This is a genomic window from Micromonospora sp. URMC 106, from assembly GCF_051386395.1.
In the GTDB taxonomy this organism is placed as follows: Bacteria; Actinomycetota; Actinomycetes; order Mycobacteriales; family Micromonosporaceae; genus Micromonospora.
On the sequence record NZ_JBPQTP010000034.1, the window covers coordinates 1 to 55,745 of the forward strand.

Sequence of the window (55,745 nt, forward strand, 5' to 3'; positions counted from 1 at the left end):
CCCACCCACCCAGCTCGGCGATCTTGCACTTTCCGCCCCGACAAAGCCGACATCCTCCGCGAATCATGGGCACAAACTGCAAGATCGCGGGCGGAAGGGTGGGATGGGGGCGCGGGTCAGCGGCGGACGACCCTGCGGGGCTTCGTGGCCCTCAACTCGGCGTACCGCTTGAGGGACTGCGAGCGGTAGTCGAGGCCGAGCGCCGTGAGCAGCAGGTAGCCGAGCAGCACGCCGATGCCGGTCGCCGCGAGGTAGAGCCAGATCTGGGCGAAGAACGTGCCCGCGCCCCCGCCGAACGGGTTCTCCCCGACCAGCAGCGGCCCGACCAGCACCGTCAGCAGCAGCGCGATGCCGACCGCGGCGGCCATGTCGGCCCCCCAGGCGGCGACCGGCCGACGCCTGCCCCAGACGAAGGCGACCGCGGCCAGCACCAGCCCGATCACCACGAACATCCCGAGCGACACCCGGTCGGCGGCGGCGGTGTCGTCACCGTCGAAGCCGAACCGGGTGACCAGCCGGGCGACCACGTTGACCGCGAACAGCGCGACCGCGAGCACCCCGATCGCGCGCCACCGCTCCCTCATCGCACGCCTCCCGCCGTACCGCCCGCCTCCGCGGCGGGCTTCCTGGCAGGAATATCTACCACCGCAACCTGGGTGTCGTCAGTCCCCCGGACGGGCCGGCGGTGGCGCCAGGATCTGCCGGAAGCCCATCACGGCGAAGGTCATCGCGCCGGCCACGATCATCGCCAGGCCGACCCAGTTGTCGCCGGCGACGAGCAGGTCCCCCTCGGCGGTGCGGACCGCCGCGACCGCCATCAGGACGAACCAGGGCAGCGCGGGCAGCGCCACCGCCCAGCGGCGGCCGACGGCCTCGTGGGCGAACCAGCTCAGCGCGACGTTCGCCGCGACGGCGAGGAGCACCGAGACGCCGATCAGCTGCCCGCCGACCCGGAGCGTGGCGAGCAGCAGCTCCAGCACCGCGGTGAGCACCCCGCCGAGGACGGCGACCAGTCCGCCGGCCACCCGCAGGGCGAGGTCGAGCAGCGGCCGGTGCCGTGCGGGCGGCGGCGGGGCGCTCTCCTCGGGGACGACCGACATCGGCGCGGCGGGCAGCGTCACCGGAGGCCGGCCGCCCCGACCGGGGACCGGTCCGGGCCGTCGGCGACGTCGAGCCCGGCGAAGAGGTCGTCCTCCCAGCCGTACGGCCCGCTGCCCGGGCCCTTCTCGCCCACCGCGAGGGTGTAGTACTCCACGCCCATGAACTCGCTGCCGAAGTTGCCGGCGATCGAGTAGAGCCAGGAGGTGTCGGGGATCTGGGTGGCGTGCGCCCGCATCGCCGCCTCCTTGGCCGCGTGCTGGTCGGTGGCGTCTATCCGGGCCGCGATCTGCGCGTCCGGGGTGCCGAAGGGCAGCTCGGAGACGTCCCCGATGCCGGCGAAGGGATTGTCCGACGACTCGGCGAAGTGGGTCATCCCGGCCTCCAGCACGCTGAGCGGCATCGCCGTCCAGTAGACCTTCGCCGGGGCGAAGCCCTCGGCGGCGGCCAGCTCGTACGCGCGCATCGCCACCCGGTGCGCCTGGATGTGGTCGGGGTGCCCGTAGAAGCCGTTGTCGTCGTACGTGATCATGACCTGCGGGCGCACCTCCCGCATGATCTCCACCAGGTGCCCGGCGGCCTCGTCGAGGTCGGCCTGCCAGAAGGCCCGGGGGTGCTCGTTGGTGGCGAGCCCCATCATGCCGGAGTCGCGGTAGCGGCCGGCCCCGCCGAGGAAGCGGTGGTCGGTGACGCCGAGCGCCGCGCAGGCGGCGTTCAGCTCGGCGATGCGCCAGCCACCGAGCTGGTCGGCCTCGGCGGCGGCGAGCTGGGCCAGCGCCGGCACGTGGATCTCGCCCTCCTCGCCGAGGGTGCAGGTCACCAGGGTGACGTGGGCGCCGGTGGCGGCGTAGTGCGCCATCGTCGAGCCGGTGCCGATGGACTCGTCGTCGGGGTGCGCGTGGACCAGCAGGAGGCGGCGGTCGGGCAGCGTCGTCACGGTGGTCACTCTAACCGGCGGTTCTCCCCCGCCGGCCCTGACGCGTCCACGCAGGTCGGCCACATCACCCCCGGCGCCGCTCTACGATCTGGCGTGTGGACTTTCCGGAGCTGGCCGCCCGCACCCGCCGGTTCAGCCGCGGAGCGCCGCGTGGGGTCTCCGTGGCCGACGACGGCTCCCGGGTGGTCTTCCTGCGCTCCGCCGGCCCGGAGGACCCGGCCGACGCGCTCTGGCTCCTCGACGTGGCCACCGGCGAGGAGCGGCTGGTCGCCGACCCGGCGGCGCTGCTCGGGGCGGACGCCGACGTCGACGCGCTGAGCCCCGGCGAGCGCGCGCTGCGCGAGCGGCTGCGGCTGAGCGCCTCCGGGATCGGCTCGTACGCGCTGGACGGCGCCGGCCGGGTGGCGGTCTTCGCGCTGGCCGGCCGGCTGTTCCGGGCCGACCTGGTGCACGGCGACGTGGTCGAGGTGGCCACCGTCGGGCCCGCGCTCGACCCGCGACCCGACCCGACCGGCCAGCGCCTGGCGTACGTGACCGACGCCGCCGAGGGGGTCCGCCGGGGCCAGCTACGGGTGGTCGAGGACGACGGCACCGACACCCTGCTGGCCGGCGAGGACTCCGGGGTGACGTGGGGGCTGGCCGAGCACATCGCGGCCGAGGAGTTCGACCGGTTCCGCGGCTACTGGTGGGCGCCGGACGGGCGCTCGGTGCTGGCCGCCCGGGTGGACGAGTCCCGGCTGGACCGCTGGCACCTGCACGACCCGGCCGACCCGGCGAGCCCGCCGACGACGGTCGCGTACCCCCGGGCGGGCGGCCCGAACGCGGAGGTCAGCCTGCACCTGCTCGACCTCGACGACGGCTGGGTCGACGTGCACTGGGACCGGGAGACCTACCCGTACCTGACCGCGGTGCACTGGGCCGACGGCGGGCCACTGATCACCGTGCTGCGTCGTTCCCAGCAGCACGGCCTGGTGCTCGCCGTCGACCCACGCACCGGCGAGACGCAGGTGCACGCCGAGCTGGCCGACCCGCGCTGGGTGGAGCCGATCCCCGGCACCCCCGCGCACCTGCCGGACGGCCGGGTGCTGGTCGGTGGCGAGCTGGCCCACGACGGGTACGACGCCCGCTGCCTCTTCGCCGACGGGACCCTGCTCACCCCGCCGTCGCTGTACGTGCGGCGGGTGGTGGGGCGGCTGCCCGGCGGCCCGGGCCCGGCCGACCTGCTCGTGGAGGCGAGCGACGGGGAGCCGAGCGAGCGGCACCTGTTCCGGGTGCGCACCACCATCGGCGGCGGCGTCGACGCGCGCCGGATCACCACGGACCCGGGCTGGCACACCGCCGCGGTGGGCGGCGACGTGCTGGTGGTGGGGAGCGCCTCGCTCGACCACCCGGGCACCCGCTGGACGGTGTGGCAGGGCGAGCGCGAGGTGGCCGTGCTGCGCTCGTTCGCCGCCACCCCGCCGTACTCGCCGTTGCCGCTGCTGGAGCGGGTCACCGACCGGCGGCTGCCGACGGCGGTGCTCTATCCGGACAACTACGTCACGGGGCGGCGGCTGCCGGTGCTGCTGGACGTCTACGGCGGGCCGGGGCACCAGGAGGTGCTCGCCGCCCGCTCGGCCTGGCTGGAGCGGCAGTGGTGGGCCGACGCCGGCTTCGCGGTGGTCACCATCGACAACCGCGGCACGCCGGGGGTGGCCCCGTCGTTCGAGAAGGCGATCCACCGGCGGGTCGCCGACGTCGTACTGCTCGACCAGGTGGACGCGCTCACCGCGCTGGCCGGCAAGCACCCCGACCTCGACCTCGGCCGGGTCGCCGTGCGCGGCTGGTCGTTCGGCGGCTGGCTGGCCGGGCTGGCGGTGCTGCGCCACCCGGAGCTGTTCCGGTGCGGCATCGTCGGCGCGCCGGTCACCGACTGGGCGCTGTACGACACGGCGTACACCGAGCGCTACCTGGGCCTGCCGGACGACGGCACGGACATCTACGCGCACCACTCGCTCGTGGAGCTGGCCGGCGAGCCGGTGCGCGATCCGGCGGCGGCCCGGCCGCTGCTGCTGGTGCACGGCCTGGTCGACGACAACGTGGTGGCCGCGCACACGCTGCGCCTGTCGGCGGCGCTGCTGGCGACCGGCCGCCCCCACTCGGTGCTCCCGCTGACCGGCGCCACCCACATGGCCGCCGGCGGCACGGCGGAGCGCCTGCTCAAACTGGAGCTGGACTTCGTCCGACAACACCTGCTCTGAGGCCGGGTGGACGTACGGAGGCCCCGGCCGACGACGCTGTCGACCGGGGCCCGTCCGTGCGGTTGGTGCCTGGGGTTACTGCTTGACGTACGCGTTCACGAAGGACGGGTAGCCGAAGACGCTGGAGACGAAGATCCCACCGGCCTTGGAGCCGTGCACGAGGTACGCCACGTCGACGTAGAGCGGCACCACCGGGGCGTGCTCCTTCATGATCCGCTCGTCGAGCTTGGCCCACTCCGGGCCCTGCTCGCCCGGCGGCAGGGCCAGGATCCGGTCGAACTCGGCGTTGATCGCCGGGTCGTTGAAGTACGCGCTGTTGCTGTTGCCCTCGGCCTTGATGGTGCGGCCGTCGTAGAGCACCGGCAGGATCGAGGCGCCGCTCGGCCAGTCCGCCGCCCAGTTACCGATGTACAGGTCCCAGGGGTTGTCCTTCTTCTTGACCTCGTCGAGCTTCGCGTCGTCCGGGATGTTCCGGATGGTGATCTTGAAGCCGGCCCGCTCCAGGTTGCCCTTGAGCTGGGTACCGATCTGCTGCTCGGTCGTGTTGTCGGCGACGCCGAGGACCAGTTCCGGCGTCTGGCCGCCGAGCAGCTCCTTGGCCTTGTCGACGTTGCCGCTGGCACCGGCCGGGTAGGCGTCGTACGCCTTGAAGCCGATCGTCGACGGCGGCATCAGCGTGGTCATCGGGGAGGCGACGGTCTGCCCGCCGACGGCCTTGATCAGGCCGTCCCGGTCGATGGCGTAGTTCAGCGCCTGACGGACCTTCAGGTCCTTCACCCGCTGGTTGTTGATGACGAGTTGGTTGGCGCTCGGCGTCGGCGACAGGATCGACCGCTGCTTGAGCGCCGGGTCGTTGGCGACCTTGGCGACCAGCGAGGCGGGCACGTAGTTCCAGGCGACCGCGCTCTGGTCGGCGCCGTTGTCGGCGATCACCCGGTTGTTCGCGGCGTCGGCGGTCGGGCCGAAGCTCCACACGAACTGGTCGGGGTACTGGTGCCGCACCGGGTCGGTGTTCGGGTCCCAGTGCGGGTTGCGGTCCAGGGTCAGCTGCACGCCGACCTGGTTCTTCGCGACCTTGTAGGGCCCGGACGAGAACGGCGCGTTGTCCAGGTTCACGCCGGTGTCCTTGTCCGCCGGCAGCGGCGCGGTGGTCGGCAGCGAGACCGCGAACGGCAGGTCACAGCGGGGCTTGGCGAACTCGAAGCGCAGCGTCTTCGCGTCCGGGGTGGTCAGGCCCGGGGGCAGCGAGGTCTTGTTCTTCTTGAAGTCCCACTTGGTGTCGAACTGCGGGCTGTCGGCCAGCCACTCCTGGATGTAGGTCGGGCCGCCCGACAGGTCCGGGTCGAAGGAGCGGGCGATGCCGTACGCGATCTCCTTCGAGGTGATCGGCCGGCCGTCCTCGAACTTGACCCCGTCCTTGATCTTGAATTCCCAGACCTTGCAGTCGTTGTTGACGTTGGTGCCCGGCGTCTCGGCCAGGTCGCCGACGAGGACCAGGCCGCCCTTGCCGTCGTCCTTCCACGTGGTCAGGTAACGGGAGAACAGCGGCGACGCCATCAGGCCGGCGAACGAGTAGGTCCGCTGCGGGTCCAGGTGGGAGATCGGGGTCTCCCGGATGATGGTGAGGGTGCCGCCCTTCTGGGCGCCCGGCACCTCGGCCGCCGGACCCTTGGAGTCCTTCGGATCGGTCGCGATGACCCCGGTCTGCTGCCGGTTCGTGTCCACCGTGGTGCCTTCGCCCGTGTTCTCCGAGCACGCACCCAATGCCACAACCAGTGCGATCGCGCCGCCTGCGGCGGCCGCCACGCGTGGTCGCATCTCCTACCTCCTCCACCCAGGTGCCGCCGGGCGTGAGCGCCGACGTCCCGAGGATCGTAAAGAAGAAAACCTACGAGTTGTGTAACAGTTGTCGATAAATTTCACCGTCGTGCGGCCGGTGGACACCGGGCCCGGGCCCGAGGGCCGGGGCGGCGGGTCAGCCGAGTCGTACGCGGGGGTCGATGGCGGCGTAGAGCAGGTCGACCAGCACGTTGGCGAGCACCACGAAGACCGCCGAGATGAGCACGGTCGCCATGATGGTCGGCAGGTCGCCGGCGCGCACCGCCTCGACCGCGGTCCGCCCCAGCCCCTGGATGCCGAAGGTGGTCTCGGTGATCACCGTGCCGCCCAGCGCCGCCCCGACGTCCAGGCCGGCGATGGTGACCACGGGGGTGATCGCGGCGCGCAGCGCGTGCCGCCCGTACACCTTCGGCTTCGCCAGGCCCTTCGCCCGCGCGGTGCGGACGAAGTCCTCCGAGAGCGTCTCCAGCATCTGCGCCCGCGACAGCCGGGCGTAGATCGCGGAGAACAGGAAGGCCAACGCGACCCAGGAGAGCACCAGCCCGCTCGCCCACTTCACCGGATCGTCGAAGATCGACGTGTAGCTCGGCACCGGCAGCAGGCGCAGGTTGTAGACGAAGACCATCAGCAGCACCGCGCCGACGAAGTAGAGCTGGAGCGAGGCGCCGGTCAGCGAGAAGCCGATCGCGGCGCGGTCCAGCCAGGTGCCCCGGCGCAGCGCCGAGAGCATGCCGAGGCCGACCCCGAGCAGCAGCCAGAGGATCGCCGCCGGGATCACGATGCTCAGCGTCACCGGGAGCACCCGCGTGATGGTGTCCAGCACCGCCTCGTTGTTGACGTACGACCAGCCCAGGCAGGGCGCGTCGCACCGGCCACCCTGGGCGCTGCCCAGGTCGCGGCCGGTGAAGATGCCCTTCATGTAGCCGGCGTACTGGGTGATCAGCGGATCGCGCAGGCCCAGTTCCTCGCGGACCCGCTCCAGCCGCTCGGGGTTGCAGTTCTTCGGGCACATGCCGCTGACCGGGTCGCGGGGCAGCGCGAAGAACATGAGGAAGGTCAGCACGCTCACCGCGAAGAGGGTGAGCACCGCGGAGAAGATCCGCTTGATCAGGAAGCGCGCCATCGGATAACCCCTACCGGGACGACTTCGGGTCGAGCGCGTCGCGCAGCGCGTCGCCGAAGAGGTTGAACGCGAACACGAGCGCGAAGATCGTGATGCCGGGGAAGAAGACGAACGCCGGGTCGGTCTGGAGGTAGTCCAGGCTCTCGTAGATCATCCGGCCGAAGCTCGGCGTCTCCTCGGTCAGGCCGACGCCGATGAACGACAGCGCCGCCTCGCTGGTGATGAACTGCGGCACCGCGAGCGAGAACGACACCAGGATCGGCGCCCAGATGTTCGGCAGCAGTTGCCGGAAGAGCATGTGCCCCAGCCCGGCGCCACTGGCCTTGGCGGCCTCCACGAACTCCCGCTCGCGCAGCGCGATCACCTGGCCGCGGACCAGCCGGGCCGTGCTGGTCCAGCCGAAGATGGCGAAGACGGCGATCAGCACCCCGACCCCGAAGGCCGGGGAGACCGCGTCCCGCTCGCCGTAGAAGCGCAGCGTCAGGGTCGGGGTCAGGGCCAGCGCGATGACCAGGAACGGCATGGCCAGGGTCAGGTCGGTGACCCAGTTGATGACCGCGTCGAGCCACCCGCCGAGGTAGCCGGCGAGCGCGCCGAGCGTGATGCCGATGACCGCCGTGATCACCGCCGCCGCGAACGCGATGAGCAGTGAGGTGCGCAGGCCGTAGACCAGCCGGATGAAGATGTCCCGGCCGAGGCCCGGCTCCAGCCCGAAGAAGTGCTCCCCCGACACGCCGCCGGCGTAGCCGAGCGGCATGCCGAAGCCGTCGAGCTTGCCCTGGAACTGCTCGCGCGGGCCGATCCCGTAGAGCATCTCGATCAGCGGCGCGGCGAGCGCCACCAGCACGAAGAAGATCAGCAGCACGCCGCTGACCATCGCCGTCCGGTCGCGGCGCAGCCTGATCCAGGCGAGCTGGCCGGGCGAGCGACCGACGAAGCCCTTCTCCTTCGGCACGTCGGCGTCGCCGCCCGACTCGATCTCGGCCAGCGCCACGCCCTCCACCGGGGACATGCTCATCTCGACACCTCCTCGACGCCCGCATCCGTGTCCGCCGCGCCCGTCTCCGCCGCTCCGGTGTCGGCGCTCCGGCCCGCCGGCTCGGCGGCGGCGACGGTCGCCTCGCCCGGGGCCGCCTCGACGGGCCCGCGCTCCGGGAAGTGACAGGCCGCGGCCTGGTTGCCGCCGTCGCGGGGCGCCAGCGCCGGCTCCTCGGTGGCGCAGATGTCCTGCGCCTTCCAGCAGCGGGTGCGGAACCGGCAGCCCGAGGGCGGGTTCAGCGGGGTGGGCACGTCGCCGGCCAGCCGGATCCGGCCGGCCGGGCCGAGCTTGGTGACGTCCGGGATCGCCGATAGCAGCGCCCGGGTGTACGGGTGCTGCGGGCGCTCGTAGATGTCGTCCCGGTCGCCGATCTCGACGATCTTGCCGAGGTACATGACGGCGACGCGCTGGCAGAAGTGCCGCACCACGGCCAGATCGTGCGCGATGAAGACGAACGCCAGGCCCAGGTCGCGTTGCAGGTCGCGGAGCAGGTTGACCACCTGCGCCTGGATCGACACGTCCAGGGCGGAGACCGGCTCGTCGGCGACGATCAGCTTCGGCCGCAGCGCCAGGGCGCGCGCGATGCCGATGCGCTGGCGCTGGCCGCCGGAGAATTCGTGCGGGTACCGGTTGTAGTGCTCCGGGTTCAGCCCGACCAGCTCCAGCAGCTCCTGCACCCGGGCCTTGATCCCGCCGGGCGGGTCGATCCCGTTGACCTGCAGCGGCATCGCGATGATCCGGCCGACGGTGTGCCGGGGGTTCAGCGAGGCGTACGGGTCCTGGAAAATGATCTGGAGGTCCTGCCGCAGCGGGCGCAGTTCCCGGCGCCCGGCGTGGGTGATGTCCCGCCCCTCGAACTCGATGCTTCCCGCGGTCGGCTCCAGCAGGCGGACCAGCATCCGGCCGGTGGTGGTCTTGCCGCAGCCGGATTCCCCCACCAGGCCGAGCGTCTCGCCCGGGCGCACGTCGAAGTCCAGCCCGTCCACGGCCCGCACCAGGCCGGTGCTCCGCAGCCCGCTGCGCACCGGGAAGTGCTTGCTCAGCCCGCGCACCCGCAGCAGCGGCTCCACCGTGTCCACACTCATCGGGCGACTCCCACGTGGGCGATGTCCTCGGCGTAGAGCCGGGTCCGGTCGTCGGCGGAGAGGTGGCAGGCCACCAGGTGGCCGGGCGCGCCCGTCGGGCGCAGCTCCGGGACCTCGGTGCGCGAGCGGTCGCCGTTGCGGTCGGCGTACCGGCAGCGGGGGTGGAAGGCGCAGCCGGACGGCAGGTTGATCAGGCTGGGCGGGTTGCCCTTGATCGGCACCAGGTCCGCGTCGGCGTCGCCGTGCAGGGAGGGCACGCTGGAGAGCAGGCCCCAGGTGTACGGGTGCTGCGGCCGGCGGAGCACCTGCTCCACGCTGCCGTGCTCGACGGCCCGGCCGCCGTACATGACCAGCACCTCGTCGGCGACCTGGCTGACCACACCCAGGTCGTGGGTGATCATGATGATCGCGGAGTGGAACTCGGCCTGGAGGTCGGCCAGCAGGTCGAGGATCTGCGCCTGCACGGTCACGTCCAGGGCGGTGGTCGGCTCGTCGGCGATCAGCAGGTCCGGGTCGTTGACCAGCGCCATGGCGATCATCGCCCGCTGCCGCATGCCGCCGGAGAACTCGTGCGGGTACTGGTCGAAGCGGCGGGCGGGCTGCGGGATGCCGACCCGGCCCAGCATGTCCACCGCGCGCTGGCGGGCCTCGCGCTTGCCGGCCTTCGGGTGGTGCACCCGGTACGCCTCGGCGATCTGCCGGCCCACCGTGAAGTACGGGTGCAGCGCGGACAGCGGGTCCTGGAAGATCATCGCCATGTCGCGGCCGCGCAGCCGGCGTACCTCCTCCTCCGGCAGGCCGACCAGTTGGCGCCCGCCGATGGAGATCTCCCCGGTGATGGTGGTCCGCTTGGCGTTGTGCAGGCCGAGGATGGCCAGCGAGGTGACGCTCTTGCCCGAGCCGGACTCGCCGACGATGCCGAGCGTGCGCCCGCGCTCCACCGCGAACGACACCCCGTCGACCGCGCGCACCACGCCGTCCTCGGTGTCGAAGCGCACCCGCAGGTCGCTCACCCGCAGGTACGGGTCCTGGCCGGAGCGCTGCTCCGGCACGCTGGGGCGGCCCGGTTTCCCGGACGGCGCCGACTCCGGACTGCCCACGACCGCCTCCCTCAGTGACGAAGAGAACCTACAGGAATTCACTGAGGGTGAAAATAAGCTACAAGGCCGGGAGCTGTCAGCGGGCCACAGCGTAACGACTCTGCAACGGGCGTGAACACCCCTCACCTCGGCATCCACGGGCGTTGACGCCTCGATCCGCACGCCGGGGGCGACGATGGGCGCGGCAGTCCGGGGAGGATTCCCGCCGGCACGAGGTGGAGGTGACCATGAGCGCGGCGGTGTTCGGCCACGACGGCCCGTGGAGCGAAGAGGAGTACCTCGCCCTCGGCGAGACGCAGCAGCGCGTCGAACTCTTCGACGGGAGCCTCCACGTGACCCCAGCCCTCACTCCCCGCCACCAGCGCATCTCACGCAAGCTGGGCAACCTTCTCGAACCCGCCGCCGAAGCCCTCGGGCTGGAGCTGCTGGAAGCGGTGAACGTCCGGCTCCGGCCTGGTCGCATCCCCATTCCCGACCTCGTGGTCACGGCTCCGATCGACCTCGACGACCCCTGGATCGAGGCGGCCGACGTCCGGCTGGTGTGCGAGATCATCTCGCCGGGCAACGCGGCCACCGACAAGGTGCTCAAGATGCACTACTACGCGGCGGCCGGCATCGAGTGGTATCTCCTGGTGGAGCAGGAGACCCTGACGGTGCACCTCTACCAGCGGCGGGGCGCCCACTACGTCGAGCGGTCGGTGACCAAGGCCGGTGAGGCACTGGAGCTGACCGAGCCGGTGCGGGCCACCATCCGGCCGGAGGCGCTGCTCGCCTGACGGATGTCGGTGCGCTCGCCTAGGGTCGGGCGCATGAGCGAGTTCGACGCGGCGGCCGCAGCGGTGCAGGCGGCGCTCGACGCGGGCGCCCGGTACGCCGACGCCCGGGTGATGCACCGCCGCTACGAGTCCATGTCGGCCCGCAACGGCGACGTCGAGGAGCTGACGCAGGACGAGAGCATCGGGCTGGGCGTCCGCGCGCTGGTCGGGTCGAGCTGGGGCTTCCACGCCGTACCGGAACTGTCGGACGCCGCCGCCCGCGAGGCCGGCCGGCGCGCCGCGCGGATCGCCGGCGCGAGCGCGCGGGTTCCGGGGCCGCCGATCGACCTGGTGCCGGCCGAGCCAATCACCGCGAGCTGGGCGTCCCCCTGCGCGGTGGACCCGCTCGGCGTGCCGCTGACCGACAAGGGCGACCTGCTGGTCGGGGCCACGCGGACGATGGCGGAGCACGGCGCCGACGTGGCCGAGGGCCTCTACCAGGTCTGGGACACCGCCAAGTGGTTCGTCTCCAGCGAGGGACACCGGATCGACCAGCGGATCCGAGAGTGCGGCGGCGGCATCTCCGCCACCTCCATCGGCGACGGCGAGACCCAGCGCCGCTCCTACCCCAGCTACCGCGGCCAGTACGGCACCACCGGCTGGGAGCTGGTCGAGTCGCTCGACCTCGCCGCGCACGCGGCGCGGATCGCCGAGGAGTCCCGGGCGTTGCTGACCGCGCCGCCCTGCCCGGCCGGCGAGACCGACCTGATCCTCGGCGGCGAGCAGCTCGCCCTGCAGATCCACGAGTCGGTCGGGCACGCCATCGAGCTGGACCGGATCCTCGGCTGGGAGGCCGCCTTCGCCGGCACCTCCTGGTTGGACCTGGCCCAGCTCGGCTCGCTGCGCTACGGCTCCGAGCTGATGAACGTCACCATCGATCCGACCATCCCGGGCGCGCTGGGCAGCTTCGGCTTCGACGACGAGGGCTCTCCCGCGGTGAAGCGGGACGCGGTGCGCGAGGGGCGCTGGGTGGGCGTGCTCGCCGGCCGGGACTCGGCCGCCGTCGCCGGCCTCGGCTACGGCGGGAGCGTACGCGCCGACGGCTGGGCCCGGCTGCCGATGGTGCGGATGACCAACGTGGGCCTGGAGCCCGGCCCGCACACCCTGGAGGAGATCGTCGCCGCCACCGACGACGGTGTGCTGATGGACGTCAACCGCTCCTGGTCCATCGACGACAAGCGGCTCAACTTCCAGTTCGGCTGCGAGATCGGCTGGGAGGTGAAGAAGGGTCGGCGCGGGCGGATGCTACGCAACCCCACCTACACCGGCATCGGGCCGCTCTTCTGGCGCTCGATGGACATGCTCTCCTCGGAGACCGTCGCCTGGGGCACCCCGAACTGCGGCAAGGGCCAGCCCGGCCAGGTCGGGCACACCGGCCACCCGGCCGCGCCGGCCCGCTTCCGTAACGTCCGGGTAGGAGTTCGCGCGTGAGTGAGCTGGAGATCGCCGGCCAGGTGGTGGAGCTGGTCCGCCGGCTCGGCGGGCCCGACGCGCAGGCCGAGGCGGTGGTCACCCGGGCCGACCTGGCGCTGACCCGGTTCGCCAACTCCTTCATCCACCAGAACGTGGCCGAGTCCGGCGTCGAGGTCCGGCTGCGGCTGCACCTCGGTGGGCGCACGGCCGCCGGCAGCGGCAGCGTGGTCACCGCCGACGGGCTGCGCGCGCTGGTCGAGCGCACCCTCGCCGCGGCGCGGCTCTGCCCGCCCGACCCGGCCTGGCCCGGCCTCACCGCGCCGGCGCCGACGGCGACCGCCGCGGCCCTGGACGAGGCCACCGCGTACGCCGAGCCGGACGACCGCGCCGAGCGGGTCCGCGCGTTCGTGGCGGCGGTCGGCGGGCTGGAGGCGGCCGGCTACTGCCGCACGGCGCACCGCTCCTCGGCGTTCGCCAACTCGGCCGGTCACTCGGCGCGGGGGCGCTCCGCCGAGGCGGCGATGGACGGCATCGCCCGCACGGGGGGCTCCGACGGGGTGGCCCGGTTCTGCGCCGACCGGCTGGCCGATCTGGACGGCGCCGCGCTCGGCGTTCGGGCCGCGGCCAAGGCGCGCGCCGCCGCCGACCCGGTCGAGTTGCCGCCCGGCCGCTACGAGGTGGTGCTGGAGCCGGCCGCGGTCGCCGACCTGCTCCAGAACCTCTCCTGGTTCGGCTTCAACGGCAAGCGGTACGCCGAGCGGCAGTCCTTCGCCGAGCCGGGCGCGGCCCAGTTCGACCCGGCGGTCACGCTGGTCGACGACCCGCTCGGCGGCTCCGGGCTGCCGTTCGACGCGGAGGGCACGCCCCGGCGGGCGGTGACCCTGGTCGAGGCGGGCACCACCCGGGCGGTGGCGCACGACCGGCGTACCGCCGCCGAGGCCGGCGCGACCTCGACCGGGCACGCGCTGGCGGGTGCCGCGACCTGGGGTCCGATGCCCCGCAACCTCCGCCTCTCCGCCGCCCCGGCGGCGGGTGCCGGCGTCACCGGCGGCGCCCCGGTGACGGCTGGCGGTGGGTCGGGCACGGCGCGCGCGGGCGACGGTGTGCCGGGCGCGGTGGTCGACGGGGACACCGCCGAGCTGGTGGCGCGGGTGCGGCGGGGGCTGCTGGTCAGCGACCTCTGGTACACCCGCGTGCTCGATCCGAAGAGCCTGGTCGTCACGGGCCTGACCCGCAACGGGGTCTGGCTGGTCGAGGACGGCGTGGTGACCCGGGCGGTCCGCGACCTGCGCTTCACCGAGTCCTATCCCCGCGCCCTGGGCCCGGGCGCGGTGCTCGGACTGGGCCGCCGGGCCGCGCGCCAGCCGGACCGGACGGACGGCGTCTGGTGGGAGGCGCCGCCGCTGCGGTTGGCGTCCTGGAACTTCACGGGCGGCGCCTCCGGCTGACCCGCGTCCCGGCGGCGCCCGCCACCGGGACGGGACGGGCCGGCGACGCTTCCGGGTGAGCCGCCCCGGTCCGCCGGACAGGCGTCCGGTGAGGTTCTTAACATCCGGACATCGATCATCGTTCGGGGCTTTCCACCGGCCGGGACACACGGGACACTGCCTTGCGCGGACGGCCCGCGAAGATCGGCGTAACGTGTGTCACTTAGCTGCGCCGGATCGCCGGCGCGGTCGTTGGTGTGCGCATGACGTGGCAAGCGGGTGCGGGTTCGCCGGTCCGCGTGCCGACCGGAACTTGATCCGCCCGCGAGGGTCCTGTCAGGGAGACGACTCGAATGACATCAACGGCAACGAGGCCGCGGGGAGCGCGGGCACGCGCCGCCATCGCGGCGAAGACGTTGCGTACCGACCGCTGGTGGCTCGCCCCACTGATCACCGTCATCGGGCTCGGCGCCTGGGTCGCGTACGCGACGGTCCGGGTCTTCATGCACAAGTGGTACTGGGTCGAGGACTACCACTACCTGACCCCGTTCTACTCCCCCTGCGTGACCGACCGGTGCCTGCCGGACGCCGCGCACTTCGGACGGTTCCTGCCCGACTGGTGGATCATTCCGGACGCCGCGCTGACGCTGCCGTTCCTGCTGCTGTTCCGGCTCACCTGCTACTACTACCGCAAGGCGTACTACCGGTCGTTCTGGCTGTCGCCGCCCGCCTGCGCGGTGCCGGACGGGCACCAGTCCTACAGCGGCGAGACCCGGTTCCCGCTGCTGGGCCAGAACCTGCACCGCTACTTCTTCTACGCCGCCGCGATCATCTCGCTGATCAACACCTGGGACGCGATCCTGGCCTTCCACTCGCCGAAGGGCTTCGGGTTCGGGCTGGGCAACATCATCCTGATCGGCAACGTGGTGATGCTGTGGGCGTACACGATCTCCTGCCACTCCTGCCGGCACATCATCGGCGGGCGGCTCAAGCACTTCTCGAAGCACCCGCTGCGCTACCGGGCCTGGACCGGCGTGTCCTGGCTGAACGTCCGGCACATGCAGCTCGCCTGGATCACCCTCGGCACCCTGGCCCTGACGGACTTCTACGTCATGGCGGTCGCGGCCGGCTGGTTCAACGACCTGCGGTTCATCAACTAGAGGGCCCCCTGACATGACGAATCCTCACCACCAGAAGAGCTCTACCACGCGAATCGAACGGCACCACTACGACGTCGTCGTGATCGGGGCCGGCGGCGCCGGCCTGCGCGCGGCGATCGAGGCCCGGCTCGCCGGCAAGAAGACCGCGATCATCTCGAAGTCGCTCTTCGGCAAGGCGCACACGGTGATGGCCGAGGGCGGCGCCGCCGCCGCGATGGGCAACGTGAACAGCCGCGACAACTGGCAGGTGCACTTCCGCGACACCATGCGCGGCGGGAAGTTCCTGAACAACTTCCGGATGGCCGAGCTGCACGCGAAGGAGTCGCCGCAGCGGATCTGGGAGCTGGAGACGTACGGCGCGCTCTTCGACCGCACCAAGGACGGGAAGATTTCGCAGCGCAACTTCGGCGGCCACGAGTACCCGCGCCTGGCGCACGTCGGCGACCGGACCGGCCTGGAGCTGATCCGCACCCTCCAGCAGAAGATCGTCTCCCTCCAGCAGGAGGACAAGCGCGACCACGGCTCGTACGACGCCCGGATCAAGGTCTTCGCGGAGACCACCATCACCGAGCTGCTGCTCGACGGGGACCGGGTCGCCGGCGCGTTCGGCTACTACCGCGAGTCCGGCGAGTTCGTCCTCTTCGAGGCGCCCGCCGTGGTGCTGGCGACCGGCGGCGTCGGCCGCTCCTACAAGGTCACCTCGAACTCCTGGGAGTACACCGGGGACGGGCACGCGCTGGCCCTGCGCGCCGGCGCGACGCTGATCAACATGGAGTTCCTCCAGTTCCACCCGACCGGCATGGTCTGGCCGCCCTCGGTGAAGGGCATCCTGGTCACCGAGTCGGTCCGCGGCGACGGCGGCGTGCTGAAGAACTCCGACGGCAAGCGGTTCATGTTCGACTACGTCCCCGACGTCTTCCGCAAGCAGTACGCGGACAACGAGGCCGAGGCCGACCGCTGGTACAAGGACCCGGACAACAACCGGCGCCCGCCGGAGCTGCTGCCCCGCGACGAGGTGGCCCGGGCGATCAACAGCGAGGTCAAGGCCGGCCGGGGCACCCCCGCCGGCGGGGTCTACCTGGACATCGCCTCCCGGCTGCCGGCCGAGGAGATCCGTCGCCGCCTGCCGTCGATGTACCACCAGTTCAAGGAGCTGGCCGACGTCGACATCACCAAGGAACCGATGGAGGTCGGGCCGACCTGCCACTACGTGATGGGTGGCGTCGAGGTCGACCCGGACTCGGGCGCCGCCTTCGGCCACGTACGCGGGCTCTTCGCCGCCGGTGAGGTCTCCGGCGGCATGCACGGCTCCAACCGGCTCGGCGGCAACTCCCTGTCCGACCTGCTGGTCTTCGGCAAGCGCGCGGGCGGCCACGCCGCCACGTACGCCGAGAGCCTGCCGGCACGTCCGAAGGTGCACATCGCCGCGGTGGAGGCCGCGGTGGAGACGGCACTGGCGCCGTTACAGCGGGACACCGGCGAGAGCCCGTACACCCTCCAGCAGGACCTCCAGGCGGTGATGGGGGATCTGGTCGGCATCATCCGGCGCGAGGGCGAGCTGGTCGACGCGCTGCGTCGGCTGGCGGAGCTGCGCGAGCGGGTCGCCAAGGTGAGCGCGGCCGGCGGCCGTCGCTACAACCCGGGCTGGCACCTGGCGCTGGACCTGCGCAACATGCTGGTCGTCTCGGAGTGCACCGCGAAGGCGGCGCTGGAGCGGCAGGAGTCGCGCGGCGGCCACACCCGGGAGGACTACCCGGCGATGGACCCGAAGTGGCGCCGGGTCAACCTGGTCTGCTCCCTGGACGGCGACACCGTACGGCTGGATCGCAAGCCGCTGCCGAAGATGCGCGCGGAGCTGATCGGCCTCTTCGACCGCGCGGAGCTGGCCAAGTACCTCACGGACGAGGAGCTCGCCGAGTTCGACGCCCTCGTCGCGGACGCCGAGACCGAGAAGGAGCGCTGACGCAATGGGAAACCAGGACTCCCCGGCCCCCGGCAAGCCGGGCGCGAAGCGCCAGTTCCGCATCTGGCGCGGCGACGAGAACGGCGGCGACCTGCAGGACTACATGGTCGAGGTGAACGAGGGCGAGGTGGTCCTCGACGTCATCCACCGGCTCCAGGCCACCGACGCCCCCGACCTGGCCTGCCGGTGGAACTGCAAGGCCGGCAAGTGCGGCTCCTGCTCGATGGAGATCAACGGCAAGCCGCGGCTGAGCTGCATGACCCGGATGTCCACCTTCACGGAGGACGAGACGGTCACGGTCACCCCGCTGCGCACCTTCCCGGTCATCCGGGACCTGGTCACCGACGTCTCGTTCAACTACGAGAAGGCCCGGGAGACCCCGGCGTTCGCTCCCCCGGCCGACCTGGCCCCGGGCGAGTACCGGATGCAGCAGGTCGACGTGGAGCGCTCGCAGGAGTTCCGCAAGTGCATCGAGTGCTTCCTGTGCCAGAACGTCTGCCACGTGATCCGCGACCACGAGGAGAACAAGCAGGCGTTCTCCGGGCCGCGCTACTTCATCCGGGCCGCCGAGCTGGACATGCACCCGCTGGACGCGAAGACGGACCGCAAGGAGTACGCGCAGGCCGAGCAGGGCCTCGGATTCTGCAACATCACCAAGTGCTGCACCGAGGTCTGCCCCGAGCACATCAAGATCACGGACAACGGGATCATCCCCATGAAGGAGCGGGTCGTCGACCGCAGGTACGATCCCCTCGTGTGGCTTGGTAGCAAGATCTTCCGGAGGGGTCAGGTGCCTCAGACCATCGTGACCAGCGGGCACGCCAGCGGTGCGGTGCACGGCAGCGCGGCCCACGGGGGCGTGCACTCGCACGCGGGCGGCTCGCACGACCCGCAGGCCGAGGTGCAGGCGCAGCGCGGCGTCAACTGGCACCGCGAGGTGCCGAAGCCGACCGCGCCGGCCGTGGACGACCACGGCAAGCTGCCGCTGACGGAGCTCACCTTCGACCGGGCGGCGGCGCCGTCGCCGTTCGGCGAGGACGTGACCTTCCCGCTGCCCCCGGAGCACCTGAACTTCGCCCACCCGGAGCAGGACAAGCACTGAGGGCACGGACGATGACGGGGGCCGCGGCTGATGCCGCCGGCCCCCGTCCCGTTTCCGCCCGGTTGTCCGCTTCGACTCAGCCGGGCGCGAGGATCGGGCGGAGGGCGGCCACGATGGGTGCGTCTGCGGGCAGCCAGGTGACGCTGTCCAGTTCCTCGGCGGAGAGCCAGCGCAGCGCCGAGTGCTCCAGCGCCTGCGGCTGGTCGCCGTGCAGCAGGCGGGCCGCGTACACCTTGAGCACCGAGCGGCCGTGCGCCATCCGGACGTTGCGGCCGACCCGGTCGCCGATCTCCACGCGTACGGCGAGTTCCTCCGCGCACTCGCGGACCAGCGCGGCGGTCTCGCTCTCGCCCGGCTCCACCTTGCCGCCGGGGAATTCCCACATGCCCGCCACCTCGGGCGGGGCGGCCCGGGCGCAGGCGAGCACCCGGCCGTTCCTGATGATCGCCGCCCCGACGATCACCCTCAGATCCCGTCGTTCGGCCTGCCCGCCACCGTTAGCCCGTTCGGTCCGCACGGGCGTCCAGCGTGCCAGATCAATCGGCGGTTTGGGTAGCGTGCCCGACCGTCAGGGCAGGAGAACTCGGAAGTGTGGGCGTGGACACACCCACCGTGCGACGACAGACTAGAGGGCACCGACAAGACACGGGACGGCGACGATTTGGCCACAAGCCGGCAACGGCGCCTGGGAGGTGCGGTGATGCGCGTGCTGTTCAACGGCCGGGCGAAGCACGACTACCTCAGCGACGCCCTCACCCTGCTGACCGGTTGGACCCGGGAGGGTGAGCAGATCCGACGGACCCTCGCGCTCGACGACACGCAGCACGCGGCCCTCACCGAGCGGGTGAAGGTGGTCGCCGACGCGCTGCACCTGCGCCCCGAGATCAGCCGCCGCGCCGACCACACGCACATCAAGGTCGGGCACGGCAACGCCCCGCTGACCGAGCGCGAGGTCCTGCTGGCGGCGCGCATCGAGGACGCGTACCGCGCGGTCACCCAGCCCTGAGGTCCTTGGCGCGGCCGGGCGACGCCGCAAGCGCCGGGTTGGCCGGGACTCCCCGCGACCGGTGTCAGGTTCTTTCGACGTGACGGGCCACGTCGGCACCCCGGTCGACGGCCGGCCTGAGAAGAACCTGAGAATCCTGATGTTTCGCTGAAAATGTGCGCGGGTATCGATTCGGTGCGGGAGCAGACAACAGGCCCGCTTTCGGACTGAACCTCTGATAACGCACTTTTGGAGCTGACATGAGCGCGCCCACCCTGAACCGCGGCACCGACCACCTCGACCACGACGGCCACCGCGTCGACCACGACGTCCGGCACGCGCACCGGCACGGCGACGAGACCAAGCCGTCGTGGAAGACCACCGAGCTGGCCGTCTACCTGCTCTCCGTGATCGGCGTGCTGATCGCCTCGAACGCCGTCGGCGACGGCGCCGCCAACAACGGCGGTGACTACTTCGCCGCCGACAAGGCCTGGTGGTACGTCACCCTGCTGACCATCGGTTACCTGATCAGCCGGGGCCTGGCCAAGTCCGGCAGCCGCAGCCGCGACAACGACCCGCGGAGCAACCACTGATTCTGTCCCACCTCCCCCCCGACAAGCCCCGCCGGCCGTCGCGCCGGCGGGGCTTGTCGCGCCCGGGCGGCTACGCGACGTCCTGGGGGTACCAGCGCAGTTCCACGGAGTTGCCGTCCGGGTCCCGCACGTAGAGGGAGGTGGCGCTGCCGCGCGCGCCGAACCGGCCCACCGGCCCCTCCAGGACCGTGAACACGCCCGAGTCGACGACCCGCTGCCAGTCCAGGGGCTCGACCACCAGGCAGAAGTGGTCCACGTTGGATTCGCCCCGGTCGCGGCGGACGAGGTCGATGATGGTCTCCGTGCTGACCCGTACCGAGGGGAACGGGACCTTTCCGGCCCGCCACTCGTCGACCCGCACCGGGGCCAGGCCGAGCACGTCGCAGTAGAAGTCCAACGCCCGCTCGACGTCGGAGACGTTCAGCACCAGGTGGTCGAAGCCCGTGACCCGCACCGCGCTCACTTCGCCTCCAGGTCGTGGGCCTGGCGCAGCCAGTCGGTGAAGAGCGCCGGGTCGATGACGGGGAGGAGCTTCTCGCCGATCTCCCGCGGTGGGACGTCGAGGCCGGCCAGGCAGTCGGTGACTGTCGTCGTTCGCATGCCTTCACGATCCGCCGACCGGCCGCGCCGACCAAGACCCGATCACACTACGATCGTTGATCCGGATTCAACGACGGGACGCCACGTGCTGGAACGCCACGAGCTCGAGACCTTCCTGACGCTCGCCGAGGAGCTGCACTTCGGCCGGACGGCCGAGCGCCTGAGGGTGACCACCGGGCGGATCAGCCACGTGATCAAGAAGCTGGAACGCCGGATCGGCGCCCCGCTGTTCGCCCGCACCAGCCGGGTCGTGCAGCTCACCGCGATCGGACGGCAACTCGCCGACGACCTGGCGCCGCTGGTCGCCGGCCTGGACGACGCGGTACGCCGGGCCGTCGAGGCGGGCCGCGGCGTCACCGGGCTGCTGCGGGTCGCCTTCCTCGGCGAGTGGACCGCGCCGACGCTGCTCAAGGCCGTCGCCCTCTTCTCGCAACGCCACCCCGACTGCCAGGTCGAGGTGCACGAGGTCCAGCTCTTCAACTCCCGGCAGAGCCTGGTCGACGGCTCGATCGACATCCTGATGGCCGCGTACCCCTTCGACGGGATGGCCTGCGGGCCGGCGCTGCTGGAGGAGGACCGGGTGCTCGCGGTGGCCGCGGGGCACCCGTTGACCGGTCAGGAGTCCGTCTCCCTGGAGGTGCTCGGCGACCATCCGGTGGTGCAGTACCCGGCGGTGACCTCGGCGGAGTTCAAGCGCGACCGCACGCCCGAGCGCACCCCGTCGGGGCGGCCGGTGCCGAAGGGGCCGATTGGCAACACCTTCTCGGAGATGCTGACGTTGGTCGCGATGGGGCGGGGCGTGCTCCCGGTGGGCGAGCACACCAGGCGCTACTACCCGCGCCCCGACGTGGCGTACGTGCCGATCCGCGACGCGCCGCCGATCCGGCGCGGCCTGGTCTGGCGGGAGAGCAACACCACGGCCCGGGTCCTGGAGTTCGTCCGGGCCGCGACCGAAGCGAACGGACGCTGACCCGCGACGGGGTCGTCGTCGTGTGCGCCGGATGGCATGATCCGCCTCGATGAGGCACGGCGAGTTCCACCATCCGCGGCTGGTCCGGGTCTACGACGCCGAGTGCCCCTGGGCGCGCGACGACGACTGGTTCCTCGCCCTGGTCGACGAGACGCCGGCCGTCCGGGTGCTCGACCTGGGCTGCGGCACCGGTCGGCTCGCCCTCGGCATGGCCGCCGCGGGCCACACCGTCACCGGCGTCGACCCGGCCGGCCCGTCGCTGGCCGCCGCCCGCGCCAGACCGGGCGCGGACCGGGTGACCTGGATCGAGGGCACCTCCGCCGCGCTGCCGGGCCGATCGTTCGACGTGGCGGTGATGACCAGCCACGTCGCGCAGTTCTTCGTGGACGACGCCGAGTGGGCGCGTACCCTCGCCGACCTGGCCCGGGCGCTGGTGCCCGGCGGCCGGTTGGCGTTCGACTCGCGCGACCCGGCGGACCGGCGGTGGGAACGCTGGAACCCGGTCGACTCGCGGCGCCGGATCACGCTGCCGGACGGTGACGTGGTGCGGGCGTGGACGGAGGTGACCACCGTCGCTGGCGGCGTGGTCGGCTACACCCACCACTACCTGTTCGCCGACGGCGAGGTGCTGCTCAGCTCGGCCACCCTGCGCTTCCGCACCCAGGACGAGCTGCGGGGGTCGCTGCGCGCCGCCGGGTTCACGGTCGAGCGGGTGTACGGCGGCTGGGGCGGGGAGCCGGTGGGCCGGGGCGACGGCGAGTTCCTCGTCGTCGCGCGCCGCACGCCGACTCCCGGCACAGGTGATCTTGGGGTTGGCGCGGCCTGCCTACCGTGAGGGTCATGGCCAACGCGACGTACGACCGCAAGGAGCAGTTCCAGCAGATCCAGAGCGGCCTGCTCCAGGGAGAACAGATCATCGCCGTCTACGACGCCGTCGGCACGGGCACCGGCTTCATCGGCCTGACCGACCGGCGCGTGATCATCCAGGACCGCTCCTTCGTCGGCAAGCGGTACGCCATCACCAGCATCCCGTACTCGAAGATCACCAGCGTCAGCGTGGTCAGCAACAAGTCCTGGGGCGGCTCGTTCTTCTCCACCGGCGCGATCGCGATCCACGTCGGCACGCACACCTACGAGGTGGAGTTCCGCGGCGCCCAGAAGAGCCACCACGTGCACAACGTGATCCTGCACCACATCAGCTGAGCTGGTCGGCGCGCTCCAACAGGGCGCGGCGCTCCGCCCCGGAGTGCGCGTCGGCGGCCCGCCGGAACAGCGTGGCGGCCCGGTCGCGGTCGCCCTGCCGGGCGGTCAGCTCGGCCTCGGCCGCGACGGCGAGGGGGTAGCCGTCCAGCGTCCCGCCGGCCCGGGCGGCGGCGAGCAACGCCAGCCCCGCCGCCGGCCCGTGCGCGTAGCCGTGCGCGACGGCGCGGTTCAACTCGATCACCGGTGACGGCTGCGACCGGGCGAGCCGGTCGTACGCCTCGGCGATCGCGACCCAGTCGGTGGCCTCGACCGACGCGGCGGTGGCGTGGCACGCGGCGATCCGGGCCTGGAGGGCGTACGGGCCGTCCGGAACGGCCCGCGCCAGCACGGCGAGCCCTTCGGCGATCGCGGCGTGGTCCCAGCGCGATCGGTCCTGCCGGTCGAGGGTGAGCAGGTTGCCGTCGCGATCGCGGCGGGCCTCCCGCCGGGAGTGCTGGAGCAGGAAGAGGGCCAGCAGGCCGGCCACCTCGGGCTGGGCCGGCATCAGCCGGTCGAGCAGCCGCGCCAGGCGGATCGCCTCGTCGGCGAAGGCAGGCTCCCCGTCGGCGTCGTAGCCCCGCGTGAAGAGCAGGTACAGCACGGCGAGGACGCCGGGGAGCCGCTCGGCGAGCATCGGGCCGGTCGGCACCCGATAGGGGATGCCGGCGGTGGCGATCCTCGTCCTGGCCCGGGTCAACCGTCGCGTCATGGTCGACTCGGTGACCAGGAAGGCCCGCGCGATGTCCGCGGTCGACACCCCGCAGACCGTACGCAGCGTCAGGGCGACCCGCGCCTCCAGGGACAGGGCGGGGTGGCAGCAGGTGAAGACGAGCCGCAGCCGGTCGTCCACGATTTCCCCCTCCCCCGCCGGCCCCGGCGCCGGGCCGGTCGGCGCGAGCGCGGCCAGCTCACGCAGCTTGCGCCGCTCCACCGAGGCGCGCCGCAGCACGTCGACCGCGCGGTTGCGGGCCACCGTCATCAGCCAGCCGCCCGGGTTGGTGGGCACCCCGTCCGCCGGCCACCGCGTCAGCGCGAGCGTCAACGCCTCCTGGGCGCAGTCCTCGGCCAGGGCCCAGTCGCCGGTCACCCGGATCAGCGCCGCGACGATCCCGGCGTACGACTCGCGGCTCGCGGCGGCGACGGCGTCGGCCGCCGCGAGCCGGTCGTCGACGCCGGCGTCAGCCATTCAGGTCGACGATCGGGCGGAGTTCGAGCCGCCCCTCGCGGGCCATCGGATGGGCGCGAGCCACCTCGATCGCCTCGTCCAGGTCGGCGCACTCCAGCAGGTCGAAGCCCACGATCACCTCCTTGGTCTCGGCGAACGGGCCGTCGGAGACCAGCAGCTCCCCGTTGCGGACGCGGACCGTGGTGGCCGCCGTCGTCGCCGCGAGGGCGTCGCCCGTCAACCGCCGGCCGCGGGCGTCGTTCTCCGCGACCCACGCCTCGATGTCGGGCCAGTCGGTCCGGTCGGTGTCCGGCTCGCTGTCGGTGCAGACGAACATCAGGTACTTCATTGCCGCGCTCCTCGGTGTCGGGTTCTCACCAGGGTGACGAACGGGCGACCCGATTCCGGACACCCGACGGCCGGCGATCTCAGGATCTCGCCGGGCGACGGGTGCAGGGCCCGTCGTGGTCGGCCCGGAGCAGGCAGCGCCGGCCGTCGGGTAGCAGCGTGTCACAGAAGACCCGGTGCCGCAGATGCTGCGCGTCCTCGGCGGAGACCGTCGTCTCGCCGGGGTCGGTCTGAGCGAGCACGCTCGCCCACCGCGCCACGACCCGAGCCAGGCGTACGGCGGAGAGCAGGTCCCTCGTGACCACCGGCAGGTGGATGACGAAGCGCTCCCGGGCGGCTCTCATCAGCAGTGACCTCCGGCGGTTAGGACGGTGTGACGGCGGGTCGACCACCAGTGACGGAGCATTTCCACCCGAGCACTCAGCGTCACTGAGACTATAGGGCCCAGGGGCTCAGGGGCACAACCAGACCTGCCGACGGGGGAACAAGGCTTGTGAGCCATGACCATCGATCCGCGCTCGCACACCCCGGTCTACGTGCAGCTCGCCGACCAGCTCCGGCAGCGCATCGAGTCGGGCGAATTCGGCCCGGGGACGACTTTGCCGAGCGAGACGCGGTTGACCCAGGAGTACGGGATCGGCCGCGAAGCCGTGCGCATGGCGATCTCCCTGCTGCGCTCCGAAGGGCTGGTCAGCACGGTGCGGGGCCACGGCAGCCACGTGCGGAAGACACCCGCACGCCGGCCGGTCGAGGTGCCCTCCGGCGGAACGGTGATCGCGCGGATGCCCACGGGCGCGGAGCGGCGGAGCATGCAGCTCGACGAGGGCGTGCCGGTACTGGAGGTCCGCCATCCGGGAGGCACCACGGAGGTGCTGGCCGGCGACCAGATCGAACTGACCCGCCCCGCCGGTTGACGCCACCGCCGACACGGGCGGCCCGCTGCTCCGGGATGGAACACCACGAACGCCGACCCACATCTTTGACACCCATGGCGTTGCACTCGTCCCCGTCCGCGCCGGGTCAGGGGTGGCAGCCGGGCGTCGATCGCGTTCGGGAGACGACTCAACCAGAGCGACGCCAGAACTGCCGGGGCGCGAAGCCGTCGCGCCGCAGCCAGTGTTCCGTGTAGACGATGCGCTCCGCCTCGATCACCACGAGCGTGTCGCGGGGTGGCTCGGACAGCGGCCGGCCGCGCTCGACGTGCTCGTTCTCCCACCGGAACGCCGACCAGTAACGCGCCCGGTCCGGGTCGTCCGGGCCGAGCACCCGGGCTGTGCCGAAAATCTGGGCGCCACGGCTGCTGGCCAGCCCGACCAGCGGGGCGAAGACGCCGACCGACACCCGTGGATCAGCGGCGACGTTGCGCATCTTCGGCGACTGCGGCGCGGCGGTGAACAGCACCGCGAAGCCCAGCGGGTGGTACCGCACCGGCGTGGCGAGCGGCCCGTCCGGGCCGGCGGTGGCGAGCACACACATGTTCTGCGACGACAGCAGGTTGAGGATGCGCTCCTCCAGCCGTGCACGGGGCAGGCGGCCGGTGGGCGTCGGCCCGGACAGCCACGGGTTCGTCGACGGCACTGGTCACTCCTCACTGCTGGTTGAGCAGGAACGGCACGTCCGGGCAGCTCAGACACACGAAGATGCGCAGCGCGCCGTGCCGGCCGACGACCACCCCGGTCGGCTCGTACGGGTCGTGGTCGGGCTCGCCGTCCGCCCGGGTCGGCTGCCACCGCCCGGTGCCCCGCTCCGAGGAGTCGATGACGAGGGCCAACGTGGTGGGGCCGGCACAACGCGGGCACGGTGTCGGATGCGGGTCCGTGAGGCTCCAGTCGGCGTAGCCGCCGACCTTCCAGCCGGGCGCCATGAAGGTGTCGACGTAGTCCTCGTCGTCGTCCCCACCTTCCTCGTCCTTCTCGTCGACCAGCCTCCGCAGGCCCTCCGGCAGCTCCTCCGGGTACGGGTACTCGACGACCTGCTCCGGGTGCAGCCGGCACTGCCGGGGCACGTACCCGTCGGTGCCCACCTCGCCGCGCGGCGGCTCCGCGAGGAGGTCGGTCAGGTCCGCCTCGCGCCGCCAGCGCAGCTCCACCGTCGGCCCCCACGGGCCCACGGAGTGCTCGAACGGGCACCACAACACCTGCAACAGGTCCGCCCCACCGGGCCGGGGCAGGTCGGGGACGTCCCGCGCGCGCAGTTGCGCCAGCGCCACCATCGGGTTGGGCGTCAGATGCGGTCGCGGCACGTACCGGTAGCCGACGACCGGGCCGCCGCCGCGCGAGCCCCAGCCGACGAAACCCGGGCCGACCAGGGCGGCGATCTCCTGGTGCAGCTCGATCTCGCCCTCGGCCAGGATGTGCGGCTGCCGGCGCCCGCGCTCCGCCGCCCGCATCCGGGCCACCAGCTCGACCGGGATCGGCACCTCCTCCTGCACCATGTACGGGGTGACGCAGGTGGGCCAGGGCTCGTCGGCCGGCCACAGCAGGGGCCCGCCGACGTGGCTGTCGGTGGCCGCGACCGCCCCGGGCCGCGGGTGCAGCCGGGTGGCCGTGCGGCCGAGCCTCTCCAGGCCGGGGTAGCGGGCGAGCACGTCGGGCGCCAACGGCGGAGTGATCATGACGGAGATGGTAGGGGTGGCCCGGCCCCGCGTGCGGCTCGCGACCACCGCCGGTGGCGCCGACGCCGTACCGTCTGCCGCATGGAGACAGTGCTGGTCATTCTCGGCGTGCTGGTGGTGCTGGCCGTCGTGGTGTTCGTCGTCGTCGGCCGGCGGGACCGGCGGCGGCTGTCCTCGCCGGAGGACTCCGCCGCCGCGCGCGACGCGGCCGCCACGCAGGAGCGGTACGCGGCGGAACGCCACGGCGTCCAGGGGGAGGTATGGCGGCGCGGCCAGACGGGCGGCGGGTGAGCCGTGCCGCCTCCGGTTCACCCGGCCGGGAGCCGGTGGCGGGGGCCGCCGAGGCGTTCGCCGGAGACGCTGCCCAGCCGCCGTCCCGCCGCCGTCCAGCAAGCCCCCCAGAGCAGGAAGAACGGCGACCACAGCAACAGGTCCCACCGCGCCAGTTCACGGGCCAGCGCGGCGTGCTCGGCCGGGGGCGGACGGACCCCCGTCAGCAGCAGCGCGTCGCCGACGAGGCCGAACCCCAGCACCCCGATCGACCGCGCGATCATGAAGACCCCCAACGTCCACGCGATCACGAGCAGCAGGCGACGTGGGGGCGCCGCCCGCCAGGGTCGCAGCGTGGCCAGCGCGACCACGACGCCGACCACCGCGGCGGCGGCCAGCGCCCAGTGGCTCGCCACGAACATCGGATCCCGTGCCAGCAGCCGGTCCCGCAGTTCCGGCGGGAGCGGATCCTTGTCGGCCAGCGCGTTGGCGCCCAACGCCTGCGCGAGCTTCATCGAACCGTAGGCGGTGGCGCACGCCGCCGCCCCGTACGCACCCCACCGCGTGCGATCAGGCCGCGGCACGTCTCGTCGACCTCGCGTAGGACCGGATCATCTCCAGGAGCAGCCCGATCGCGACGAGCCCGACGACCCCGTGGTACCACTGCCAGCCCACACCGATGCCGATGAAGCCGTCCACCGCCATGATCGACGCGCCGGCTCCGCCGGCCAGCAGCATGCCGGCGAGCGCCAGCAGCATGAGGGGCCTCGGCACCCGGCGCGCCAGCGTCGTGACCGTGGCGACGGCGAGGCACGCGGCCAACAGCCCGGACGCGGCCGCCGACCACTGGGCCGTGGCCACAGCCATGACATCGCGGGCGTAGCTCTCGTGCTCGGCGGCCGACACGACCGGCCCGCCCGGAAATCCGAGCCGGGACTGCGCCGCGAAGACGGCCTTTCCCATCGCGTACGCGAGGAACAGCACCGCCACTCCGTACGCCGGCCAGCGCCGGACGCGAACCTGATCACCCATGGAGGTGACCGTAGCCGCGGCGGGCCGGGGGCCCACTCCCGTGACCGGGGGATCCGTCTCCCCCGCGAGAGGGAGCGGCCGCAGGGGCGGGCGACGTCGCGGGCGCGGGGCCGGAGCGCGGGTGAGGCATGGCCGGCGGTCGGGAGCGGGGACGCCGGTTCGCCTACCCGGCACTTAGGATCATGCCCCATGGGATCGAGCCTTCTTGCCACCGGCGTGCTGCTCTGCGGCGGATTGAGTTGCCTGATCCTCTGCGCCGCCGTGGCGATCTGGGCCGTGAACTCCTCGAAGCGGAAGTGACGGGCGTCGGGCCGCACGGGCAGGGGCGACTCGGCGGCTCCCTGCGCTGACCCCGGTCCTATCGGTCTCGTGGCCGCAGACCGCGCAGCGCCGTGTCCACCACCTGGTCGGCGTACTCGGGCGTCAGCGGGCCGGTGCGCTGGAGCCACCGGTTGAGGACCGGTCCGAACAGCATGTCGACGGCCACGTCGAGTTCGACGTCCTCGGCAAGTTGGCCCGCCCGCTGGGCGGCGCGCAGGCGTTCCTTCTTGAGCTCCCGCATGGGCCCGTCCAGCCGCTCCGCATAGTCGGCGGCCAGGGCGGGATCGTGGACGATCTCGGTGTGCAGGGCACGCATGGGCTGGTCGTAGCGCGGCTCGTTCAACTCCGCGACGGTGGCCCGCAGGACCAGCTTCAGGTCGGCCGCGAGGTCGCCGGTGTCGGGTAGGGCGGCGCTCTGGCCGTCCTGCCCGTCCATGGCGAGCGTGAGGATGGCGTCGAACAGCAGCGCGCCCTTCGACGGCCACCAGCGGTAGATGGTCTGCTTGCCCACGCCGGCGGCGGCGGCGATGCCCTCGATGCTGAGCTTCGCGTAGCCCAGCTCGCCGACGAGGTCGAGGGCGGCGGCGAGGATGGCCCGCCGCGCCGTCTCGCTGCGGCGGGTGGAGTCGGGGGTGACCTTCTGCTTCGGCACGGGCCCAATCTAGCAAAGAGACGAGACGGTCCGTCTTGACAACCGGGTCAGGTCGGGTATGGTCACTCACGTCAACAAGACGAGACGGTCCGTCTCGCTTAATGGAGGGAACTTCTCATGGAAGCCTCAGGCACCGCCGCGCCCCGGGTCTGGTTCATCACCGGGGCCAGCCGCGGCCTCGGCCGAGCCTTCGCCGAGGCCGCGCTCGCCGCCGGTGACCGGGTCGTCGGCGCGGCCCGCGACGTCTCGCCGCTCGACGACCTCGCCGCCCGGCACCCCGGCCGCCTGCTGGCGTTGGGCCTCGACGTCACGGACCGGGCGGCGGTCTTCGACGTCGTCGCCCGGGCGTCCGAGCATTTCGGCCGGCTCGACGTCGTCGTGAACAACGCCGGGGCACTCTTCATGGGCATGGTGGAGGAGTTCACCGAGGCCGAGGCCCGCGCTCAGCTGGACCTCAACTTCTTCGGCGCGCTCTGGGTCAGTCAGGCCGTCCTGCCGCACCTGCGGGCCCAGGGCGGCGGGCACCTCGTGCAGATCTCCAGCATCGGCGCGCTCGGCGGTTTCCCCAGCACCGGGCTCTACAGCGCGAGCAAGTTCGCCCTGGAGGGCATGAGCGAGGCGCTGGCCGCCGAGGCCGCCCGCTTCGGGGTGAAGGTCACCATCGTCCAGCCGGGCGGCTACTGGACGGACCTCTACACCAGCAGCAGGGCGGCCACCCCGAACCCCGCCTACGACCCGCTGCGCGAGGAACTGGCCAGGCAGTGGGCGGACGGGTCGATCGACAGCGAGCCGCGGCTGGCCGCGGAGGCGCTGATGACGCTGGTCGACAGCGACGACCCGCCGCTTCGGCTGCTGCTCGGCAGCATGGTCTACGACGTCGCCTTCGACATCTCCAAGCGGCGCATGGAGACCTGGGCGGCCTGGGAAGAGGTGAGCCGCGCCGCCGAGAAGGCGGTGCCGGCGCCGGGAGCGGCCTGACCTGAGCGGGACCACGGCCCCCTCGCCGGGGACGAGGAGGAAGGGTCCCGGTCAGCCTGCCGTCGTCCCGCCGGGCGCGTCGTGCCGCACACCGTCGCCAGGTGCGCGCCCAGGCGTTGAAGCGGGACCCCTGGCCGCGTTCGTCTGCCGAGGGCACCGCTGCTGCACGCCTGGTCACGAGGCTTTCAGGGCTTCGGTGTCACACCGGTCAGGCATGGTGGCGGCTACCGATCAAGGCCGGTGCGACATCGGCCTCGTGCACCTGGGGGGAAGACGTGGCGGTCACCGCCGATGATCTCGATGCGGCATTGTCCAGCGTTGTCGCCAGCCTACGACCAGCGACCGGGCTGGACTGGTCCACGCGGGCGGGCAGCCTGGAGTGGGACTGCTGGCACACCGCCGAACACATCGGTGACTGCCTGATGTCGTTCGCGGGCCAGCTGGTGGCCCGGCCGGAGGGGCGGTTCACGCGCTTCATGGCAGTCGCCGACAAGGACGCTTCCCCGGCGGAGGTACTGGAGTTCGCCGAGGCGGGCGGTCGCATCCTGGCAGCCACGGTGCGCACGTCCGGAGCGGATGTCCGGGCCTACCACCCGGCGGGTCAAGCTGATCCGGAGGGCTTCGCCGCCATGGGGTGCGTGGAGACGTTGCTGCACGGGGACGACATCGCCCAGGGCCTGGGTATTGCCATCGACCCCCCGCGTGAGGTGTGCGCTCGCGTACTCGCCCGACTGTTTCCTGAGGCGGCGCGGGAACTGGCCACCGTCGACCCGTGGGCGGCACTGCGGTGGTCCACCGGCCGGATCGAGCTGCCGGGACGCCCACAGCTCGGGGAATGGCGCTGGCGGGGTGCTCCGCTGGGCGAATGAGCCCCTGGTGCCGTGACCACAAACGTTGGCCGGGTTTGCTGACACGCCGTGCCGGCCCGCTCCGCGGACCGGTACCGGTACCGGTCGAGGCTATGCGGGTGGCCGAACCCGTGCGAGCACGCCGATGAAGTGATCAAGAAGGTCAGGAGTTGCCCGTACTTCGTGACCCGCAGCCTGGACCCGACAGGGACCGGCCGCACCCGGCTGGCGCGACTAGTGTCAGCAAGCACCCGGGCGCCTTGAGCACTGACGCGGGCTTCGACGTGCTTCGGCGCATCCTCCGAGGTGATGAGTCGGGTGGTCTTCACCCGCCCATCGTCCCAGGCGGGCGTGTCCCCTTCCGCATCCGGAAGGTCGGCCTGTCGGAGAGCATCACGACTCACGATCCGCGCCACCACTACGCCTCGGTTCTGCTGATGCAGGGCGAGTCGTCATCGTGGTCGCCGAGCGGCTGGGGCACGAAAACGCGACCCCTGGTCCTGTCGACCCACGGGCACCCGATGCCGGACTCGGAGGAGCGCACCCGCCGGGCGGTCGATGAGGCCCGGGGTTGTGCCCCCGGTGTGCCCCAGGGCGAGGGCACACCTTCCCGACCTGGGGAAACGGACCGGATTCAGACGTTGAAGCGGAACTCCACGACGTCGCCGTCCTGCATCACGTACTCCTTGCCCTCGATCCGGACCTTGCCGGCCGCCTTGGCCGCGGCCATCGAGCCGGCAGCGACCAGGTCGTCGTAGGAGACCACCTCGGCCTTGATGAAGCCGCGCTGGAAGTCGGAGTGGATCACACCCGCGGCCTCCGGCGCGGTCGCCCCGACCGGGATGGTCCAGGCCCGCGCCTCCTTGGGGCCCGCGGTGAGGTACGTCTGGAGCCCGAGCGTGCGGAAGCCGACCCGGACGAGCTGGTCCAGCCCCGGCTCGGGCTGCCCGATCGACTCCAGCAGCTCGCGGGCCTCCTCCTCGGGCAGGTCCACCAGCTCGGACTCGATCTTGGCGTCCATGAAGACGGCCTCGGCGGGGGCGACCAGGGCGCGCAGTTCGTCGAGGAACTCGGCGTTGCCCAGCTCGGCCTCGTCGACGTTGAAGACGTAGAGGAAGGGCTTCGTGGTGAGCAGGTGCAGCTCACGCAGGTGCTCCAGCTCGATGCCCGCGTCCTTGGCGCCCGCGTAGAGGGTGACGCCGGTGTCGAGCAGCTCGACGGCCTGCTTGGCGGCGGTCACCGCGGCGGCCCGGTCCTTGCGGAGCTTGGCCTCCTTCTCCAGCCGCGGCACCGCCTTCTCCAGCGTCTGGAGGTCGGCGAGGATCAGCTCGGTGTTGATCGTCTCGATGTCGTCGGCCGGGGAGACCTTGCCGTCGACGTGCACCACGTTCGGGTCGGAGAAGGCCCGGACGACCTGGCAGATCGCCGAGGCGTCACGGATGTTCGCCAGGAACGCGTTGCCCCGGCCCTGCCCCTTGGAGGCGCCGCGCACCAGGCCGGCGATGTCGACGAACGACACCGGGGCGGGCAGCACCTTCTGCGAGCTGAAGATCTCGGCGAGCTTGTGCAGCCGCTCGTCCGGCAGCCCGACGACGCCGACGTTGGGCTCGATGGTGGCGAACGGGTAGTTCGCCGCGAGCACGTCGTTCTTGGTCAGCGCGTTGAACAGGGTGCTCTTGCCGACGTTGGGCAGGCCGACGATGCCGATGGTGAGACTCACGACGAGCCAGCTTACGCCGGTGCTCCCCACCCCCGGGCAGGCAGGCTCCGACTGCCCCGCCGGTGACGCTCAGCCGAGCAGGCGCGGCCCGATCGGGGTCTCCCGCACGCTGCCGTCCGGGCCGCGGCTGACCTCGTACGCGCCGACGCCCGGACGGTCCGCGACCGCCTCGACCAGCCGCTCGCCCCGGTAGAGCAGCCCGGTGCCGTCGTCGGTGCAGTGCGCCGTCGGCAGCGTGCCGTCGCCGACCAGCCGGTGCATCAGCGGCCGGCGCTGCTCCTCGCTGTCGTAGTGCACGCCGTTGCCGTAGGGCAGCCAGCCCAGCCCGTCGGTGAAGCCGCGCAGGGTGGTGCCGAAGCTGTCGGTGGCGCCGCCGGCGTGCCAGCAGATCGAGCCGGCGGAGACCCCGCCGAGCACGACGCCGGCCTCCCAGCACTCCCGCAGGATCTCGCCGAGGCCGTGCACCCGCCACACCGCGCAGAGGTTCGCGACGCTGCCGCCACCCACCCAGACGACGTCCTGGGCGAGCAGGTGGGCGCGGATGTCGTCGACGTTGGGCATCGGGAAGAGCGCCAGGTGCGTCATCCGGAACCGGCTGCCGGCGAACGCCTCGTAGACCCGGGCCAGCGTGGTCGGCTGGTCCCCCTCGGCCTGGTTGAGGAAGCAGATCCTCGGCTCCGCTCCTGCGCCGGCCAACTCCGCGGCGAGGTCGAACACCGGGTTGACCCGCCGGGCCTCGCCCTCGCGGCGCGGAGCGTAGAGGCCCATGCTGGTGGCGAGGATGGTCGGTTCGCTGGCGGGCACGGTCGTCCTTCCGTCGGGGTCTGCGCGGCCCCATCCTGCCCGGCAGGCGCCGCCGGTCAGTCGCGGGGGCCGGGCTGGCGCGGGACGACCGGCTCGATCCGCAGGGCGCCGGGGGCCAACTCCCCGGCGGCGGCGAGCGGCAGCGTGAAGCGGGCCTCGGCGGCCGGGCCGGCCGCGTAAGACTCGCGAAGCATCCAACGCACCTCGTCGGCCGTCCAGCCCAGCCCGGGGCGGCCGGCGATCTCCCGGACCAGGCGCAGCGCCACCCGGGTGTCGTCGTCGTAGAAGCGCATGCACCAGTGGTGCACCCACATGCCCAGCGCCCGGACCCCGTCGGCGTCCAGCGAGCGCACCAGCCGGCCACAGGCGGTGTCGCCGAACGCCCGCCCCGGGTCGCCCGCCCGGTCCCGCTCGATCGCGCCGACGGCGGCCGGGGCGACCGCGCGCATCCGGTCGTAGAAGCCCTGCACCACCACGGCGTCCAGCGGGGGGTGCCCGTCCCGTGTCGACGCCGCTTCCCGACCCGCCACGCTCGCCATTGCCGCACCCCTTCTTGAGTTGGTGGCCGGACGGTACCGACCACAACCGACAGTTTCGGCGCCCGACGTCCCGTTCCCGCCCGTACGACCGCGTCCGATTTCCGCGAGCCGGGGGCGCCGAGCAGGGGCATCATCGGTGGCGTGGAGTTGGACTTCGAACGGTGTTACCGGGCCGTCGACAGCCGCGACCAGCGGTTCGACGGGTGGTTCTACACCGGTGTGACCTCGACCGGGATCTACTGCCGGCCGTCGTGCCCGGCCATGACGCCGAAGCGGCAGAACGTCCGGTTCTTCCCCTCGGCCGCGGCGGCCCAGGGCGCGGGGCTGCGCGCCTGCCGGCGGTGCCGGCCGGACGCCGCCCCGGGCTCCCCGCAGTGGGACCTCCGGGCCGACGTGGTCGGCCGGGCGATGCGGCTGATCGCCGACGGGGTGGTCGACCGGGACGGCATCCCGGGGCTGGCCGCCCGGCTCGGCTACACCGAACGGCACCTGCACCGGATGCTGCGGGCGGAGATGGGCGCCGGCCCCCTCGCCCTGGCCCGGGCGCAACGCGCGCAGACCGCCCGCACGCTGATCGAGACCACCGACCTGGGCATGGCGGAGATCGCGTTCGCCGCCGGGTTCGGCAGCGTCCGGCAGTTCAACGACACGGTCCGCGAGGTGTACGGGACGGCCCCGTCCGAACTGCGTGCCGCCCGGCGCGGCCGGTTCCCCGCGCCGGGCGGGGCGGGCACGATCACGCTGCGGCTCGCGTACCGCCCGCCGCTGCACGCGGGAGCGCTGCTGGACTTCCTCGCGCTGCGCGCGCTGCCGGGCGTCGAGGAGGTGCGCGACGGGACGTACCGCCGGGGCCTGCGGCTGCCGCACGGCGCGGGCGAGGTGACCCTGACTCCGGCGGACGGGCACGTGACGGCGACCCTGCGGCTGACCGACATGCGCGACCTGGCTCCCGCGGTGGCCCGCTGCCGCCGCCTGTTCGACCTCGACGCCGACCCGACCGCCGTCGACGGCACCCTCGCAGCCGACCCGGCCCTGGCCGGGGCGGTCGCCGCCGAGCCGGGGATCCGCCTGCCCCGCTCGGTCGACGGCTTCGAGATGGCCCTGCGTGCGATCGTCGGCCAGCAGGTCTCCGTCCGCTCGGCCCGGACCACCCTCACCCGTCTGCTGAACCACCTCCGCCCGCCCACCACCGACGTCCCCGACGAGCCGGGGCCGTGGCTGACCGGCTTCCCCACCGCCGAGGAGGTGCTCGGCGTGCCGGACGAGGTGTTCGGGATGCCGGCGGGGCGGCGGGAGACGATCCGCGCCCTCGCCGGGGCCGTCGCCGACGGGTCGGTGGACCTGGCGCCCGGCGGGGACCGGGAGGAGACCGTCCGGCGGCTGCTGGCGCTGCCCGGCATCGGGCCGTGGACGGCGGGCTACGTCGCGATGCGCGCCCTCGGCGACCCGGACGTCCTTCTCCCCACCGACCTGGCCGTACGCCGGGGCGCCGCCGCCCTCGGCCTGCCCGACGACCCCAAGACCCTCGACGCGTACGCCGACCGCTGGCGCCCCTGGCGCTCGTACGCGGTGATCCGACTCTGGAGAGCAGCATGAGCATGAACGACAGCACCGTCATCGACACCCCGGCCGGACCGCTCAGCATCGTGGCCGGCCCGGACGGGGCGGTCCGCGCGGCGGGCTTCACCGGCGAACCCGAGCACCTGCTCCCGCTGGTGCACCCGACGCTGCGGGCTCCGCTGCGGCACCGGGCCGACCTGGGCCCGATCACCGCCGCCGTGGCGGCCTACTTCGACGGCGAGCTGACCGCGATCGACGCCGTGCCGGTGCAGCAGCACACCGGCGGAGTCTTCATGGCGCACGCCTGGCAGGTGCTGCGCGAGGTGAAGCCGGGCGATCCGGTGACCTACACGGCCTACGCCGGGCTGGCCGGCCGTCCCGCGGCCGTACGCGCCGCCGCGGCGGCCTGTGCCCGCAACGCCGCCGCGCTCTTCGTCCCCTGCCACCGGGTGCTGCGCACCGACGGGACGCTCGGTGGCTACCGCTGGGGGCTGGACGTGAAGAAGTGGCTTCTCGGACACGAGCGGCCGTGACGGGAAGCTGACAGCGGCGTCGCTCCCGTTTGACGCTACCGTCGGGTAGTGCCTGCGGAGAGCGACGGCAACCCCGCTCCCCGGGTCGAGGCCGGCCCGCATCCGCTGCACAACCTCTGGCGGCTGCGGCACTACCTGCGCCCCCACGCGGCCGAGTTCGGCTGGCTGCTGCTGGCCGGGCTCGCCGCGACCGGGGCGGGCATCGCCGTACCGCTGGTCACGCAGCGGGTGGTGGACGGCCCGGTCGCCCGGCAGGACCCGGCCGGGCTGCTCCGGCTCGCCGGGCTGGCGCTGCTGCTCGGCCTGGTCGAGGCGCTGCTGATCTTCATCCGGCGCTGGGTGCAGTCGTCGTCCTCGATGCGGATCGAGGCGGCGATCCGCGCCGACGTCTACGCCCACCTGCAACGGCTGCCGGCCGGATTCCACGACCGGTGGCAGTCCGGGCAGCTCCTGTCCCGGATCACCAGCGACCTGTCGGTGCTGCGCCGGTTCCTCTCGTTCGGCCTCTTCTTCCTGGTGCTCAACCTGGTGACCTACCTGGCCGTGGTGGTGCTGCTGATCCGGCTGCACCCCGCGCTGGGGCTGCTGGTGGCGGCGAGCGCGGTGCCGCTGTTCCTGATCACCCGGCGCTTCGCCCGGCAGTACCACGCCGCCTCCCGCCGGATGCAGGACCAGCAGGGCGACGTGGCCACGCTGGTCGAGGAGACCGCCCAGGGGCTGCGCGCCATGAAGGCGTACGGGCGGGGGCCGGAACTGGCCGCCCGGTTCGCCGTCGACGCCCGGGCGCTGCACGACACCGGGGTCGACAAGGGCCGGCTGCTGGCCCGCACCTCCGCCCTGCTCGACCTGGTGCCGAACCTGACCCTGGGCGTGGTGCTGGTGGCCGGCGCGGCGGCCGCCGCCGGTGACGTGCTGACCATCGGCGAGCTGGTCGCGTTCGTCAGCCTCCAGCTGATGTTGATCTGGCCGGTGCAGTCGCTGGGCTGGATCATCGCCAACGGCCAGGAGGCGGCGACCGCCGCCGACCGGGTCCTGGAGGTGCTGGACACCCCGCCCGCCATCGTGGACGCCCCGGGCGCGGTCGCCCTGCGCCGCACCGAGGTGCGCGGCCGGCTCCGCTTCGAGCGGGTCTCGTTCCGCTACCCGGGGACCACGGCGCCGGTGCTGCGCGACGTCGACCTGACCGTCGAGCCGGGCGAGACCGTGGCGCTGGTCGGCGCGACCGGCAGCGGCAAGAGCACCCTGCTCTCCCTGGTGCCCCGGCTGCACGAGGTGACCGGCGGCCGGATCACCCTGGACGGGCACGACCTGCGTGACCTGCGGCTGTCCTCGCTGCGCCGGCTGGTCGGGGTGGCCTTCGAGGAGCCGACGCTGTTCTCCATGTCCGTGTGGGAGAACCTCACCCTGGGCCGCCCGGAGGCCGGGGAGGACGAGGTCCGGGCCGCCCTCGCGCTCGCCCAGGCGGACTTCGCGTACGAGCTGCCGTGGGGGCTGGCCACCCGGGTGGGCGAACAGGGGCTGTCGCTCTCCGGCGGGGAACGCCAGCGGCTGGCCCTGGCCCGGGCGGTGCTCGGCCGGCCCGCGCTGCTCGTGCTGGACGACCCGCTCTCCGCGCTCGACGTGCACACCGAGGCGCTGGTGGAGGCCGCGTTGAAGCGGGTGCTGCGCAACGCCACCGCCCTGCTGGTGGTACACCGGCCCTCCACGATCGCCCTCGCCGACCGGGTGGCGCTGCTGGAGGGGGGTCGGATCACCGCCGTCGGGCGGCACTCCGAACTGCTCGCCGACGTGCCGGCGTACCGCGCGGTGCTCTCCGCCGAGCCGGCACCCGCGCCGCCCGACGGCCGCGGCCTGGTGCGGTCGTGACCGGCGGGGCCGCCCACCCGGGCGGGGCGGACCTCACCCGGTGGCGCGGCGTCGCCACCGACCCCGACGCCGACCGCAGCCTCGCCGAGGACACCGCGCCCGAGGCGGTGGCCCGACTCCGGGTCCGCAGCCGGGTGCTGCTGCGCGACCTGCTGCGCCCGCACCGGCGCCGGCTCGGGCTGGCCGTCGCGCTGCTGCTCGGCCAGAACGCCGCCGCGATGGCCGGGCCGTACCTGGTGATGCTCGGCATCGACCGCGCGATCGCGCCGCTGCGGGCCGGCGAGCCCGGCCCGCTGCTGGCCGTCGCCGCCGCGTTCGCCGCCGCCACCGTCGTGGAGTACGCGGCCCGCCGGGGCTTCCTCACCCTCTCCGCGCGGATCGGCCAGGCCGTCCTGCTCGACCTCCGCCAGCGGGTGTACGGGCACTTCCTGCGCCTGTCCGTGGCGTTCCACGAGCGGTACACCGCCGGCCGGATGGTCTCCCGGCTCACCAGCGACCTGGACGCGATCGGGGAACTGGTCGGCGGTGGCATCGACGGCCTGGTGCTGGCGGTGCTGTCGATCCTGTCGGTGGCCGGCATCCTGCTCTGGCTGGACCTGCCGCTGGCCGCGGTGACCCTGCTCGCGTTCCCGTTCCTGTTCTGGCTGTCCCGCTGGTTCGCGCGGGCGTCTGCCGACGCGTGGCGGCGCACCCGGGAGGCGATGGCCCTGGTCATCGTCCACTTCGTGGAGTCGATGCGGGGCATCCGGGCGGTGCAGGCGTTCCGCCGGGAGCCGCGCAACCAGCGGATCTTCGCGACGGTCAACGACGACTACCGGGTGGCGAGCCGGCAGGCGTTCCGGCTGATGGCCACGTACTCGCCGGGGATCAAGGTGATCGGCAACGTGACCGTGGCGGTGGTGCTCTGCTACGGCGGCGCTCGGGTGCTGGGCGGGGCGACCGAGGTCGGCGTGCTGGCGGCGTTCCTGCTCTACCTGCGGCGGTTCTTCGAGCCGATGCAGGAGCTGAGCCAGTTCTACAACTCGTTGCAGTCGGCCACCGCCGCCCTGGAGAAGCTGGCCGGGGTGCTCGACGAGCGGCCGTCGGTGGCCGAGCCGGCCCGGCCCGTGCCGCTGCCCGGCGGGCCGGGGCGGGGGGCGGTCGACTTCCGCGCGGTCACCTTCGGCTACCGGCCGGACGCGCCGATCCTGGCCGGGCTCGACCTCGCCGTCCCGGCCGGGCAGACCGTGGCGCTGATCGGGCCCACCGGCGCCGGCAAGTCGACCGTCGCGAAGCTGCTCGCCCGGTTCCACGACCCGCTCGCCGGCACGGTCAGCCTCGACGGGGTCGACCTGCGCGACGTCGCCGACGCGGAGCTGCGCCGCGCGGTCGTGCTGGTGACCCAGGAGACCCACCTCTTCGGCGGCACCGTGGCGGAGAACATCCGGTTCGGCCGGCCGGGCGCCGACGACGCCGCCGTGGAGGCCGCCGCGCGGGCGATCGGCGCGCACGACTTCATCGCGGCCCTCCCCGACGGGTACGCCACCGAGGTGCACCGGCGCGGCGGCCGGCTCTCCGCCGGCCAGCGGCAGCTCGTCGCGTTCGCCCGGGCGTTCCTGGCCGACCCGGCGGTGCTGATCCTGGACGAGGCGACCTCCTCGCTGGACGTGCCGACCGAGCGGCTGGTGCAGCGCGCGCTGGGCACCGTCCTGCGGGACCGCACCGCCCTGGTGATCGCGCACCGGCTCTCCACCGTGGAGACGGCCGACCGGGTGCTGGTGCTCGACGGCGGCCGGATCGTCGAGGACGGCCCGCCCGACCGGCTCGCCGCCGCCGGCGGCCGGTACGCCGCCCTGCACCGGCAGTGGCGCGATTCCCTGGTGTGAGTCCGGCGGCGTGGACGGACCGCTCCCCACCGACCGCACGGGGCCCACGATGATCAACGGTGCCACTAGACTCACCGCGCCGAGCGGGAGCGGTCCCCGACCATCCCGACGGCGACGACGGGGGAGGTTGCCAGGTGCGGTTGCGACGACGGGTGGTGGCGGCCGGGGTGGTCGTCGCCTGCGCGGCGGGTGCGGCGGCGGTCGCCGGGATGCCGTTCGGTGACACCGACCGGGCACCGGCCACGCCCACCGCCGCGGGGACCCCGGTCCCGCTGGGTGACGGCGCCGCCCCGGCGGCCGCGCCGGCCGGCGCGGACAGCGGGCTCGGCGGCCGCCCCGGCGGCGGCGCCACGCCGGGCGCGGCGGTGACCCTCCGGGCCCGCCCGGCCGCCGAGGTCGCCGGGGACAGCCCCGCCTCCGTCTCCTACCTGCGCGACCGCTACCGGGTCGACACCGACGAGGCGGTCCGGCGGCTCGCGCTCCAGGAGCTGTCCGCGCCGCTGGCCGCGTCGCTCGCCGCGGAGTTCCCCGCCGCGTACGGCGGGATGTGGCTGGACCAGGCCGCCGGGGGCGTGCTCACCGTCGCCGCCACCGGCGTCGAGCCGGTCCGGGCGACGGTGGCCAACCTGCCGGACGCGGCGCACATCCGGGTCGTGCCGGTGCGCCACCCGCTGCGGCAGCTCACCGAGGCGGCGGCTCGGCTGGCCACCACGCTCGACGCGACGGCCGGCGCCGACGTGGTGGTGGACGAGCGGGCCAACGAGGTGGTCGTGCTCACCGGCGACCGGATCCGCGCCGACGATCCCCGGCTGGCCGACGCGCTGCGCGCCGCCGGGGTGCCGGCCCGCGCCCGGGCCCGGATCGCCGGCACCGTGGTGCAGAAGGCCTGCGACCCGCGCGACTGCGCGCAGGCGCCGATGCGCGGCGGCATCCGGCTGGACGTGCCGCGCGACGACGGCACCGTGGGCGGCTGCACGACGGGCTTCAACGTGCTCGTCGGGCTGCGCGACCCGTACGTGCTGACGGCGGGGCACTGCGTCGTCGGGGGGCGGCACCAACTGGTGGACCGCACCTGGCACCAGTTCCTCGGCCCGAAGGTGCCGGTGACCGTCGAGGCGTCGAGGCGGGGGCTGGCCGAGAACGCCTACCCGTACGACTACGCGATCATGCCGTACCAGGCGGGCGCGATCGGGAGGTGGGCGTACCCGGTGGGGGCCACGCAGGTGCCCAGCCTGGTCAACTACTGGTGCGTGCCCGACAACCCGCGGTGCGCCACGCGGGGCAGCGGCGACGTGGCGGTCACCGGGCACGTGCCGTGGAGCGCCATCCAGCCCGGCTGGGTGGTCTGCGCGACCGGCGCGGCGTACACGCCGAAGGCCGGCGAGCAGTACGTCGACTCGGGCGCCGGCGCCGGCTACCTGCCCGGCACCCGCTGCGGGGAGATCATCGGCAAGACCAGCGGCGGCATCGACGTGCGCATCTGCGCCCGACCGGGCGACAGCGGCGGCCCGCTCTTCACGGAGGCCGACGGCAAGGCGCTGGGCATCCTGTCGCACGGCGACCCGGGGCAGGGCGCCTGCACCAACCCGAACGAGCGGAACTCCTACGCCCCGGTCTCCACGATCCTCGACCGGGCGAACGCCCGCACCTACGGCGGGCTGCGGATCCGGCTGGCCACCAAGGGCCCGCTGAGCGGACCGGCCCTCCGCTGACCCGACCGGCCCCGCGCCGAAGCACCGCCCGGGCCGGTCGCGGGCGGCGTCGGCCGGCGGGTCACCACCGGTCGACGTGCAGGACCTCGTCCAGGGGCTGCCGCCGCGCCGGCCGGAACCCCTGGCCGGTGTACCACGCGGTGGGGATCAGCGCGGCCTGGCGCACGGTCGCGGGCAGCCCGAGCAGCTCGGCGACCTCCGCCTCGTACGCCAGGTGCAGCGTGGTCCACGCGGTGCCGAGGCCGCGCGCCCGGGCGGCGAGCATGTAGCTCCACGCGGCCGGCAGCACCGACCCCCAGAGCCCGGCCTGGTTGCCGGCCGGCAGCTCGCCGGAGTCGACCTGGAGGCACGGCAGGAGCAGCACCGGCACCTGCCCCATCCGGTCGGCGAGCCAGGCCACGCTCTCCCCCACCCGGCGCTGCTCCTCGGCCCGCTCCGGGTCGTCGGCGAAGAGCCGGGCGGCCGAGCCCTCCGAGGCCAGGTAGCCGTGCGCCGCGCGCTGGTAGATCCGGCCGATCAGGTCCCGCTTCGCCGGGTCGGTGACCACGACCCACCGCCAGCCCTGCCGGTTCGACCCCGACGGTGCCTGGAGGGCGATCTCCAGGCACTCGCGGACCAGCTCCATCGGCACCGACCGGGTGAGGTCCAGCCGCCTGCGGACCGAGCGGGTGGTGGTCAGCAGCTCGTCGGGGCCCAGCGGGAGTGTCGGCACGACATCCATCGTGGCACGCCGGACAACCGTGGTCCGGCCGTTGTCCGCTGCCTACTACCATCGACGGATGACTGATACGGCGAGGACGGCCCGCGCCGGCGTCCCCGAGCGTCCGACCCTGGACGGGCTCGAGGAGACCTGGGCGCGCCGCTGGCAGGAGGAGGGCACGTACGCGTTCGACCGCTCGAAGGAGCGCTCGGACGTATACGCGATCGACACCCCGCCGCCGACCGTATCGGGCGAGCTGCACATGGGACACGTCTTCTCGTACACGCACACGGACCTGGTGGCCCGGTTCCAGCGGATGCGCGGGCGGGCGGTGTTCTACCCGATGGGCTGGGACGACAACGGCCTGCCGACCGAGCGCCGGGTGCAGAACGTCTACGGCGTGCGCTGCGACCCGGCGCTGCCGTACGACCCGGACTGGCGGGCCCCGGAGACCCCGGTGGACGAGGCGGCCCGCAAGGACCCGACCCCGATCTCCCGGCGGAACTTCATCGAGCTGTGCGAGCGGCTGACGATCGCCGACGAGCAGGTCTTCGAGGAGCTGTGGCGGCGGCTCGGCCTCTCCGTCGACTGGTCGCTGACGTACACGACGATCGGGCGGGCGGCCCGGGCCACCTCGCAGCGCGCGTTCCTGCGCAACCTGGCCCGGGGCGAGGCGTACCAGGCGGAGGCGCCGACGCTGTGGGACGTCGGGTTCGCCACCGCAGTCGCCCAGGCGGAGCTGGAGGACCGGGAGCGCCCCGGGGCGTACCACCGGCTGCGGTTCGCCGGGCCGGGCGGGCGCGAGGTGCTCATCGACACCACCCGGCCGGAGCTGCTGCCGGCCTGCGTGGCGCTGGTCTGCCACCCCGACGACGAGCGGTACGCCGACCTGGTCGGCGGCACCGCGCGTACGCCGGTGTTCGGGGTCGAGGTGCCGGTGCGGGCGCACCCGCTGGCGGACCCGGCCAAGGGCACGGGCATCGCGATGGTGTGCACGTTCGGCGACCTGACCGACGTGACCTGGTGGCGGGAGCTGCGGCTGGACACCCGGGTGGTCGTCGGCCGGGACGGCCGGCTGCTGCCGGAGCCGCCCGCCGGGGTGCCGGCGCAGCCCTACGCGGCGCTGGCCGGGCAGACCGTCAACGGGGCCCGGCGGACGCTGGTGGGGCTGCTGGCCGACGCCGGCGACCTGGTGGGCGAGCCGCGCCCGATCACCCACCCGGTCAAGTTCTACGAGCGCGGCGACCGGCCGCTGGAGATCGTCTCCACCCGGCAGTGGTACCTGCGCAACGGCGGCCGGGACGTGGGGCTGCGCGACGAGCTGCTGGCCCGGGGCGGGGAGCTGCGCTGGGTGCCGGAGCACATGCGGCACCGCTACGAGCACTGGGTGGGCGGCCTGACCGGTGACTGGCTGGTCAGCCGGCAGCGCTTCTTCGGCGTGCCGGTGCCGGTGTGGTACCGGCTCGACGACGCTGGCGAGCCGGACTACAGCCACCCTCTCACGCCGGACGAGTCTTCGCTGCCGATCGACCCGTCCAGCGACGCCCCGCCCGGGTTCGAGGAGGCCCAGCGCGGCCGGCCGGGCGGCTTCGTCGGCGACCCGGACGTGCTCGACACCTGGGCCACCTCCTCGCTGACCCCGCAGATCGTGGGCGGGTGGGAGACCGATCCGGACCTGTTCGGCCGGGTCTTCCCGATGGATCTGCGCCCGCAGGGGCAGGAGATCATCCGCACCTGGCTCTTCTCCACGGTGGTCCGCGCCCACCTGGAGCACGGGGTGCTGCCCTGGCGGGACGCGGTGCTCTCCGGCTGGATCCTGGACCCGGACCGCAAGAAGATGTCCAAGTCCAAGGGGAACGTGGTCACCCCGATGGCGCTGCTGGAACAGCACGGCTCCGACGCGGTGCGGTACTGGGCGGCGAACGGCAAGCCCGGCATGGACCTCGCCTTCGACCCGGCCCAGATCAAGGTCGGCCGGCGGCTGGCCACCAAGCTGCTCAACGCGTCGAAGTTCGCCCTCGGGCTGGGCGCCGCCGACGCGCTGCGCGCCCCGGCGACCGAGCCGCTGGACCGCGCCATGCTCGCCGAACTCTCCAACGTGGTCGCCGCCGCGACGTCCGCGCTGGAGGCGTACGACCACACGGCGGCGTTGCAGGTCGCGGAGAGCTTCTTCTGGCGGTTCTGCGACGACTACATCGAGCTGGTGAAGGAGCGCGCCTACGGCTCCGGTCCGGGAGCGGACTCGGCCCGGGCGGCGCTGGCCACCGCGCTCTCGGTGCAGTTGCGGCTGTTCGCCCCGGTGCTGCCGTACGTGACCGAGGAGGTCTGGTCCTGGTGGCGGTACGGCTCGGTGCACCGCGCGCCCTGGCCGACCGTCCACGAGGTGGGCCGGGCGATCGAGGGCGCGGGCGAGCCGGAGCTGCTGCGGCTCGCCGGCGACGCGCTCAGCCAGGTGCGCCGAGCCAAGTCGGAGCGGAAGCTGTCGATGAAGGCGGAGGTGCCGCTGGCCGAGGCGCTCGGCCCGGCGGCCCTGCTGGACCAGCTCGCCGTGATCTCCGACGACCTCCGCGCCGCCGGCCGGATCACGAAACTGGACCTGCTCCCCGACCGCACCACCGAGCTGGTGGTCGCCTGCGCCTTCTGACCGCGGCCGGCCGGGCCCGGCTGGCCGGGCGGCAGGACCCGCGCGACGGCGGGGATGTGGTGGTCTCCCACGGCGGGAAGGCCACCACGTCCCCGGCCTGCCACCTCGCCGCCACCGGCGGGGTCACCAGCCGCGCAGCAGGCGCAGACCGAGGAGGAAGCCGACGACGGCGGGACCGACCAGCAGGGTGATCGCCTGGAGGCGGTACGGCATCCGGTGCCGGGTCAGCTCCACCGCGTTGCCCAGCACGATCACCCCGGCCAGCATCAGGACCGCCCCCCACATCGGCGCGGCATCGATGTCGATCAGGTCGACGCGGGTCAGTTGCAGCGTCCCGCCGAGCAGCACGGCGCCGGCCAGCGCCAGCAGGGCGACCGCCCGGTGCAGCCCCCGTGCCAACGGGTGGATCAGCCGCCAGTGGTAGGTGCCGGCGACCGCCAGGCACGGCAGGATGACCATGAGGGGCCAGCCCCGGCCGACCACGCCGAACATCAGCAGCGCCCCGACCGCGAACACCAGCGCGCCGAGGCAGGCGACCACGTAGCCGGCGAAGGCCCGCCCGCCGCCCCGGGCCAGCAGCGGCCCGCCGGCGGCGGCGATCAGCGCGCCGGGGATCAGCACGAACCCGGCCCACCAGTGGAAGCGCCCGGTGGCCTGGGCGGCCGTGGTGGTCGCCGCCGCCGCCAGCCCGGCCACCGCCAGGCTGATCATCCGGTGCCGGCCCACACCGGGGTAGGAATCGCGCGACATCAACAGACCCGCTTCCGCACTCACGCCCACAGCCTCGCCCGAGGGCGCGGCCCGGTCCATCCGGCCAGCCCTACCATGACCGCCCGGGCGGCGGCCCGCCGCGCGTCGTCGCCCGCCCGGCCGCCCGGGAGGGCCGGCGGGACGCGCCACGGCGCGCCGCCGGACCCGCCGCCCGGGCCGTCGTCACGCGCCGGTCAGCTCGTCTCGCCGGCCACACTGTACGAGCGGAGCCGGTCGACCGCCAGCACGGTGAAGCCCACGCTGATCAGCGCGGCCATCACCGCCGCCACCGGCACCGAGACGCTGGTCTCCAGCAGACCGGTGGGCGCCAACCGGTCGGCGAGCGCGATCACGTACTGCTGGATGGAGAGCACCTTGGTGCCGCCGACGAAGTTGCCGAGCAGGCCTTCCCAGATGAGCACGTAGACCAGGCCGAGCAGCACGGGCCGCCGGGTGAGCAGGCTCAGCGCCACGAACAGCGCCGAGTACGCCAGCGCCCCGACCGCCGCGGCGGCGGCGAGCGCCAGGCCGAGGCGCGCCGAATGGGCCAGCACGCCCGCGACGTAGAGCGGCACGGCGACGGTGACCGCGGTGACGCCGGTGGCCACGGCCAGCTTGGGCAGCACGATCTGCCAGCGCGGCAGCGGTTTGGTCAGGATGTGCACGACCGTGCCGTCGTCGATCTCGGCCCCCAGCACGCCGGTGCCGACGATGAGGGAGACCACCGGGAGCACGACGGCCAGGCCGAGGCCGACCAGCACGGGCGGCCCCCACTCCCCCGGATCCACCCCGAGCGAGCGGGAGAGCACGGCGAGCAGCACCAGCACCACGGGAAGCGGCAGCAGCAGGAGGAACCGGCGACGCCCGAACAGCCCCCGCGCGGTGATCCAGGTAACGGTAGACATGCTCAGGCCTCCACCAGGTAGGAGAAGACGCTCTCCAGGGACTCGTCCTCGGGCACCAACTGCCGCACCCGGATGCCCTTCGCCAGGGCGATCTTCGGCAGCGCGCGGGTGAACGCGCCGTAGTCGCCGGCCCGCACGGTCAGCCCCGTGCGGCCCAGCTCCACGCCGGTCACCGACGCCTCGGCCATCAGCGCCACGGCGAGCGCCCGGTCGTCGGTGGAGTGGACGGCGAACACGTGCGGCCGGTTGGTCATCAGCCGGCGGATGGTGCGGAAGTCGCCGGAGGCGGCCAGCCGGCCGGCGACCATCACCTGGACGGTGCCGGAGACCTGCTCGACCTCCTCCAGGATGTGCGAGCTGAACAGGATCGTCCGGCCCGCGTCGCCGAGGCGGTGCAGCAGCTCCATCATGTGCAGCCGCTGGCGCGGGTCCATCCCGTTGAACGGCTCGTCCAGCAGCAGCACCTGCGGCTCGTGCACCAGCGCGGCGGCCACCCGGGCGCGCTGCCGCATGCCCTTGGAGTACGTGCCGATCCGGCGGTCCTGCGCTGCCTCCATCTCCACCAGGGCGATCGCCCGGCGGGCCGCCGCCTCCGGGTCCGGCAGCCGGTGCAGCTTCGCGCTGGCCAGCACGAACTCGTACGCGGTGAGGAACGTGTGCACCGCCTCCCGCTCGCTGACCAGGCCCAGCCGCCGGTAGACCTCCGGGTTGCGCCAGGTGGGCCGGCCGTCGAGGGTGACCGCGCCCCGCGACGGCGACAGGAAGCCGGCCATCATGTGCAGCAGGGTCGTCTTGCCGGCGCCGTTCGGGCCGAGCAGACCGGTGACGCCCGGCCCGAGGCGCATGCTGACGTCGTTGACGGCGACCACGTTGCCGTACCAGCGTGAGACCCCCACCAGGTCCAGCGTGCTCGTGGTGTGGGTGGGTGCCGTGGTCGGCTCGGCACTGATCGCGCTCATCGGGTGGCCACCTTCCGGTACCGGGCCAGCAGCAGGGTGACGCAGGCGGCGACGAGCAGCACGGCGGCAACGGCGTAGACCGGGCCGAAGTCACCGATCGGTATGTCCACGTCCTGACCCGCCGGCACCAGCAGGTCACCGAGCGCCCAGGTGCCCACGCCGCCCACCAGCGTCGACGGCGAGGCGAGGAAGGCCAGTTCGTTCACCGCCCGGGACGGCATGATCGACAGGGTGCCGACGATCGGCGTGGTCATCAGGAACACCGCCACGATCCCGCCGGCCGCGAACGCCCGCTTGCCGGTCAGCGAGGCGACCAGCAGGCCGATCGAGGCGAAGACCACCGCCCAGAGCCCGGCGTAGAGCAGCCCCGGCAGCAGGTCGAGCAGCTCGTTCCACACCCCGCGCATGCCGGCGTCGGTGGTGAAGGCGGCGCCCAGGAACATCACCAGCTGCGGCCCGCCGAGCAGCAGCCAGAGCGCCGTCGTCATCGCCAGCAGCTTGGCCAGCGGGTAGTCCGACCGGGGCAGCGGCCGGGAGAAGTAGAGCGGCAACACCCCGCTGCGCAGGTCCCGGGAGACCAGCTCGGGGGCGACCACCGCGACGAAGAAGATGACCAGCCAGCTCATGTTGTCGGCGAACTGGGCGTAGGTCATCACCACCTCGCCGATCTGGCTGCGCACCGCCGTGACGCCGGCGGCCACCAGCGTGACGATGCCGACCACCAGCCAGGGGAAGATCTTGGCCTTGGCGCTGCGGCCCAACCCGAACGCGGTACGCAGACCGTGCAGGTAGAGCGCGCCGAAGACCTGCCGGCGCCCCAGCCGGGGACCGGTGTAGCGCTGGTATCCGATGTCGTGGATGACGCCGGTGGGCTCAGGCATTGCTGGGCTCCCTCGTGGCGAAGAGCTCGGCCACCCGGTGCCGGCGCTGGTCCAGCCGGTGCAACGGCAGGTCCAGCTCGGCGACCGCGCCGAGGATGAGGTCGTAGGTGGCGTCGTCGGCGAGCTCGACGAGCAGCAGCCGGCCGTCCCGGCGTACCGGCAGGCGCAGCGCGGCGAGCCGAGCGGCCAGCTCCTCGGTGCCCTCGCTGACCTCGACGGCGAGCAGGTCGGTGGCCGAGGTCATGGCGGAGATGTGGTCGGCGCGCAGCAGCCGCCCGCCGTCGATGGCGACCAGGGTGTCGCAGATCCGCTCCACCTCGCCGAGCAGGTGCGAGCAGACCAGGACCGAGATGCCGAACTCGGTGCCGATCCGGTGCACCAGCGCCAGCATGGCGTCCCGGCCGGCCGGGTCGAGGCCGTTGGTCGGCTCGTCGAGCAGCAACAGGTCGGGGTCGTGCACCAGGGCCTGGGCGAGTTTCACCCGCTGCTTCATGCCGGTGGAGTAGCCGCCGACGGGGCGGTAGCGCTCCTCGTAGAGCCCGACGTGCCGCAGCGCCTCCGAGGCCCGCTCCCGGGCGACGGTGCGCGGCAGCCCGCTCATCCGGCCGAGGTGGGTGACGAGTTCGGCGGCGGAGAGGTCCGGCGGCAGGGCGTCGTGCTCGGGCATGTAGCCGACCCGGGCGCGGACCTGGGCGGAGTCGAGGGTCGGGTCGAGCCCGAGCACCCGGACCCGCCCGCTGGTCGGGGCGAGGAGGCCGAGCAGGATCTTGATCAGCGTGGACTTGCCGGCGCCGTTCGCGCCGACCAGTCCGATGATCCCCGGCTCGACCGCGACGGTCAGGTCGGCCAGCGCGGTGACCCCACCCCCGTAGGTCTTGGTCAGCGACTCGGTCGCGATCAGTGTCACGACGTCCAGCGTAGGAGGCGGAGGCCCCCGTGGGCAGCGGCACGCCCCCGGCGCTCCCCTGATCCTTGCGGCCCGCGCCCCCTAGGGTCCGCGCCCGCCGGATGAACCTCGCGGAAACATCCGGGCAACCGGATCGGCGGGTGAGGCGTCCACCCTAGAGCGGTTCGCCGCTGCCCGAGGCGGGCCGAGGGCCTGCCGGGGCCGACCGACCCACGGGGGAGAGCATGATCGGCGGTACGACGATGCCCAAGGTGAGTGTGGTGGTGCCCACGCACGACAGCGGACCACACCTCGACAGTCTCGTGGCCTCGCTGCTGCGCCAGTCGCTGCCTGCGACGGAGTACGAGGCGGTCTTCGTCGACGACGGTTCGACCGACGACACGCCCGCCCGGCTGGAGAGGCTCGCCGCCGAACACGCGCACTTCCGGGTGCTGCGCACCGGGAACTCGGGCTGGCCGTCCCGGCCGCGCAACCTCGGCGTCGCGCACGCCCGGGGCGAGTACGTGGTGTTCGCCGACGACGACGACTGGCTCGGCGACGAGGCGCTCGAACGGCTGTACGACTGCGCGCGGGCCCACGACGCCGACATCGTGATCGGCCGGATGGCCGGGCACGGGCGCGGCGTGCCACGGGAGCTGTTCCGGCGGAACCGGTTCGACGCCACCCTGGCCAACTCGCCGCTGATCGACAGCCTGACCTGCCACAAGATGTTCCGCCGCGCCTTCCTCGACGAGCACGGGCTGCGCTTCCCGGAGGGTTGGCCGCGGCGCCTGGAGGACCACCGGATGGTGGTGCGGTCGTACCTCCTGTCCCGGCGGACCTGCGTGCTGTCGGACTACACCTGCTACCACCACGCGCGCCGCGGCGACGCCGGGAACGTGACGGCCACCCGGCTGGACCCGGCCGAGTACTACGCCAGCCTGCGGGAGGCGCTGGACATCGTCGACGCGCACACCGAGCCGGGGCCGCTGCGCGACCAACTGCACCGCCGCTGGCTGCGCAACGAGATGCTCAACCGGGTACGCGGCAAGCGGATGCTCGACGCCCCCGAGGAGTGGCTGACGCAGGTCGTACGGGAGATCCAGGAGGTGATCCGGGACCGGTTCGCGCCCGGCGTCGCCGCCGGTCTGCCCCCGCTGCAACGGGTGCTGGCACACCTCCTCGAACAGGGCCGCACCGCGGACCTGCGTCGGATGGCCGAATGGGAGGCGGGCGTCCGCGCCGCCGGCACCGTCGAACGCCACGACCTGTCCGGCACGACGCTGACCGTCGCCGTCTCCGCCCGGCTGGAGGCGGCCGGCCGGCCCGTCACCTTCGCCTCGGACGATGACCGGGACGTCCTGGTGCTGCCGGTCGACGGCCTCGACCCCGCGCTACGGGAGGTGACGGCCACCCTCGGCCGCAGCAGGCTCGACCTCGTCGCCCGGCACCAGGAGACGAGAGAGGAGGTGTTCCTGCCGGTCACGGCCGACCACCGCTGGGTGCCCGGCCCCGCCGGCGAGCGGCACCTCCTGCACCGCGCCGTCGCCACGGTCGACGCCGCCGCCCTCAACTGCGGCCGCACCACGGGCACCTGGACGCTCAAGGCCCGCGTCACCAGCGCCGGATGGGCCGAGGACGCCCACCTGCCGCTGCGGCTGCGCTTCACCGCCGACGGCGCCGCCCCGGTGGTGGAGGACGAGCGGGCGCTCTGGCACCGGCTGCGCCGGGCGGTCGGGCGTCGGATCAGACGGCGCTGACCCGCGGCGCCGGGCTGGGCCGGAACGCGACCGGCCGCTTCGCGACGCGCGGCCGATCGGGGGCGGCGGCAGGACATCGAACACGGTGCGCCCGGTGACAGGGGACGGCCCGACCGCCAGACTGTCCACATGCTCACCCGCCTGTTCCGCATGCCGCTGACCTGGGTGGTGGTCGTCACCCTGACCGCCGGTTCGGCGTTCGGCCTCTACTGGTTCCAGCCGTGGAAGCTGGTCACCGACGCCGAGGTCGACGAGGCGCTCACGACCGTCGAGCCGGCGCCGGCCCCGACCGCCTCCGCCACCGGCGCGACCACCCCCACCGGCCCGGTCCTGGTCAGCCGGGGCGAGTTCGTGACCCACGAGCACGACACGTCCGGCAGCGCCCGGATCGTCCGCACCCCCGACGGTCGGCACCGGCTGGAGTTGGTCGGGCTGGCCACGTCCAACGGCCCGGACCTGCGGGTCTGGCTCACCGACCAGCCGGTGCGCCCCGGCACCGCCGGGTGGCGGGTCTTCGACGACGGCCGGTGGGTGGAGCTGGGCCGGCTCAAGGGCAACCGGGGCGACCAGGGGTACGAGATCCCGGCCGGCGTCGACCTGACCGGCCTGACCAGCGTCTCGATCTGGTGCAAGCGGTTCGCCGTCTCGTTCGGCGCGGCGCCCCTGGCCGCGCCCCGTTGACCCGTCGGCCGTCGTCCGCGTCGGCGCGCACGGCGTGGAGTGGCGCTCTCGACCGATCGCCGACAGGCTGAGAAACTGTGTGCCGGTCAGTGGGTTGGGGGATGGATGAGCAACAGCTGGGTGCTGCCCGACGAGGTGCTCCGGGACGCGCCGGCGTACACGCCGCGCCCCGGCGAACTCGCCGACCTGGAGCTTCTGTTGACCGGGGCGTACGCCCCGCTGACCGGCTTCATGACCCGCGCCGACCTGGTCTCCGTCAGCCGCCGGAGCCGGCTCGCCGACGGCGCCCCGTGGCCGGTGCCGGTGACGCTCCAGGTGCCCTCGACGCTCGCCCAGGGCCTCGATCCGCGCGACGAGGCACGCCGCGCCCTGGTGCTGACCGACGGCGAGGGCGCGCCGATCGCGGCGCTGGAGGTCGCCGACGCCTGGCAGGTCCGTGACGGGGTGGCGGGCGTCGGGGGCACGGTCCGCCGGCTCGGCGACGGGGGTCACGGCCCGTTCCAGCGGCTGCGCCGCACGCCCGAGGAGGTACGCGCGCTGCTGCCCCCCGGCCGGGTGCTCGGGGTGGTCGCCGACCGCCCGCTGCACCGGCCCCAGCTCGCCCAGATCGCCCACGCCGCCCGGACGCTCGGCGCCCACCTGCTGGTGATGATCCCCGTCGGCGAGGGCGGCACCGGCGGGCTGCCGCCGGAGGCGCTGGTGCGCGCCGTCTTCGCCGCCCGGGACCGGATGCCGCCGGCCACGCTGGTCGCCGTGCCGCTGTCCCGCCGGCGCGACGAGATCAGCGACGCGCTGCTGCGGGCCCGGGTGTCGGCGGCGTACGGCGTGACGCACCTCCTCTCCACCGGCGAGATGCTCTCCGGCGCGGGCCTGCGGGTGCTGGTGCCGCGCGAGCTGGCCTACGACAACCGCGACGGGCAGTGGCGCTGGCGGGAGGACATCCCGCCCCGCAACCGGCGCCTGGCGCTGACCCAGCCGGAGATCGACGACCTGCTGGACCGGGGCTTCCCGCTGCCCGAGTGGCACACCCCGCCGGCGGTGGCGAAGGAGCTGGCCCGGGCCCGGCCGCCCCGGCGGCACCGGGGCCTGGTGGTCTTCCTGACCGGGCTCTCCGGCTCCGGCAAGTCCACCATCGCGCGCGGCCTCGCCGACGCGCTGCGCGAGCAGGGCGACCGGACGATCACGCTGCTCGACGGCGACGTGGTACGCCGCGAGCTCTCCGCCGGCCTGGGTTTCAGCAAGGCCGACCGCGACCTCAACGTGCGGCGGATCGGCTGGGTGGCCGCCGAGATCGCCCGGCACCGCGGCGTCGGCATCTGCTGCCCGATCGCCCCGTACGCCCAGGCGCGCGCGACCGCCCGGGAGATGGCCCTGGCCGCCGGGGCGGGCTTCCTGCTGGTGCACGTCGCCACCCCGCTCGAGGTCTGCGAGCAGCGCGACCGGAAGGGCCTGTACGCCCGGGCCCGGGCCGGCCTCCTCACCGGGATGACGGGCATCGACGACCCCTACGAGGAGCCGACCGACGCCGACCTGGTCGTCGACACCAGCGACCTGACGGTCGACGAGGCCGTCGAGGCCGTCCTGCACCACCTGACCGAGACGGGTTGGGTCGAGCCCAGGCTCCAGTCCATCTGATCCGCACCCGTTTCCTTCCGTGGGTCGCCCACACGCGCTAGTGTTCATCTTTGTTCGAACACGTTTGACCGCGTGGGAGCGCGCGGGAAGCACGGAGGTGTGGCGGATGCTCGCTCAGCAGCGCCAGGCGGCCATCCTGGACCGCGTGCGCGCCACCGGCGGGGTGCGGGTCACCGAGCTGGCCGCCGAGTTCGGCGTCTCCGACATGACCATCCGGCGCGACCTGGAGGCGCTGCACGAGCGGGGCCTGCTGGCCAAGGTGCACGGCGGCGCCACGGTCGCCGGCCCCGGCTCGACCGACGAACCGGGATTCCGGGCCAAGTCGGTGCGGCAGTTGGCGGAGAAGGCGGCCATCGCCGGACGCGCGGCGGAGCTGGTCCGCCCGGGCGCCGCGATCGCCCTCTCCGCCGGCACCACCACCGCCGAGCTGGCCCGCCGGCTGGTCGACGTGCCGGGCCTGACGGTGGTCACCAACTCGCTGCCGGTGGCCGAGATCCTGCACACCGGGGGCCGTTCGGACCAGACCGTGGTGCTCACCGGCGGGGTGCGTACGCCGTCCGACGCCCTGGTCGGGCCGCTCGCCGTCGGCGCGATCCGGTCGCTCCACCTGGACCTGCTCTTCCTCGGCGTGCACGGGATCACCGAGCGGGCCGGCTACACGACGCCGAACCTGATGGAGGCGGAGACCGACCGGGCGCTGGTGGCCGCCGCCGACCGGCTGGTGGTGCTCGCCGACCACACCAAGTGGGGCACGGTCGGCATCTCCTCCATCGTCGAGCTCTCCGCCGCCCACGTGCTGGTCACCGACGACCAGCTGCCCCCCGACGCGCGGCGGACGCTCGACGACCGGGTCGGCGAGCTGGTGATCGTGCCGGCGACGGACGGGGAACGGGTGGTCGGCCGCACGGTGGCCGCCGCCACGGCGACGACGGAGGGAGTGGCACGGTGAAGCGCACCGCGATCGAGCTGGCCGACGGCCGCGAACTGATCTACTTCGACGAGCGGGACGACGCCGTCCGCGACCAGCCGGACCGCCGCGAGTTGCCCCCGCCACCGCCCGCGTCGCAGCTGCGCCACGACCCGCTGACCGACGAGTGGGTGGCGGTGGCCGTACACCGGCAGACCCGCACCTTCCTCCCGCCGGCCGACCAGTGCCCGCTCTGCCCCAGCACCGCCGAGCGGCGCAGCGAGATCCCGGCCCCGGACTACGACGTCGCGGTCTTCGAGAACCGGTTCCCGTCGCTGAGCGGCCGGGTGGCCGACGAGCCGGCCGAGATCACCCCGTTCACGCCGGTCCGGCCGGGGCGGGGCCGCTGCGAGGTGGTCTGCTTCACCGACGACCACAACGCCTCGTTCGCCGGCCTCCCGCCGCGCCGGGTGCGCACCGTGCTCGACGCGCTCGCCGACCGCACGGCGGCGCTCGGCGAACTGCCCGGGGTGGAGCAGGTGTTCTGCTTCGAGAACCGGGGCGTGGAGATCGGCGTGACCCTGCACCACCCGCACGGCCAGATCTACGCGTACCCCTTCGTGACGCCGCGCACCCGGGCGCTGCTGGCCGCCGCCCGCCGGCACGCGGAACGCACCGGCGGGCGCAACCTCTACGCCGACGTGCTCGCCGCCGAGCGGGCCGCCGGCGACCGGGTGGTCACCGCCAACGAGCACTGGACGGCGTACGTCCCGGCGGCGGCGCGCTGGCCGTTCGAGGTGCACGTGGCCCCGCACCGGCCGGTGCCCGACATCCCGGCGCTCGACGACGCCGAGCGGGACGCCTTCGGGCCGCTCTACCTGGACGTGCTGCGCCGCTTCGACGGGCTGTTCGACATGCCGATGCCCTACATCGCCGCCTGGCACCAGGCCCCGGTACGCGTCGACCGCGAACTGGGCCACCTGCACCTGCAGCTGTTCAGCATCCGGCGAGCGAAGGACAAGCTGAAGTACCTGGCCGGCTCGGAGTCCGGCATGGGCGTCTTCATCAACGACATCGCCCCGGAACGCGCCGCCGAACTCCTCCGCGCCGGGTGAGTCACCGAACCCCTCCGCGCTGAGGCGGCCTCCGGACACCCGGGGTGGCGGGACGGATCCTTCAGCCAGCGGCCCGGGTGTCCGGAGACCGGCGCAGCGCCACCGTCAACGGTGCCGGGGCCGGTGTGCGGGGCCGGTGTGCGGGGCCGGAAACCCGTGTCGGGGCTCTTCACAGGAACGAGCCCGAGACAAGTGCGCGGGCCGGAGACAGAACGCGAGCCCCGGACAAGGCGCGAACCCGGACATCGACTTCCGGGCCGAGGCCAGTCCCCGAGGCGCGCCCCCGGACAGTGCACGCCCCCGGACTAGGCGTGCCCCCGGACGGGGCGCGGGGCGCGGGCCGGGACAGGGTGCGGCGCGGGAG

General features: G+C 73.5%; 55 protein-coding genes. 27 read left to right on the forward strand and 28 right to left on the reverse strand.

All coding sequences use genetic code 11. From position 1 onward, the window contains the following. Positions 1-116: 116 nt before the first annotated feature. The 3 genes from ACSNOB_RS13530 to mshB all read right to left on the reverse strand — a co-directional run bounded on the left by ACSNOB_RS13530 (position 117) and on the right by mshB (position 2,044). Entirely contained in the window at positions 117-584 is a 468-nt protein-coding gene (locus ACSNOB_RS13530) for a hypothetical protein (protein ID WP_436686956.1), read from the reverse strand. Between the two features lie 78 nt (positions 585-662). Further along, positions 663-1,100: a hypothetical protein gene (locus ACSNOB_RS13535; RefSeq protein ID WP_393109260.1), complete on the reverse strand. Its 438-nt coding sequence runs from the start codon at positions 1,098-1,100 to the stop codon at positions 663-665. Positions 1,101-1,117: 17 nt separating this feature from the next. Beyond that, positions 1,118-2,044, reverse strand: a complete 927-nt coding sequence (gene mshB / locus ACSNOB_RS13540; RefSeq protein ID WP_436686957.1) for an N-acetyl-1-D-myo-inositol-2-amino-2-deoxy-alpha-D-glucopyranoside deacetylase — start codon at positions 2,042-2,044, stop codon at positions 1,118-1,120. 86 nt (positions 2,045-2,130) lie between these two features. Between mshB and ACSNOB_RS13545 the strand changes: the two genes are divergently transcribed. Continuing rightward, positions 2,131-4,275, forward strand: a complete 2,145-nt coding sequence (locus ACSNOB_RS13545) for a prolyl oligopeptidase family serine peptidase (protein WP_436686958.1) — start codon at positions 2,131-2,133, stop codon at positions 4,273-4,275. Between the two features lie 75 nt (positions 4,276-4,350). On the opposite strand, the gene ACSNOB_RS13550 is transcribed toward ACSNOB_RS13545, so the two are convergent. From ACSNOB_RS13550 to ACSNOB_RS13570, 5 genes are all read right to left on the reverse strand, one after another. Continuing rightward, positions 4,351-6,093: an ABC transporter substrate-binding protein gene (locus tag ACSNOB_RS13550; RefSeq protein WP_436686959.1), complete on the reverse strand. Its 1,743-nt coding sequence runs from the start codon at positions 6,091-6,093 to the stop codon at positions 4,351-4,353. A 157-nt stretch (positions 6,094-6,250) separates the two neighbouring features. After that, positions 6,251-7,237: an ABC transporter permease gene (locus tag ACSNOB_RS13555; RefSeq protein ID WP_393109252.1), complete on the reverse strand. Its 987-nt coding sequence runs from the start codon at positions 7,235-7,237 to the stop codon at positions 6,251-6,253. Positions 7,238-7,247: 10 nt separating this feature from the next. Beyond that, entirely contained in the window at positions 7,248-8,255 is a 1,008-nt protein-coding gene (locus tag ACSNOB_RS13560; protein WP_436686960.1) for an ABC transporter permease, read from the reverse strand. Continuing rightward, positions 8,252-9,361, reverse strand: coding sequence for a dipeptide ABC transporter ATP-binding protein (locus tag ACSNOB_RS13565; protein WP_436686961.1), 1,110 nt, complete (start codon positions 9,359-9,361; stop codon positions 8,252-8,254). Before ACSNOB_RS13565 ends, ACSNOB_RS13560 begins: the two co-directional genes overlap by 4 nt. After that, on the reverse strand, positions 9,358-10,413 hold the full coding sequence (locus ACSNOB_RS13570) for an ABC transporter ATP-binding protein (protein WP_436687004.1): 1,056 nt from the start codon (positions 10,411-10,413) through the stop codon (positions 9,358-9,360). The genes ACSNOB_RS13565 and ACSNOB_RS13570 overlap by 4 nt, the downstream gene beginning before the upstream one ends. Positions 10,414-10,688: 275 nt before the next feature. Between ACSNOB_RS13570 and ACSNOB_RS13575 the strand changes: the two genes are divergently transcribed. The 6 genes from ACSNOB_RS13575 to ACSNOB_RS13600 all read left to right on the forward strand — a co-directional run bounded on the left by ACSNOB_RS13575 (position 10,689) and on the right by ACSNOB_RS13600 (position 18,341). Next, positions 10,689-11,237 (forward strand): Uma2 family endonuclease, encoded by a 549-nt coding sequence (locus ACSNOB_RS13575; protein WP_436686962.1) that lies wholly within the window; start codon positions 10,689-10,691, stop codon positions 11,235-11,237. A gap of 33 nt (positions 11,238-11,270) precedes the next feature. Then, a complete protein-coding gene (locus ACSNOB_RS13580; RefSeq protein ID WP_436686963.1) occupies positions 11,271-12,707 on the forward strand; it encodes a TldD/PmbA family protein in 1,437 nt (478 codons plus the stop codon). Then, positions 12,704-14,137, forward strand: coding sequence for a TldD/PmbA family protein (locus tag ACSNOB_RS13585; RefSeq protein WP_436686964.1), 1,434 nt, complete (start codon positions 12,704-12,706; stop codon positions 14,135-14,137). The genes ACSNOB_RS13580 and ACSNOB_RS13585 overlap by 4 nt, the downstream gene beginning before the upstream one ends. A 332-nt stretch (positions 14,138-14,469) precedes the next feature. Next, positions 14,470-15,276, forward strand: a complete 807-nt coding sequence (locus ACSNOB_RS13590) for a hypothetical protein (RefSeq protein ID WP_436686965.1) — start codon at positions 14,470-14,472, stop codon at positions 15,274-15,276. Positions 15,277-15,289: 13 nt separating this feature from the next. After that, positions 15,290-17,239 carry a fumarate reductase/succinate dehydrogenase flavoprotein subunit gene (locus tag ACSNOB_RS13595; protein WP_436686966.1) on the forward strand — a complete coding sequence of 650 codons (1,950 nt, stop codon included), beginning with the start codon at positions 15,290-15,292 and terminating at the stop codon, positions 17,237-17,239. Positions 17,240-17,243: 4 nt separating this feature from the next. Next, positions 17,244-18,341 (forward strand): succinate dehydrogenase/fumarate reductase iron-sulfur subunit, encoded by a 1,098-nt coding sequence (locus tag ACSNOB_RS13600; RefSeq protein WP_436686967.1) that lies wholly within the window; start codon positions 17,244-17,246, stop codon positions 18,339-18,341. A gap of 76 nt (positions 18,342-18,417) precedes the next feature. On the opposite strand, the gene ACSNOB_RS13605 is transcribed toward ACSNOB_RS13600, so the two are convergent. Continuing rightward, positions 18,418-18,858, reverse strand: coding sequence for a (deoxy)nucleoside triphosphate pyrophosphohydrolase (locus ACSNOB_RS13605; protein WP_393109234.1), 441 nt, complete (start codon positions 18,856-18,858; stop codon positions 18,418-18,420). A gap of 183 nt (positions 18,859-19,041) precedes the next feature. Between ACSNOB_RS13605 and ACSNOB_RS13610 the strand changes: the two genes are divergently transcribed. Both ACSNOB_RS13610 and ACSNOB_RS13615 read left to right on the forward strand, forming a co-directional pair. Then, entirely contained in the window at positions 19,042-19,347 is a 306-nt protein-coding gene (locus ACSNOB_RS13610) for a 4a-hydroxytetrahydrobiopterin dehydratase (RefSeq protein WP_436686968.1), read from the forward strand. Between the two features lie 239 nt (positions 19,348-19,586). Continuing rightward, positions 19,587-19,919, forward strand: a complete 333-nt coding sequence (locus ACSNOB_RS13615) for a hypothetical protein (RefSeq protein ID WP_436686969.1) — start codon at positions 19,587-19,589, stop codon at positions 19,917-19,919. Between the two features lie 70 nt (positions 19,920-19,989). Here ACSNOB_RS13615 and ACSNOB_RS13620 read toward each other — a convergent pair whose 3' ends face one another. Both ACSNOB_RS13620 and ACSNOB_RS13625 read right to left on the reverse strand, forming a co-directional pair. Next, positions 19,990-20,382, reverse strand: coding sequence for a VOC family protein (locus tag ACSNOB_RS13620; RefSeq protein ID WP_436686970.1), 393 nt, complete (start codon positions 20,380-20,382; stop codon positions 19,990-19,992). Further along, positions 20,379-20,519, reverse strand: a complete 141-nt coding sequence (locus ACSNOB_RS13625; protein WP_436686971.1) for a hypothetical protein — start codon at positions 20,517-20,519, stop codon at positions 20,379-20,381. The genes ACSNOB_RS13620 and ACSNOB_RS13625 overlap by 4 nt, the downstream gene beginning before the upstream one ends. Positions 20,520-20,604: 85 nt before the next feature. Between ACSNOB_RS13625 and ACSNOB_RS13630 the strand changes: the two genes are divergently transcribed. Genes ACSNOB_RS13630 through ACSNOB_RS13640 form a run of 3 tightly spaced genes read left to right on the forward strand, consistent with a single transcriptional unit; the run spans position 20,605 to position 22,692 of the window. Beyond that, entirely contained in the window at positions 20,605-21,489 is an 885-nt protein-coding gene (locus ACSNOB_RS13630; RefSeq protein ID WP_436686972.1) for a LysR family transcriptional regulator, read from the forward strand. 49 nt (positions 21,490-21,538) lie between these two features. Next, positions 21,539-22,324 (forward strand): class I SAM-dependent methyltransferase, encoded by a 786-nt coding sequence (locus tag ACSNOB_RS13635; protein WP_436686973.1) that lies wholly within the window; start codon positions 21,539-21,541, stop codon positions 22,322-22,324. 5 nt (positions 22,325-22,329) lie between these two features. Continuing rightward, complete coding sequence (locus ACSNOB_RS13640) at positions 22,330-22,692, forward strand: PH domain-containing protein (RefSeq protein ID WP_091103067.1); 363 nt, start codon at positions 22,330-22,332, stop codon at positions 22,690-22,692. Here ACSNOB_RS13640 and ACSNOB_RS13645 read toward each other — a convergent pair. The 3 genes from ACSNOB_RS13645 to ACSNOB_RS13655 all read right to left on the reverse strand — a co-directional run bounded on the left by ACSNOB_RS13645 (position 22,685) and on the right by ACSNOB_RS13655 (position 24,588). Continuing rightward, on the reverse strand, positions 22,685-23,917 hold the full coding sequence (locus tag ACSNOB_RS13645) for an RNA polymerase sigma factor (protein WP_436686974.1): 1,233 nt from the start codon (positions 23,915-23,917) through the stop codon (positions 22,685-22,687). The two genes, ACSNOB_RS13640 and ACSNOB_RS13645, sit on opposite strands and share 8 nt — an antisense overlap. Continuing rightward, entirely contained in the window at positions 23,910-24,245 is a 336-nt protein-coding gene (locus tag ACSNOB_RS13650) for a YciI family protein (RefSeq protein WP_436686975.1), read from the reverse strand. The genes ACSNOB_RS13645 and ACSNOB_RS13650 overlap by 8 nt, the downstream gene beginning before the upstream one ends. Before the next feature lie 79 nt (positions 24,246-24,324). Continuing rightward, entirely contained in the window at positions 24,325-24,588 is a 264-nt protein-coding gene (locus tag ACSNOB_RS13655; protein WP_436686976.1) for a hypothetical protein, read from the reverse strand. Between the two features lie 156 nt (positions 24,589-24,744). On the opposite strand from ACSNOB_RS13655, the gene ACSNOB_RS13660 reads away from it, so the two are divergent. Then, positions 24,745-25,158 (forward strand): GntR family transcriptional regulator, encoded by a 414-nt coding sequence (locus ACSNOB_RS13660; RefSeq protein ID WP_436686977.1) that lies wholly within the window; start codon positions 24,745-24,747, stop codon positions 25,156-25,158. Positions 25,159-25,306: 148 nt separating this feature from the next. Here ACSNOB_RS13660 and ACSNOB_RS13665 read toward each other — a convergent pair whose 3' ends face one another. Next, the gene (locus tag ACSNOB_RS13665) at positions 25,307-25,822 is read right to left on the reverse strand and encodes a pyridoxamine 5'-phosphate oxidase family protein (protein ID WP_436686978.1); all 516 of its coding nucleotides are present in this window, start codon (positions 25,820-25,822) and stop codon (positions 25,307-25,309) included. 10 nt (positions 25,823-25,832) lie between these two features. After that, the gene (locus ACSNOB_RS13670) at positions 25,833-26,858 is read right to left on the reverse strand and encodes a hypothetical protein (RefSeq protein WP_436686979.1); all 1,026 of its coding nucleotides are present in this window, start codon (positions 26,856-26,858) and stop codon (positions 25,833-25,835) included. A gap of 81 nt (positions 26,859-26,939) precedes the next feature. Between ACSNOB_RS13670 and ACSNOB_RS13675 the strand changes: the two genes are divergently transcribed. Then, positions 26,940-27,149 carry a hypothetical protein gene (locus ACSNOB_RS13675; protein ID WP_436686980.1) on the forward strand — a complete coding sequence of 70 codons (210 nt, stop codon included), beginning with the start codon at positions 26,940-26,942 and terminating at the stop codon, positions 27,147-27,149. A 17-nt stretch (positions 27,150-27,166) separates the two neighbouring features. Here the strand turns inward: ACSNOB_RS13675 and ACSNOB_RS13680 are convergent, their stop codons facing one another. The 3 genes from ACSNOB_RS13680 to ACSNOB_RS13690 form a co-directional block, all read right to left on the reverse strand. After that, on the reverse strand, positions 27,167-27,643 hold the full coding sequence (locus ACSNOB_RS13680) for a DUF3995 domain-containing protein (RefSeq protein ID WP_436686981.1): 477 nt from the start codon (positions 27,641-27,643) through the stop codon (positions 27,167-27,169). 55 nt (positions 27,644-27,698) lie between these two features. After that, on the reverse strand, positions 27,699-28,160 hold the full coding sequence (locus ACSNOB_RS13685; protein ID WP_436686982.1) for a hypothetical protein: 462 nt from the start codon (positions 28,158-28,160) through the stop codon (positions 27,699-27,701). A gap of 358 nt (positions 28,161-28,518) precedes the next feature. Continuing rightward, positions 28,519-29,133 (reverse strand): TetR/AcrR family transcriptional regulator, encoded by a 615-nt coding sequence (locus ACSNOB_RS13690; protein ID WP_436686983.1) that lies wholly within the window; start codon positions 29,131-29,133, stop codon positions 28,519-28,521. 117 nt (positions 29,134-29,250) lie between these two features. Between ACSNOB_RS13690 and ACSNOB_RS13695 the strand changes: the two genes are divergently transcribed. Together ACSNOB_RS13695 and ACSNOB_RS13700 are read left to right on the forward strand one after the other, a co-directional pair. Next, positions 29,251-30,111, forward strand: coding sequence for an SDR family oxidoreductase (locus ACSNOB_RS13695; protein WP_436686984.1), 861 nt, complete (start codon positions 29,251-29,253; stop codon positions 30,109-30,111). Between the two features lie 275 nt (positions 30,112-30,386). After that, the gene (locus tag ACSNOB_RS13700; RefSeq protein ID WP_436686985.1) at positions 30,387-30,980 is read left to right on the forward strand and encodes a hypothetical protein; all 594 of its coding nucleotides are present in this window, start codon (positions 30,387-30,389) and stop codon (positions 30,978-30,980) included. A gap of 613 nt (positions 30,981-31,593) precedes the next feature. Here the strand turns inward: ACSNOB_RS13700 and ychF are convergent. The 3 genes from ychF to ACSNOB_RS13715 form a co-directional block, all read right to left on the reverse strand. Continuing rightward, positions 31,594-32,679, reverse strand: coding sequence for a redox-regulated ATPase YchF (ychF, locus tag ACSNOB_RS13705; RefSeq protein WP_393105346.1), 1,086 nt, complete (start codon positions 32,677-32,679; stop codon positions 31,594-31,596). 69 nt (positions 32,680-32,748) lie between these two features. Beyond that, entirely contained in the window at positions 32,749-33,483 is a 735-nt protein-coding gene (locus tag ACSNOB_RS13710; protein WP_436686986.1) for a Type 1 glutamine amidotransferase-like domain-containing protein, read from the reverse strand. A gap of 56 nt (positions 33,484-33,539) precedes the next feature. Next, positions 33,540-34,022 (reverse strand): hypothetical protein, encoded by a 483-nt coding sequence (locus tag ACSNOB_RS13715; RefSeq protein ID WP_393105350.1) that lies wholly within the window; start codon positions 34,020-34,022, stop codon positions 33,540-33,542. Positions 34,023-34,163: 141 nt separating this feature from the next. On the opposite strand from ACSNOB_RS13715, the gene ACSNOB_RS13720 reads away from it, so the two are divergent. The 5 genes from ACSNOB_RS13720 (at position 34,164) to ACSNOB_RS13740 (ending at position 41,558) form a co-directional block, all read left to right on the forward strand. Further along, positions 34,164-35,618 carry an AlkA N-terminal domain-containing protein gene (locus tag ACSNOB_RS13720; protein WP_436686987.1) on the forward strand — a complete coding sequence of 485 codons (1,455 nt, stop codon included), beginning with the start codon at positions 34,164-34,166 and terminating at the stop codon, positions 35,616-35,618. Further along, complete coding sequence (locus ACSNOB_RS13725) at positions 35,615-36,115, forward strand: methylated-DNA--[protein]-cysteine S-methyltransferase (RefSeq protein ID WP_436686988.1); 501 nt, start codon at positions 35,615-35,617, stop codon at positions 36,113-36,115. The genes ACSNOB_RS13720 and ACSNOB_RS13725 overlap by 4 nt, the downstream gene beginning before the upstream one ends. A gap of 48 nt (positions 36,116-36,163) precedes the next feature. Next, the gene (locus ACSNOB_RS13730; RefSeq protein ID WP_436686989.1) at positions 36,164-37,981 is read left to right on the forward strand and encodes an ABC transporter ATP-binding protein; all 1,818 of its coding nucleotides are present in this window, start codon (positions 36,164-36,166) and stop codon (positions 37,979-37,981) included. Continuing rightward, positions 37,978-39,846 carry an ABC transporter ATP-binding protein gene (locus ACSNOB_RS13735; protein ID WP_436686990.1) on the forward strand — a complete coding sequence of 623 codons (1,869 nt, stop codon included), beginning with the start codon at positions 37,978-37,980 and terminating at the stop codon, positions 39,844-39,846. The genes ACSNOB_RS13730 and ACSNOB_RS13735 overlap by 4 nt, the downstream gene beginning before the upstream one ends. 134 nt (positions 39,847-39,980) lie before the next feature. Then, positions 39,981-41,558 (forward strand): trypsin-like serine protease, encoded by a 1,578-nt coding sequence (locus ACSNOB_RS13740; RefSeq protein WP_436686991.1) that lies wholly within the window; start codon positions 39,981-39,983, stop codon positions 41,556-41,558. Positions 41,559-41,619: 61 nt separating this feature from the next. On the opposite strand, the gene ACSNOB_RS13745 is transcribed toward ACSNOB_RS13740, so the two are convergent. After that, positions 41,620-42,270, reverse strand: a complete 651-nt coding sequence (locus ACSNOB_RS13745) for a nitroreductase family protein (protein WP_436686992.1) — start codon at positions 42,268-42,270, stop codon at positions 41,620-41,622. Between the two features lie 67 nt (positions 42,271-42,337). Between ACSNOB_RS13745 and valS the strand changes: the two genes are divergently transcribed. After that, on the forward strand, positions 42,338-44,902 hold the full coding sequence (gene valS, locus ACSNOB_RS13750; protein ID WP_436686993.1) for a valine--tRNA ligase: 2,565 nt from the start codon (positions 42,338-42,340) through the stop codon (positions 44,900-44,902). A 123-nt stretch (positions 44,903-45,025) separates the two neighbouring features. On the opposite strand, the gene ACSNOB_RS13755 is transcribed toward valS, so the two are convergent. The 5 genes from ACSNOB_RS13755 to ACSNOB_RS13775 all read right to left on the reverse strand — a co-directional run bounded on the left by ACSNOB_RS13755 (position 45,026) and on the right by ACSNOB_RS13775 (position 49,304). Further along, positions 45,026-45,676, reverse strand: a complete 651-nt coding sequence (locus ACSNOB_RS13755) for a hypothetical protein (protein ID WP_436686994.1) — start codon at positions 45,674-45,676, stop codon at positions 45,026-45,028. 170 nt (positions 45,677-45,846) lie between these two features. After that, the gene (locus tag ACSNOB_RS13760; protein ID WP_436686995.1) at positions 45,847-46,557 is read right to left on the reverse strand and encodes an ABC transporter permease; all 711 of its coding nucleotides are present in this window, start codon (positions 46,555-46,557) and stop codon (positions 45,847-45,849) included. A 2-nt stretch (positions 46,558-46,559) separates the two neighbouring features. Then, positions 46,560-47,516, reverse strand: coding sequence for an ABC transporter ATP-binding protein (locus ACSNOB_RS13765; RefSeq protein WP_436686996.1), 957 nt, complete (start codon positions 47,514-47,516; stop codon positions 46,560-46,562). Further along, on the reverse strand, positions 47,513-48,397 hold the full coding sequence (locus tag ACSNOB_RS13770; protein ID WP_436686997.1) for an ABC transporter permease: 885 nt from the start codon (positions 48,395-48,397) through the stop codon (positions 47,513-47,515). The genes ACSNOB_RS13765 and ACSNOB_RS13770 overlap by 4 nt, the downstream gene beginning before the upstream one ends. Next, the gene (locus ACSNOB_RS13775) at positions 48,390-49,304 is read right to left on the reverse strand and encodes an ABC transporter ATP-binding protein (protein ID WP_436686998.1); all 915 of its coding nucleotides are present in this window, start codon (positions 49,302-49,304) and stop codon (positions 48,390-48,392) included. The genes ACSNOB_RS13770 and ACSNOB_RS13775 overlap by 8 nt, the downstream gene beginning before the upstream one ends. Positions 49,305-49,546: 242 nt before the next feature. Here ACSNOB_RS13775 and ACSNOB_RS13780 point away from each other — a divergent pair, with 242 nt between their 5' ends. The 5 genes from ACSNOB_RS13780 (at position 49,547) to galT (ending at position 55,381) form a co-directional block, all read left to right on the forward strand. Beyond that, complete coding sequence (locus ACSNOB_RS13780; RefSeq protein ID WP_436686999.1) at positions 49,547-51,043, forward strand: glycosyltransferase family 2 protein; 1,497 nt, start codon at positions 49,547-49,549, stop codon at positions 51,041-51,043. Positions 51,044-51,172: 129 nt separating this feature from the next. After that, a complete protein-coding gene (locus tag ACSNOB_RS13785) occupies positions 51,173-51,724 on the forward strand; it encodes a DM13 domain-containing protein (RefSeq protein WP_436687000.1) in 552 nt (183 codons plus the stop codon). Positions 51,725-51,829: 105 nt separating this feature from the next. Continuing rightward, on the forward strand, positions 51,830-53,359 hold the full coding sequence (gene cysC / locus ACSNOB_RS13790; protein WP_436687001.1) for an adenylyl-sulfate kinase: 1,530 nt from the start codon (positions 51,830-51,832) through the stop codon (positions 53,357-53,359). Positions 53,360-53,465: 106 nt separating this feature from the next. Next, positions 53,466-54,308: a DeoR/GlpR family DNA-binding transcription regulator gene (locus ACSNOB_RS13795; protein WP_436687002.1), complete on the forward strand. Its 843-nt coding sequence runs from the start codon at positions 53,466-53,468 to the stop codon at positions 54,306-54,308. Then, positions 54,305-55,381, forward strand: coding sequence for a galactose-1-phosphate uridylyltransferase (galT, locus tag ACSNOB_RS13800; protein WP_436687003.1), 1,077 nt, complete (start codon positions 54,305-54,307; stop codon positions 55,379-55,381). The genes ACSNOB_RS13795 and galT overlap by 4 nt, the downstream gene beginning before the upstream one ends. Positions 55,382-55,745 lie beyond the last annotated feature (364 nt).

Coding starts and splice junctions, on each gene's coding strand:
- ACSNOB_RS13530 (WP_436686956.1), bottom strand. CDS start 584: ATGAGGGAGCGGTGGCGCGCGATCGGGGTGCTCGCGGTCGCGCTGTTC.
- ACSNOB_RS13535 (WP_393109260.1), bottom strand. CDS start 1,100: ATGTCGGTCGTCCCCGAGGAGAGCGCCCCGCCGCCGCCCGCACGGCAC.
- ACSNOB_RS13550 (WP_436686959.1), bottom strand. CDS start 6,093: ATGCGACCACGCGTGGCGGCCGCCGCAGGCGGCGCGATCGCACTGGTT.
- ACSNOB_RS13555 (WP_393109252.1), bottom strand. CDS start 7,237: ATGGCGCGCTTCCTGATCAAGCGGATCTTCTCCGCGGTGCTCACCCTC.
- ACSNOB_RS13560 (WP_436686960.1), bottom strand. CDS start 8,255: ATGAGCATGTCCCCGGTGGAGGGCGTGGCGCTGGCCGAGATCGAGTCG.
- ACSNOB_RS13565 (WP_436686961.1), bottom strand. CDS start 9,361: ATGAGTGTGGACACGGTGGAGCCGCTGCTGCGGGTGCGCGGGCTGAGC.
- ACSNOB_RS13575 (WP_436686962.1), top strand. CDS start 10,689: ATGAGCGCGGCGGTGTTCGGCCACGACGGCCCGTGGAGCGAAGAGGAG.
- ACSNOB_RS13580 (WP_436686963.1), top strand. CDS start 11,271: ATGAGCGAGTTCGACGCGGCGGCCGCAGCGGTGCAGGCGGCGCTCGAC.
- ACSNOB_RS13590 (WP_436686965.1), top strand. CDS start 14,470: ATGACATCAACGGCAACGAGGCCGCGGGGAGCGCGGGCACGCGCCGCC.
- ACSNOB_RS13595 (WP_436686966.1), top strand. CDS start 15,290: ATGACGAATCCTCACCACCAGAAGAGCTCTACCACGCGAATCGAACGG.
- ACSNOB_RS13600 (WP_436686967.1), top strand. CDS start 17,244: ATGGGAAACCAGGACTCCCCGGCCCCCGGCAAGCCGGGCGCGAAGCGC.
- ACSNOB_RS13610 (WP_436686968.1), top strand. CDS start 19,042: ATGCGCGTGCTGTTCAACGGCCGGGCGAAGCACGACTACCTCAGCGAC.
- ACSNOB_RS13615 (WP_436686969.1), top strand. CDS start 19,587: ATGAGCGCGCCCACCCTGAACCGCGGCACCGACCACCTCGACCACGAC.
- ACSNOB_RS13625 (WP_436686971.1), bottom strand. CDS start 20,519: ATGCGAACGACGACAGTCACCGACTGCCTGGCCGGCCTCGACGTCCCA.
- ACSNOB_RS13635 (WP_436686973.1), top strand. CDS start 21,539: ATGAGGCACGGCGAGTTCCACCATCCGCGGCTGGTCCGGGTCTACGAC.
- ACSNOB_RS13640 (WP_091103067.1), top strand. CDS start 22,330: ATGGCCAACGCGACGTACGACCGCAAGGAGCAGTTCCAGCAGATCCAG.
- ACSNOB_RS13645 (WP_436686974.1), bottom strand. CDS start 23,917: ATGGCTGACGCCGGCGTCGACGACCGGCTCGCGGCGGCCGACGCCGTC.
- ACSNOB_RS13650 (WP_436686975.1), bottom strand. CDS start 24,245: ATGAAGTACCTGATGTTCGTCTGCACCGACAGCGAGCCGGACACCGAC.
- ACSNOB_RS13655 (WP_436686976.1), bottom strand. CDS start 24,588: ATGAGAGCCGCCCGGGAGCGCTTCGTCATCCACCTGCCGGTGGTCACG.
- ACSNOB_RS13660 (WP_436686977.1), top strand. CDS start 24,745: ATGACCATCGATCCGCGCTCGCACACCCCGGTCTACGTGCAGCTCGCC.
- ACSNOB_RS13670 (WP_436686979.1), bottom strand. CDS start 26,858: ATGATCACTCCGCCGTTGGCGCCCGACGTGCTCGCCCGCTACCCCGGC.
- ACSNOB_RS13675 (WP_436686980.1), top strand. CDS start 26,940: ATGGAGACAGTGCTGGTCATTCTCGGCGTGCTGGTGGTGCTGGCCGTC.
- ACSNOB_RS13680 (WP_436686981.1), bottom strand. CDS start 27,643: ATGAAGCTCGCGCAGGCGTTGGGCGCCAACGCGCTGGCCGACAAGGAT.
- ACSNOB_RS13685 (WP_436686982.1), bottom strand. CDS start 28,160: ATGGGTGATCAGGTTCGCGTCCGGCGCTGGCCGGCGTACGGAGTGGCG.
- ACSNOB_RS13695 (WP_436686984.1), top strand. CDS start 29,251: ATGGAAGCCTCAGGCACCGCCGCGCCCCGGGTCTGGTTCATCACCGGG.
- ACSNOB_RS13715 (WP_393105350.1), bottom strand. CDS start 34,022: ATGGCGAGCGTGGCGGGTCGGGAAGCGGCGTCGACACGGGACGGGCAC.
- ACSNOB_RS13725 (WP_436686988.1), top strand. CDS start 35,615: ATGAGCATGAACGACAGCACCGTCATCGACACCCCGGCCGGACCGCTC.
- valS (WP_436686993.1), top strand. CDS start 42,338: ATGACTGATACGGCGAGGACGGCCCGCGCCGGCGTCCCCGAGCGTCCG.
- ACSNOB_RS13760 (WP_436686995.1), bottom strand. CDS start 46,557: ATGTCTACCGTTACCTGGATCACCGCGCGGGGGCTGTTCGGGCGTCGC.
- ACSNOB_RS13765 (WP_436686996.1), bottom strand. CDS start 47,516: ATGAGCGCGATCAGTGCCGAGCCGACCACGGCACCCACCCACACCACG.
- ACSNOB_RS13770 (WP_436686997.1), bottom strand. CDS start 48,397: ATGCCTGAGCCCACCGGCGTCATCCACGACATCGGATACCAGCGCTAC.
- ACSNOB_RS13780 (WP_436686999.1), top strand. CDS start 49,547: ATGCCCAAGGTGAGTGTGGTGGTGCCCACGCACGACAGCGGACCACAC.
- ACSNOB_RS13785 (WP_436687000.1), top strand. CDS start 51,173: ATGCTCACCCGCCTGTTCCGCATGCCGCTGACCTGGGTGGTGGTCGTC.
- cysC (WP_436687001.1), top strand. CDS start 51,830: ATGAGCAACAGCTGGGTGCTGCCCGACGAGGTGCTCCGGGACGCGCCG.
- ACSNOB_RS13795 (WP_436687002.1), top strand. CDS start 53,466: ATGCTCGCTCAGCAGCGCCAGGCGGCCATCCTGGACCGCGTGCGCGCC.